Raw genomic sequence first — 46875 nt, forward strand, 5'->3', positions numbered from 1 at the left:
AATATTTTTACCTTCTAATTTCACAGTATTTTTATGAGGCTTTGCAGCAGGATTTGTAACCTTTGTTTTATATCTTAAAATATAACCTTTTGAACTGTCTGGAAACTCAATTGTAAATCCAGTCTTCGTTGCATTTATTTTAATGTTAGATAAATCTGCTGGCTTAATATTTGTTGGTGCATAACCATCTTCAAATACAGCCTCTTCTAATACTACGCTGTCTGTAATTAACTCATGCCCAGGTCCTAATGTATCTGTTAATTTAAGATCTTGCATTTCTGTTCCAGTTGCATTTACGTATACAAGCCAATCAGCAATTGAAGGATCTTCTTGATTATAAGAACCCCATTTCAATAAATTTTCCGTATTGGGCTGTGGCTTCGGTCTCTCTGTCGTATTATTTACACTTACTTCTTTATTGACGATTTGACCATCAACGTTAAATTCTAATGGAATTTCTTTAACACCATCATATGCTTCTAGACCAAAGTAGAATTCTACGAATAAAGAGCCTTTAATGTTATTCTTTCCTTCTACGTAATCACCCATAGTACACGTTAATAGACCCTTTTTCATCTCACATGTACCAACTGTTTTTCCTTCAGCATCTTTTAAAGGAAAACTCATATTCATAAGGTCTTTTCGAAACTCTTTTGGCATATCAATTGTGAATTGATCTCCACTTTTTATTTTTTCTTTAGCTGACCACTTCACTTCTACTTTCATACCATCTGAGGCTTGATACGGTTCAGATGTCGTGCCATCAGTACGGGAAATATTAATTTCGTCCACTGGACTTTTCATCACAGCAGCTTGAATAACTGGAGCCCACACATTCAGCACTGAAAATAATACTAGAAAAACTAATGAAACCATTGAAATATGCCTTTTAGTACTTTTCATTTGCATAGTTCCCTCCTATTTTTTTATATTTATATAACAAAAAAAGACCGTCCGGTTGCATCAAAAATGTGCAACCAGACGATCTTAGTAACCAATATGTATTACCGTAGACTCTAAGCTTTGCGGCCTATCCTTTCGAATAGTGTGCTAAAAATATCTTTTATTCTTTTTTTGTTTCATTTTCCTCTTAAACCAAATATTACTATACCGTCTGGACGGTTATAATTCAATACTCTATAAAATTGTTCTATTTTTCTAATAAAAAAAACAATTCACCACTACATTAAATAAGTAATGGTGAATTGTTTTCGTATTATATAGTTCGTATATTCTATTTATATGAATTATCAATAAGAGCTTGAATCACTTTTTCTCTTAACTCGGGGCTTAGTCTGCCAACCCCTAAATATTCCGAATACCATAATCCATCTGCTGCTAATCTAATAATTGTTGCACAAACTGAATCTATCTCATCGTTTTCTATATTCTTTTGCAGTTGCTGAAATGATTGTTGTAATGGCTCAAGTAATTCAGGTTTTAACATGAATGCTGCCATCATACTACTAGACAACTCTTCTGTTCTTCTCTCATTACTTAATCTTTCCTCTACAAAAGAGCGAACCCATCTCCCTTTCCTCTCTGAGTCTTCCGCTACTTTATTGTAAATAGCGCCCTCATAATCCTCTATCCCTCTGACTATCATACCTTCTATTAAAGCTTCTTTATTTGCAAAGTGATACAATAATCCACCTTTACTTACACCCGCCTCTTTTGCCACTGCTTCTAAGGTTAATTTAGCAACCCCTTTACATTGCACAATTTGAGAAGCGGCCGCCAAAATCTTTTGCCGCGTTATGCTGATACTCATTCCTTTTTAAAACCCCATTTCTACTAAATTTATATAAATACGAATCTTATTTTTAATATTGTTGATTACTACTAAGTATTTTCTTTATACAACAAAAGCTTCATTACCTTTGAATTTTTAGTTACTTATTCTATTAAAAATTTCCATATCATTCAATATGATAACATTAAATACACAAAGTCGACTATACATCTATACTTTTGTATTCATTCCTAATATATCCATCAATAAAATTTACCGATGTAGTCCTTCTTATTACTTTATAAGACGGCAGTAATTCTTTCAGCATTAAATAAAAAATGTTATTACTCCCATCGAATCGAGTAATAACATTTTACTTAACAAATTCGCGGCCAACTAGCATCCTTCACATCTTCACTAGTCGGTTTTCTAACTGATCCAATAAAGTGAAACTTTATATCCGCAACATGGACAGGTGTATTTCATTTTGTCACTCCATTATTAACTTGTTTTCCCATATATTCCGACTCACAAAGAATGTAACAGCACAAATCATAGTTATCCCTATGAAAAATGTATTAGAATCTTCATATGTAGTTGGAATGCCTACCGTTACGAAAACAATACTAAAAGCTAAAAATAGATATAATAATAAAGATATAATATAGCTTAGTTTAAATCGTAAAATGATACCTCTAAACAATAGCTCACCAAGTAGACAGCCACCTAAAATAATAGGTACTCCGAAATACAATGTAAGGACTCCCATTTGCGCAGTAGATTGAATTATCTTTCCAATTATGTTCGGCGAAACCAGCTCACTATCGTTTCCCATCCTATCATATAAATCAAGTGCTGTTGCTGAAATAAAGAAACTTAATATAGAAAATGAATACGGTATTAAAAATTTGCTCACTCTCATTCACCTCGCTTTTTTCTTTACATATATTATTCATTATTTCCTATCATTTTTACATAAAAAAATAACCCTCTATGATAAAACATAGAGGGAAGCATTTCTATATAAAAATCTATACCTTATCCTGAAGTGAATCCCGAAAATAGGACAAATATCAAAACACCTAAACCATCTGCTATCTGCTCCCTACATTCTTTAGGGTAGATAGTTTATATGTTTTATTAGAAAGTAGTGCTCTCTTTTTTATAATATTCTTTTGAAATCTCTTCATAAAATGCTGCCGATGTCGAGTAGAAATAAGGTACTAACCATAAGAAACCGATTCCTATAGTAAGAATACTTAATATGAACCAGCCTAAGAAACTTAAGCATAGTAAAAAGTAATCCATTTTATGTCCATTCATCATATGACGACTCTCAGTAATCGCTTGATTCGCTGTATATTCTGGATGATCATTCAAAATAAAATATGTCATAGAATAAGAAAATGATTTAATAATACCTGGAATAATAAGAAGTAATGTCCATAGAGTCAAGTATACATACATTAGTAAATATGTTAAAAACGACTTCATCAACTTACTTCCATCGCTAAACCATCTAAATATATGACCAATGCGAGCATCAGTCCTACGAATTGCATTTAAAACAAGATAATAGGCACCTATTGTTAATGGACCAATAACAAGCATTACAATAATACTTACTGTGAGTGAATCACTTGCTTCTTCCCAACCCCAAAATATCGAAAAAATACCTGTGGTTAGCATTTCAACAGCTCCAATAAGGATTCCAATTAATAAAGTTGCCCCTACCGCTAATCCCCATCTTCCTTTTAATGCATCAAGTGCTTCTCTTTTCAACTGACTTATCATATATAACCTCCTAATACTATTTATATTTTAGTATACCATTTATATCAAAAATTCCACAGATTCCTCTAAAATAGAAGAATATTACCTTTTTTCATACATATTAATACATGTGTGCTGTAGTTGTACTGCTCTATCACTTAAACCACTCATTTCCTTATAACAAAAAAAGCCTGCCCTTCATAATAGGCAAGCTTTCTCAAATTATTCCTCCCTCATTCTCTTCTTATACCAATCCTGCATTCTCTCCGCGTCTTCTACTCTCGTATGCTCTATTTTATAACTAGATGATGCACTAGAAAACTTATACGTACATAAATCCGCGCGGCGCTGGAAATATGATTGTGTCTTCTCCATTGATTGGACGTGTCTTCTTCTAATAAGTCCTGTGTATTTTCCGACGCTACGATAGACAAGTGTAATTTGTTCTCCGTTAACACTGTAACCATTTGTTTTAAATGTTGCGTATCCAAGTGTAAAGATAAGGATTGCGAGCGGAATTAATGCCCACATGATGAAGTGCTTTTCAGAGTATATACTTATTCCAATAAACGGGATTGCTAGCATTGCGAAGAAAATGAAACTATCAATGAGATAGCGGCGTAATGCTGCTTTTGGTAATGCAATAATGTTTGCATTCAGTTCGTATGGTAATTGTAAATGGGCGAGTAACTGTTGTACTCGATCTTTTCGAATGATTGGGTGCAGTGTAACCTTTTCTTTTTCGTCACTCATTCCTTTACTTTGAATGACTTCTACTTGCACAGCACAATAACCGAATGGTTGGCGTAAAATACTTTCTTTTATCGTAATACCTTGAATACGATGCAATTTTAGTACGAGCTCTTTTTTCTCAAGTAATCCTTGTGAAATGCGAACTTCGTCATTTCTTCGATTCACTGTGAAATCGCCATGTTTTAACGCGTAACCGATTGTAGATATAATCCAAGAAAGAACGAGTAAAATGGCTACCATGAAAATCCAGCCATATATATCATGTTCCATTACATACGACTTTACGCCATTCTCTATCCATTTCGGAATGTACTCATCTACTTGGTGATAAACGAAAAAGATTAAAGAGAATAATAGTCCAAATTGACCAGATGTAACAGATGCTAATAAAATCTCTTTCCAAGTTAATTTATATTCTGTCGTTTGTTTTTCCTCTGTAACAATTGCTTTTTCTACTACATTTTCTGTTGCTTCGTCTAACGTTCCTTCTGCTTTCACTTCTGGAGTTGGCTCATTTAGCAAAGCAATAAGCTCCGCCGCTTCTTCTGCCGTAATACCAGCTAAGCTAACTTCTGCTTCATCGCCCCCACCAGCTGTTTCAATCTGAATTTTTTTCAAACCGAGCATTTGATATAGTACGTTAGAACTTGTATTAATCGTTTGAACACGTTCTTTATTTAAGTAGCTCTCCTTTTTCACGAAGAGACCTTTTTTCACATGTAATACGTTATTTTCAACCCAATATGTTGTGTAATACCATTTTTCAAATGCTGAAAAAACGGTGAGTAAACCAAATGCTGCGGGAATTAAATACCAAAACGGGAATTTTCCGTTTAAGCTAAACATGAAAATAATGAGTGGTATAAAATCTGTTATTTTCAATTCTAATAACATCGTGATTGGATGCTGCCTCTTATACATCCTCATCACTCACTTTCGCTAATTCTGCGATTTTCGTTTTCAACATTTCTGCTTCATACATCGTTAAGCCTGGAATGCTGTGAGAAGTTGCTGCTGTTGAAATGTGTAATTCTGCTAATCCGTATTTTCTCATAATTGGTCCTTGTTCAATCGTAACGTGCTGCACACGAATCATCGGTACTAATACGCGCTTTACGACGAAAAGACCATGCTGAATTTCAAGTTCTTCTTCATTTAGTTGGTAGCTGTAATAACGTTGACGTAGTTTCGGGAATAAGAAGTACGAAAATGGCGCGAACACAACTGTTAGCCCAATCATCACATACAAAATCCACGCCCACCAATCAAACTTTATCATGAGGAAAAGGTAAGCTAAAATGACGAGTATACCGATCCCTTCTTCAATTACAGCACGAATTTTCCACACTTTGACCATGTCAGGGTTAATTTCATTTTTCAATGGATCCATGTAACCACTCCAAATCTAGTAATCTAATATACGAATACTCTTAATCTATATTTTACATAACTTTACAGAAAATTAAAATTTAATCTTCTTTCCTCTCTGGAATAAAATATCCGAACCAAAGTAGCCAAATAAAACCGATTAACTTCATCCAACTTCCATCTGCTTGAAAAGCCTCTATCATGCCTGGAATTTTATAAACTCCAATGAATCCAAGAAAACCGAGCCACCAGTTTTTTTGCATTTTCATTTTTACTCCTCCTTCATGACGCTTTTCACATTTCGAATCCAAATTTCTTTATATTTTAACTGAAATCCCATGAGCATATAATTGCTCATATTATCGATCACAAGCGCTAGCGTATGAGCGTTTTCTTCCGTTGCATGTTGTGACACAACGCCCAGTCTCGCGCCTTGCTTCAATAAATCGTGGAAACCATGTAAGAAATCCTCTTGTATTTCAAATAATCGTTTCTGATACTTTTCATTTCGCGATGCAGTTACGATAAATTCATTGATAACGCGTAGTATTCCTTCTTGCCCTTCATACTCAGAGAGCATATGTAAACCATCTGCGATTAGCTTTTCTGCAAAATTTTCTTTCGTATACTGCTCTTTATCGAAGTAATTTGCAAAATGATAATCAGAAAAAATCTCTTCAAATAAAAAATCGACTAACGCTTCTTTAGAAGAAAAATGATAATAAATAGCCGGTTTTGAAATACCTACCTCTTTCGCAATCATGGAAAGGCTCATCTTCTCAATGCCGTGCTCTGCCATGAGTTTAAATGATGCCTCGACAATGTTTTGCGATGTTTGTAAATTCTTTGTCATACTGTACCTCACTTATTTTTACTTACCGGTCGGTAAATAAATTATAAAATGAAACTGAATAATTTGCAAGTTAATAAGAGTTTACACAGGAAGTTCTTGATAAAGTGAAACTTTAATCAGCCTTCATAAACAGCGGGATAAAGGCGGCGATGAGGCTGGTCACGATAATAAAAGCGGATTTCCATCCATTATTGTGCTCTTTATCATATTGATTGTAGTCGGAGTTGGCTATAGCGAAATTAACTTCTAAAAAAAGCATCCTAAATCACACATTTAGGATGCTTTTTTTTACTTTCTATTTAGCAATCGCATACGATAACAATTCATTGTCACTTCTCCAAGTCTTTGCAGCAATTGATAGTTCGCATATGCGCCTACCGGGGCACCGATTACTGGTACGAGCTGAAGCATTTTCGCTAAATCGATATAGTCTCGGTATTCTGTTTGGAACTTTTCCCAGTCCATATGATTTTCTTTTTCTGTATCCCACGTTTCAATTGCTTTCCATATTTCTTTTCTGTGATTGTCACTTGAAAAGGCGAGTTGGAAAACGTGAAGAATAAAAAGACGCTCTTCTTGTTTACTTGTATCAAATCCATACAACGTTGCTGCATCGAATAAAAATTTAATTTTAATCGTAAGTAAAAGCGGAAAGTCAGCAAGACCGAGTAAAATACCACCAGCCCCCGTCCCTGCTCCTTCTGCCGCAGCTATTTTTTTGTACTCATCCATTTTTTTACGCACTTCATCATCACGTCTTTGCAGTGACCATGTCGTCTCTTTTAGCTTCGGCTTTATAAAGTTTGATCCGGCGCTGATCGTTTGCACCATCATCCGAATCGTTTCTGTTAAGACTTTTTGCACTTTCGCCGGAATAAGCTGTTGTACTTTCGTCTGCACTTTCTTTGAGAACCGTGTCATCATAGAAGAATCTTTCATGAATGTAGCTTTCCACTGCTCCAGTTCTTTTATAACCTTTTCTTCATATGTAATCATAGGTTCATTCCCTTCAATTTAAACGTTCAATGCGCTTCGCACCGTATTGGTAAACGAAACCGATACTAAATAATATGCTTACGACAAGTAAAATTCCTGTCATCATGAAATCTTTCGTTGCTAGTGCAAATATAACTGTAAAGATTACGCTCCCGATGATTAGAATCACATTTAATAAAGTAAGAAAATCTTTCTTCTTTTCATCTACCTTTACTGGATACAAATCAAGCCAAATTTTCATGCGGTGATGTTTCCATAAAGTTAATAGCTGATAGCCAATTAAGTATAGGAAAATAAAACTTACGATAAATCGCCCGTATAAAAATGGAATGAAGTAAAGAATAACTCCTCCAAGAGCGAGCAGACGCACATATAATCCAAAATAGTTACCTGATCTTAAAAACGTTCTCGTATATAAGTATAAATATGTGCGCTTTTCGCCGATTATCGACAGAATGAAATCCAGCCATTTTCGGCGAGATACTCTTTCTTTTAATGCTGGTACATCAACGAACATATTTGCAATTCGGTACAGCAGCATCATTTTCTTACCTTCTTCAGAAATTAAATACTCCCAGTTTAGCGGCTTTCCTTTTACCATTTGATGCATGATAGCAAGATATAACACCATGAGCAGAACGATTCCGCCAATAACAAGAACTGAAGTACGTTCTACAAGGAAATATACAAATAAACCGTTTAAGATAAAACGAATAAACCAATCAACTCTTTGTATATTTTGATCTGTTAAAAATGATTTTTCCCACGCGACGAATAAATTCCACGCTTTTACAATGACAAATGCGAGGACAATCCATATGTAGCCAGCACCGGTTTGCTTCATTTGTTGGAAGTATAACGGAGCAAGCGCAGCTGCTACGATTGCGATTATGTATAACTGAATCATAAATGTAAAAAGAAATGCCTTGGTGAAGTAAGGTTTTAACTTTTCTTCAACTGGCAGTAAGTAAACGAGATCCGCTTCTTTTAATAACGTTTGAATGGATCCAGCTGTTAACACGAGTCCAATTAATACTGCCATTACGAGCGCAGTTGGAAAGGAAGATGTTAACGTTTGTAACCATTGCTGGTAATAATACGCTCCCGCACCGATGATGAACACGAAAATAAATTTCAAATGATCATTAAATACGTATTTACTATATGTACGAACTTCTTTTAGAAAGTGACGAAATCGTTCTTTCCATAACGCTGTGCTATTCATAATCTTCTTCCTTTGTTAGCGCGATGTAAATATCATCTAACGTTGCACCTGGCATATTAAACTGTGATTGCAGTTCAGCTAATGTTCCCTTCGCTCTTACTTCACCTTGATGCAGAATAATGAACGAATCACAATAACGCTCTGCCGTCGCTAAAATATGTGTGCTCATTAAAATACCGGCTCCACTCTTTTTCATTTGATCCATCATTTGAAGAAGAGATTGAATTGCTAACGGATCTAATCCAACGAAAGGTTCGTCTACTATGTAAAGAGATGGCTCAACTAAAAACGCGCTCATAATCATTACTTTTTGTTTCATCCCTTTTGAGAAATGAGATGGAAACCATTTTAAACGATTTTTCATTCGAAATTCATGTAATAGTTGTCCTACACGTTCTTCATATTGTTTTTCATCGACGCCGTACGCCATCGCTGTTAATTTCAAATGCTCTTCTAACGTTAATTCATCATATAATACCGGCGTTTCTGGAATGAATGAAAAGCTAGAACGGTACGCTGTCATATCATCACGAATTGTTTTCCCATTAATTGTGACAGTTCCTTTTTTCGGTTCCATTAAACCGATAATATGTTTAATCGTCGTACTTTTACCAGCTCCATTTAAACCGATTAAGCCGACAAGTTCGCCTTTATTAACAGAGAACGAAACGTCTTTTAATACAGGTCGTTTCGTATATCCTCCTGTAACATTTTCTACACGCAATAACTCGCTCATACGACACCACTTTCTTCATTAGTATTCATTCTATATTCATCTTACCAAAAATTATGCTGTACTACATAGTATCCATGTACTCAAAAAAAAAATTTAAATTTATTAGCATATATTTTCCCGAAAGCGGACATCATAATTATTGAAGAAGGAACACATTGAAAAAGCAACCACCAATTGATGAGTACAACAACATAGTGAAGTCATCATGAAATGGGGTGTCCATGTTGGACAATGAAATTTACACATAACCAGATTATTTGTTTCATTTTCGAAACGGGGTGTCTCCGAAAGAGCATATACTGTTTTAAAAAATAAACAATTTCCTTTTATGAAAGATTGCAATTCATTTCACTTGAAAATGGGGTGTCTACGGCAGAAACTTTAGCCGATTTACCGTGCATTTCTTAAATAAATGAGGTGTCTGCGAAACGTAAATTACGATAATGCTTTTTCAATCCCTCTTCAGAAAACAGGAAGCTGAGTCAGCTTCCTGTTTTTCGTGTTTGTTCTCTTATGTAATTATGGTAAAATACGGCTAAGGATATTTGAAAGGATGAGATCAATGAATCATACAGCAGACAATTGTATTTTTTGTAAAATCATTGACGGGCAAATCCCTTGCTCAAAAGTATACGAAGATGAACATGTGCTTGCATTTTTAGATATTAGTCAAGTAACAAAAGGACATACTCTTGTTATTCCGAAAGTTCACAAACAAGACATTTTTGCGTTAACGCCAGAAATCGCATCACACATTTTTTCTGTCGTTCCAAAAATCGCAAATGCGATTAAAGCAGAGTTTAATCCAGTTGGCTTTAACCTACTTAACAATAACGGTGAAAAAGCTGGACAAACTGTGTTCCACTTCCACCTTCATTTAATTCCACGCTACGGTGAAAAAGATGGTTTCGGTGCTGTTTGGAAATCACACCAAAATGAATACACTATGGAAAATTTACAAAACATCGCAAGTACAATTGCAAATAGTGTGAAATAATGACACTATAAGAAGGCGTAATACATAACAAGCCACTTCCCTGAAGTCATCAAATTCCGCATGGCTTGTTTCTTCACTTAAAATGCTCAGGGATGATTGTTTGTGCATAGCACATATAAGAAAGATATGCATATTGTTTTACATCATGAATACGAACAAAAAATAAGGAGGTCTCCTTTTATGTCAAAAGCTAAATCCTTTATTACAGGTGTTATTTGCGGGGGAGCAGTTGCTGGACTAGCCGTTCTTTTCTCAACTCCTTCTTCTGGTAAAGACATGCGCGGCAAGTTAAAAGAAAAAGGAAATGATATTAAAAAGACTTTAGCTGATATTACAGCTGATACGAAATTATTAAAGCGTCAAATTGTTGAAACTGCTTCAGAAGGTAAAGAAGTGTTTCAAGAACTAAAAGATGACATGCAAGACACGCTTTCTAACTGGAAACAAGATATTTCTCAAAACAAGCGCCATATTGAGAAAGAAATTTTGGACATCCAAAAGTCAATTGAGAAACTACAAGAAGCTGTTCCAGAAAAAGCGTAAACAAATTCCTGCTTAGTTTTTTGCATATAACAAATATTTTTTATATAAATTGACCTTGACACGGCATATCGTATAGATATGCCGTGTTTTTATGCATTTACAATATATGTTATCAATTAACATGTAAGGACAACGCATGTATTCACGACTCATAAAACGCTTCCATAGTTATGCATGATTTGTATAGAATGTCATTTTGTTAAAAAATTTTCACAATTCTCACAAAAAGACTTTATTAATTTTTATTTTACTGGCATAATAGATAGTAATGAAAAAAGAATGTTAAAGTGGGTGAGTACATGAAAAGTGGAGAAAAAGATTACTCGGTAAAAGAAGCGATGATTTTCAGCCAACGCATTGCTCAATTATCGAAAGCGTTATGGAAATGTGTAGAGAAAGATTGGCAGCAGTGGATTAAACCTTACGATTTAAATATTAATGAACATCATATTTTAACAATCGCTTATCATTTAAAAGGGGCTTCTATTTCTGAGATTGCTAAGTTTGGAGTTATGCACGTATCAACGGCGTTTAACTTCTCTAAAAAGCTTGAAGAACGCGGCTATCTTGTATTCTCAAAAAAGGAAGATGATAAACGAAATACGTACATTGAAATTACAGACAAAGGGGAAGAATTACTACTTCGCTTAATGGAGGAGTATGATCCTGAAAATAATTCAGTGTTTAATGGGGCTCTTGCACTTCGTAATTTTTATGGGAAGTTCCCAGAAAATATCGAACTGATTGCAATCCTGCGTAATATTTACGGACAAGACTTCATCGATATTTTTGAGAAATCATTAGAAGATATTGAAGAGAACTTTACAGAATCCGATCAAAAGTTAGTTAAGAAATAATCTATTTATTTTTTCGCAATCATGCTTAAGAATTCATTCATAAGCGGCTTAAATAAACCTTGTTTTGCTAGCGCTTCCGCAGTTTCGTTTACTTCGAGCTGATGTGGAAGCGCTTTTTCAAATTGATCTAACAGCGCATCGAACAAAAGAAGCCCTTCTGCTTTCTCCACTACATATTGCTCGTTCAGTTTTTCACAAAGATTTAGTATACGTTCAATATCTTTTTTACGAGCTTTTTTCTTTATGATCAAAGAATAAAATGGACACTTCTCTTCATCAATCATTTTAAATAGTAGGTCTACGTAGTATTCAGCTTGTTCTAATCTTCTAACAACGTCCATTTTCTCCCTCACTTTCTAACACAAAGTCTTCTATTTCTGAATTTTGTAACACGAACAAAATATCGTGTGATACAATATATGTATATGTATTTTAGCCAAAAGGAGGTCTCGCCTCATGACACTTATAACAGTTGTTTTTGTCGCATTCGCACTTCTTGTTATATTTTACACGAATTTCATGACACATACACTGTGTGAACGAAAACAAATAGCTGCGAGCCGCCAGCCCGGTGTCTTTCGGGTTATTAATGTATGTATAACAATTTTATTAATTTCTAGTTATATAGAAATTATATTTCATGGAAAGTGAGGAAGGAAAGCCCCTTCCTCACTTTTTTCCTCTATAAGCAAATTATACCTACAATAACCAATAAAATAAACAGTACAAGTAATAAAATAAGTTGAGAATTCATCCCCATCCCCTCCTCTATTCTGTATATGCGGCATACGCCCAATATGGCACACTTTCAAAATCTGACACGTACTGGTTAATTTTTCTTTATCAATATGAAAACGCGTCGAAATATGATATATTAAATTTTGTACATATTGCTTATACTATAGAACAAAACATTCATCAAAACTTTATCCTCAGCCACGGTAAGCCCTGTTAAGCGCGCTTTACCAATACAAAAAAGCAAAAGTATCAGTGAGACTTAATCGGGCTCTTATGAATTTAAAATTCATCGGTGTAGGATAAATTAAAAATACATAATAGTAGGAGTGTTTATCGAATGAAGAAAGCTATGCTTGCCTTAGCCGCAACAAGTGTAATCGCATTATCAGCATGTGGAACATCATCATCAGACAAAATCGTTACATCTAAAGCTGGTGACATTACAAAAGAAGAATTCTACGATCAAATGAAGACACAAGCTGGTAAACAAGTACTAAACAACATGGTTATGGAAAAAGTTCTTATTAAAAACTACAAAGTTGAAGACAAAGATGTAGACAAAAAGTTCGATGAAATGAAAAAACAATACGGTGATCAATTCGATACACTAATGAAACAACAAGGTATTAAAGAAGAAACTATCAAAAATAGTGTGCGTGCTCAATTAGCTCAAGAAAAAGCGGTTGAACAATCGATTACTGATAAAGATGTAAAAGCAAAATTCGAGGATTATAAAAAAGAAATTAAAGCAAGTCATATCCTTGTAAAAGATGAAGAAACTGCTAAAAAAGTGAAAGATGAACTTGCTCAAGGTAAATCTTTCGAAGAATTAGCAAAGCAATACTCTGAAGATACAGGTTCAAAAGAAAAAGGTGGCGACTTAGGATTCTTCGGACCAGGGAAAATGGTAAAAGAATTTGAAGAAGCAGCTCAAAAGTTGAAAAAAGATGAAGTAAGCGAACCTGTAAAAACACAATTCGGTTACCATATTATTAAAGTAACTGATAATCACGCAGATGCAACTTTCGATAAATCAAAAGCTGATATTAAAAAATCACTAGCTCAAGAAAAAACGCAAGATGCTCAATTTATGAATGACTTAATGATGAAAGAAATCAAAAAAGCTGACGTAAAAGTTGACGATAAAGATTTAAAAGATCTTTTCAAAGAGCAAAAAGCTGACGATAAAAAAGAAGAAAAGAAATAATGAAGTAAAAAGCTTGGGCTTCGGCCCGAGCTTTTTTTATATCCTCTTCTCCCGATAGTTATATCCAGATTCGGTAAATGAAATTATATCGGCGATTTTTCAAATATATCGACTTACCGACAAAAAACGACAACAAGTGTGATTCCCTCTTAAAAACAAAAAAAAACCTTGATCCACGCTACACGGAACCAAGGTTTATCTTATTATCATTGATTAAATTCAAAAACTATGTTAAATTAGTACAGAAACACGTTTTAAAAAATATAAAGAACGTATTTATCCGTATCTTAATTGTACAACAAAATTTTTCTTCAGTCAACCTCTATTTTTCACTTTTAAAGGAGTGCTTACGTATGAACAAAAAACTTGATCTAGAGCAAAAACGATTGGATACCGTAATCGAAACTATTACGCAGCAAATTGATAAGCTGGAAAACGAAACTGGCAGACGCCGGGCAGAAGTAATCAACATCCGTAAACACTTCTGGGATGACGTTAAAGTGAATACAGATACTTTTGATGATTACCTTGAAACAGTTATCAACTTAAGACAACAAGCTCAATCACTAGCTGTTACACAAATCACCCATAAACACACCTTTAATCGACTTGCCGCGCTGCGACGTATGCAAAAAGCACCTTACTTCGGACGCATCGATTTCACTGAAGAAGGCGAACCTTCCACAGAACAAATCTATATCGGTGTTTCTACCCTTACTGATGCAAGCGGAGAAAACTTTCTTATTTATGACTGGCGCGCCCCAATTTCAAGTGTTTATTACGACTACCCACCAGGACCAGCTGAGTACAACACACCAGGCGGCGTAATTCGCGGTAATGTGGAGAAAAAATTACAATACATTATTCAAAATGGCGAGATTGATTCCATGTTCGATACGAGCCTTACAATTGGCGATGAAATCTTGCAACAAGCACTCGGAAAAGGTACGAACAAACATATGCAAAGTATCGTCGCTACAATTCAGCGTGAGCAAAATGAAATTATCCGTCACGATGAAGGCCGACTCCTTATCGTTCAAGGAGCTGCTGGTAGTGGTAAAACATCTGCTGCCCTTCAGCGAATCGCCTACTTACTATATAAATATCGCGAATGGCTAAAAGCGGATCAAATTATTCTCTTCTCCCCTAACTCTATGTTCAATAGCTACGTATCTAACGTACTACCTGAACTCGGTGAAGAAAATATGCAGCAAGTAACATTCCAAGAATATTTAAACCATAGACTAAGTAAGTCATTTGATGTTGAAGACCCTTATGAGCAATTGGAATATATGTTAACTGGAACGAATAGCCCTACCTATAAAACGAGAAATGCGAGCATCCGATTTAAAGCATCCACTCAATTTTTCGAGATGATTAGAGCGTACAGACAATCTCTTGAATCTTCAGGCATGCTATTTAGAGGAATGAAATTTAGAGGAAAACTGATCGTCTCTGCAAAAGAGATTACAGAGCAATTTTATAATACTGACTCCTCCCTCCGCTTCCATAGTCGAATTGAAAAGTTAACGGATTGGCTAAATAAACAAATAGATGCACTCGAAAAAGCAGAACTGAAAAAGCCTTGGGTAGAAGAAGAAATTGAATTACTTAGTAAAGATGAATACCAAAAGGCTTATAAATATTTACAGAAAAAAGGCGAGTTTGACGACAACTCTTTTAATGACTATGAGAAAGAAACGAAAGTCCTGGGACGTATGATTGTCCGTAAAAAATTGAAGCCACTTCGTAAAGGCGTTCAAACACTGCGCTTCATCAATTTCACAGGAATCTATAAACAACTCTTCACAGACGCATCGTGGGTTACTGGAGAAAAACCGAAAGAATGGGATGACATTTGCTCTTTAACGGTAAACATGCTTGATGAAGGAAAGCTATATTACGAGGATGCGACTCCATTTTTACTTTTAAAAGAATTAATCGAAGGCTTCCAAACGAATAGATCGATTAAACACGTACTCGTAGACGAAGCGCAAGATTATTCGCCGTTCCAGTTCGAGTTTTTAAAACGTCTCTTCCCTGCCGCAAAAATGACGGTACTCGGAGACTTTAATCAAGCGATATTTGCCCATGCAAGTGAAGCAGTGAATTTCAATACACTTACTAGCTTATACGGACCGGATGAAACGAACGGTATTAACTTAACTCGTAGCTATCGCTCAACAAAACCGATTATTGAATTTACACGTGCTCTCGTACCGGAAGGCAAGAACATTCACGCCTTTGAACGTGACGGCGAGAAACCTACAGTGACGAAAGTAGCGAATGAGAGCGAACTGCACGAACATATTACTGCCAAAGTTGCTGAACTACAAAAAGAGCAACACAATACAATCGCAATTATATGTAAATCCGCAGCTGAAAGCGCCGCTGCATACGAAGCACTTAATCATATCGATAATATTAAACTCGTGAAGAGTAACTCAGCCGAGTATGAGCAAGGCATTGTCGTAATCCCTGCTTACTTAGCGAAAGGTATCGAATTTGACGCTGTTATTATTTACAATGCTTCTAAAGATGTGTACAGCGATGAGAGCGTTCGTAGATTGTTCTACACTGCTTGTACGCGAGCAATGCATGAGTTGCAACTTTATAGCGTTGGCGAGGTTAGTCCTTTTGTGCTTGAGGCTGATTCGGAGAGTTTTGAGCTAATAACTAAAACACCTTGATGATTATCAAGGTGTTTTTCTCATTCTAAAAGGAATATCTTTACGTCGATATACACTTAACACAATTCCCATTATAAATGCATGAAACAGAGTTGGTATCAATCCGTAGCTAATAAATGGTAATGATATAGAAACACGTGGTAATATCCCGAGGGTCATGCCAACATTACAAATAAAATGGATTACAAAAAGAGTCACTCCGCCAACGAGAAGCAATTTACCATAACCATCATTTATTTTATAAGCTATGTTCATTATTCTTACTGCAAAAAGAGAAAGAATCACGACAAGAACTAGCGCAAGTACATATCCATAATAGTAAGTCAAACTTGCAAATACAAAATCAGTATGGGCAGCACGGATAGACTTTATATTTTCATATGTACCAAACCAACCTGCTGAAGACATCGCCTCTTTTAAACGTAAATACCATAGATCATGCTCTGGATTTAACATTCCTAAAATTCTGGCCATACGGTATTCTTTTACAGCAGACCAGGAAAGTAGATCCCTAATAATCAATGGTACAATAGGTAAAATCGTAATGAGCCATGCCGTTTTCTTTCCTAACTTACTCCACCAAAGCATAACAAATACCATCGTGATATAGATGAACAGTGGTAAAAGAGTTGATGTAGTTAGAAATAAATATAAAGAAAATAAATACAACATGAGAAGATGTATAAACTTTAATCTACTGTTATTGAAAAAAGAAGCCCAGCCTAGAAAAAAGAATGGTATTGTCATTAAACAATCAATTATGACGGAACCAATTTTTAGTAATGGTTCTCCATTCAAAGAAGCAGTCGGAAAACATTTTATCATTAACAAGATAAGTACACCAATTGTATAAAACAGCCACCCAAGCCTCTCTAACTTCCGATAATCAAATAGCATCATCCCAATCGCTGTTGTAACACCGAGAATTACAAATATCACCTTATTCATTAATAAGTCAGCATGTCCAAGCGCTATAACTGGCAAAAAACCTAGCCCCATCGCAGCCACTAATAAACCAATTAAGAACCAATCAACCTTTGGCTTATGTAGTTTATTAAGTTCCTGGCCAAGCTTAATTGGACTTCCCATTTGTTCAACAGCCTTATCTTCAGCAACTTCCTCACTTAAGCCTTTCTCTATCCACATATTCTTCGTCTGTTTCAAGTGAAAATCTAGTTCCGTTGCTACTAAGTCCTTCGCTTCTTTTGATTTAATATGATTCGTAACTTCTTTTAAAAAACGCTCCCCTTTTTGATTCAATTTTTTCTCACTCCTGTACTAATCCTTTTAATATAAATCGTGCCTTCGTAGCATTCTTCTCTGCCTTTCGCAGCATCTTGTTTCCTTTATCATTTAATTGATAATATTTAGCTCCTGCGTGATCCCAGCTAGATTGGATAAAGCGATTCTGTTCTAGACGATGTAATACAGTGTATAGCGACCCTTCATTGCCTTCAAATTTTCGTATCCCTCTCCCTCTTAGCAACTGCATTAATTCGTAACCTGTTTTTTCATTCATAAGAAGTTGTAACACTGCTAAAAGGATATCTTCTTCCTTTTCGGACGATTGCTTGATTTTTTCGCGCACCTGCTTCTGGTGTTGATCAGAAAAACTCAAATGTTTAAACGTTGTGTTCTCCATTGATTTTCGCAAGCCTTTTAATCGATCTTCCATTTGATTATTCCTCCAATCCTTCCTTCAAAAGTTCCTTCGCTTTTTTCAGTCTCGTTTTTATCGTGTTTTCCTTTACTTCTATTACTGTAGCAATCTCTTTAATTGATAATTCCTCATAATAAAATAGATAAATCACTTCTCGATATTTTATCGGTAAACGCATTACTGCAGAAGCCAGTTCACGATCCTCCGCATTTTGAATGACAGTTTGTTCCACACTTTCTTTTTGACTCTCCATATACGTAAAGTCATCCTCTGTCACGATAACTTTTTTGTTATACCAACTTTTTAAATAGTCCTTACATTGATTGATTGCAATTCTCCATAACCATGTTTTCAAATTCGAATTCCCTTTATATGTATGAAGAGATTTATAGCATTTCACGAATATATCTTGCGTTAAATCCTCCGCAACCTCTTTATTATTCACATACGAATACACAAGCTGCAGGACTTCTTGTCCATACTTGTTCATTATTTCGTCGATAAGGTCCTCCTTATCTTCTATTTCAAACGCTTCTATCGTTAATTCATCCACATCATTTCCTCCTTCCCATATATTAGACGACGCACTGTATGGAAAAGTTTTATAAATACATAAAAAAATACGGATGGTAATGTCCATACCGTTTTTTTATGTATATTTATTTGCTTCTTGTCCCTTGATACTTATGCTCTGCTTAAAGATAGGGATTTTTATCCATATGTCTTGTTCCCTATTTTAAAACATAATACAATGGAAATGTAACTTAATAAGCTATAACTAGTAGGTGTGGTAATCATCTCTTCCATTTTGAAAAAAGGGGGGAGGTGATAAAATGATCGCGATGTTTGTAATTAAATTAGTGTATGGTATCCTAACCGGAGCTGGCGTTGTCATCGGTAGAAGATACGTCGGTCCGTGGCTAATTTCTGTATACAAAAAAGCGAGAACCACCCTGCTTCGTGGAAAAGGTAAGGGCGGTTCTCGGCTAAAACGTTAATGTAATTGTCTTATAACCGCACCTACTACCACCACAATAGCAAGTTAGGTTACAAAGGCAGAAGTTTCTCAGGCTTCTGTCTTTTTTATTTTATGCAAAATTCACACTAAATACTCTATCATCATTGTAACACATTTTATTTATTTTTAGTCAAGAGAAAAAACCACCTAAAGGCTCCCCTTCAGGTGGTTCTCTATTTTATGCTAACGCAGCTGCCTGTTCTTGTTGATCTACAGGAATTACAGCGTCTGTTAATGCTTTTTCTAGTTCAGCTGTATATTTCATTTGTTCTTCTTTGCTCCAGCCTAGTTTCGCAGCCATGTAGTTGATTACTGCTTCTTTCCACTCATATACCCAGTGGATGTTGAAGAATACAGCGCCTCTGCGGCGTACGAAGAAGTCAACTGGTTTTGCTGTCATTTCGTAATCCATTGCGTATACAAGTGGGATTAGAACGTCAAGCGGCATGTTGTATTCTTTCGCTTCGTCTTTATGTTTTTTCGCTAAGCCAAATAGTACATCAACGTTAGAACCATAGAATTTTGCGAATTCTTCTGCTTGTGCTTTCGTTAAACCAGATTTCGTACCTTCGTCTGCTTTTTTCGCAACGAATGCCGGGAATCCGTGTGAACCATCTACATGTCCACCAGAGATCGGCATATGTTTCGTATCACTCTTCGGATATGCACTATGACCTTCTTTTTGTAGTAAGTTCGTTACGTAATCTACTACCATTTCAGCCATTTTGCGGTATCCTGTTAATTTACCACCTGCGATTGTAATTAAACCAGATTCAGAAGTCCAAATTTCATCTTTACGAGAAATTTCAGATGCATTCTTACCTTCTTCATAAATTAACGGACGTACACCAGCCCAGCTTGATTCAATGTCTTTCTCTGTAATTTTCACGCTTGGGAACATGTAGTTAATCGCATTAATGATGTATGTGCGATCTTCTGTTGTCATTTGTGGTACAGCTGCGTCTTTATCATAGAACGTATCTGTTGTACCTACGTATGTTTTTCCTCCGCGAGGAATCGCGAACACCATACGTTTATCTGGTGTATCGAAGTAAATTGCTTGCCCGAGTGGGAAACGTTTTTGATCAATTACTAAGTGAACACCTTTTGATAACTGAAGTACTTTTCCTTTTTTCGAGTTATCTTTTTCACGAAGTGTATCTACCCAAGGACCAGCTGCGTTTACAATTTTCTTACCGTAAACTTCATATACTTCACCGTCTAGTAAATCGATTACACGTACACCGCATACTTTTCCATCTTTATATAAGAAACTGTCTACTTTTGCGTAGTTAACAGCTTTCGCACCATGCTCAATTGCTTCTTTCATTACTTCAATTGTAAGACGCGCATCGTCTGTACGATATTCTACGTAGTAACCGCCGCCTTTTAATCCTTCTTTTTTTACAAGAGGCTCTTTGTTTAGCGTTTCTTCACGGTTAAACATCTTTCTGCGCTCGCTTCGTTTTACACCTGCTAAGAAGTCGTATACACGAAGACCAATTGATGTACTAAATGATCCGAACGTACCGCCTGTATGGAACGGAAGTAACATCCACTCTGGTGTTGTTACATGGGGACCGTTCTCATATACGATCGCACGCTCTTTACCCACCTCTGCTACCATTTTCACTTCAAGTTGTTTTAAATAACGTAGACCACCGTGTACAAGCTTCGTTGAACGACTTGATGTACCTGCTGCAAAGTCCTGCATTTCAAACACAATTGTTGATAACCCGCGTGTTGCTCCATCTAATGCAATACCAGAACCAGTAATACCTCCACCAATTACGATCACATCTAACTCTTGTTTATTTACTCCGTTTAATACGTCTTTACGTTGTTTACTTGAAAATTTCATGGTAATTCCTCCCTTTGATAACGAAAAAAGAGACCACAAACTCCGCTATAGATTTCGCCTCTATAGCGCGTTGTGGTCTCTCCAAATCTCCTACCGAATTATTAACTTGTCACCATTATAACACTGTTTATGATTATTTGAAAGCTTTTGTTGCTTCAATTGCTTTTTTCCATCCAGCATATAGCTCTTCGCTTGTTTCCGCTTCCATCGTTGGTTCAAAGCGTTTGTCCATATGCCACTGTGATTTAATTTCATCTTGGTTTTTCCAATATCCAACCGCAAGACCAGCTAAGTATGCTGCACCTAGAGCCGTTGTTTCGTTAATCACTGGACGCTCTACAGGAACATCTAAAATATCACTTTGGAACTTCATTAAGAAGTTATTTTTAACTGCTCCGCCATCAACGCGTAATGTTTTCAGTTCAATACCTGAATCTGCTTCCATTGCGCATAATACATCTTTCGTTTGGTAAGCTAAAGATTCTAGCGTTGCACGAATGAAGTGCTCTTTCGTCGTACCGCGTGTTACACCAAACATAGCGCCGCGTACTTCACTATCCCAATAAGGTGTTCCTAGTCCAACGAATGCTGGTACAACGTATACACCATCAGTTGATTCAACGCGACTCGCATACACTTCACTCTCACTTGCATCTTTAAACATGCGCATTCCGTCACGTAACCACTGAATTGCAGAACCTGCTACGAAAATACTTCCTTCTAATGCGTAGTTTACTTTACCATCTATTCCCCATGCAATTGTTGTTAATAGACCGTGCTCAGAAGCTACTGCTTTTTCACCTGTGTTCATTAACATGAAGCAACCAGTTCCGTAAGTATTTTTCGCCATACCTTCACCGAAACAAGCTTGTCCAAATAATGCTGCTTGTTGGTCACCAGCTACACCTGCAATCGGTACATTTTGGCCGAAGAAGTGGTAATCAATTGTTTCTCCGTAAATTTCAGATGATGGACGTACTTCTGGAAGCATGCTCTTTGGTACTGTTAACATTTCTAGAAGCTCATCATCCCACTGTAAGTCGTGAATATTAAACATTAACGTACGTGATGCGTTTGAATAATCTGTTACGTGTGCTTTACCACCAGATAGTTTCCATACAAGCCACGAATCAATTGTTCCGAATAATAGATCACCGTTTTCTGCTTTCTCTCTTGCACCTTCAACGTTATCTAAAATCCATTTTACTTTCGTACCAGAGAAGTATGCATCAATTAAAAGACCTGTTTTTTCGCGAACCATTTCGCTATAACCTTTTTCTTTTAACTCATCACAAATTTCAGCTGTTTGGCGAGATTGCCATACAATTGCGTTGTAAATTGGTTTACTAGTTGTTTTATCCCAGACAACCGTTGTTTCACGTTGGTTCGTAATACCGATACCTGCGATTTGTTCTGGTTTTACATCTGCTTCGCTTAAGCAAGTTGCGATAACTGCTAAAATAGATCCCCAAATTTCTTGTGCATTATGCTCTACCCAGCCCGGCTTTGGAAAATGTTGTGTAAACTCTTTTTGAGCTGAATGAACAATTTCACCTTTTTTATTGAAAAGAATTGCGCGTGAGCTTGTTGTTCCTTGGTCTAATGAAAGAATATATTTTTTCATATCGGTTTCCCCCTTATGCTACTTTTCTACTATTTGTATTGCTTCCGCTTTTTTTACTTGTCATATAAGAGATTGCTAGTACAATCACAGTTGCGATAATCACATAAATAAGTGCTGAATTTTGCTTTCCTTCAAATACAACTTGATGGAATAAACCTGCAAGTGATCCACCTAAAATTGGACCTACTACTGGAATCCATGCATACTTCCAGTTTGAACCGCCTTTTCCTGCAATCGGAAGGAAGAAGTGTGCGATACGCGGACCTAAATCACGTGCTGGGTTAATTGCGTATCCTGTTGTCCCACCTAATGATAAACCAATACTTACAATTAAGAAACCTACGATAAATGGATTTAATCCATCTGCAAATTTATTTGCACCAATTGCTAATATACCAAATACTAAAACGAATGTTCCAATCATTTCACTTAAAAGGTTTGCAAATGTGTTCGGAATTGCTGGACCTGTTGCAAATACACCTAACTTTGTTCCTGGATCTTCTGTTTCTTTCCAGTGTGGTAAGTAATGTAAATATACGATAACTGCCCCGATAATTGCCCCAATCATTTGTGCTACGATATAACCTGGTACGTCACTCCATGGGAACGCTCCCTTAAATGCTAGTCCTATCGTTAAAGCTGGATTCAAATGTGCCCCACTAATTGATCCAACCGCATACGCTGCAACCGCTACTGCTAAGCCCCAGCCCATTGTAATAACAATCCAACCTGAATCTTTCGCAAACGATTTCTTTAAACTTACACCAGCACAAACGCCGCCACCAAGTACGATTAACAACGCAGTCCCTATTAACTCTCCTAAAAATGCTGACATAGTATCCCTCCACAATCAATTTAAACGCTTCCAAATGTGATAGAGGTAAAATGAATGGCCATTCGTTTTTGTCAAAAGAAAAAGACCCACAGCTTTGCACGCTTCTATATAAATTTATATAGAAACAATGAAATGTGGATCTCTTCTTTTCTCCGTCACGTTTATTAACTTGTCTATAATGTTAACCTCTTATGAAAGCGGTGTCAACAGAATTTTTTCACATTTTCGTCACTTTTTTTGGTAATGTTTCCATAGTTCGCGTTTTGACGTCGTAATCGCTGTCGCACCAGCGTTTAAAGCTCTTTCCACATCTTCTACAGTACGAATAAAACCACCTGCTAAAATCGGTACACCAGTACGCTCTTTCACTTCAGCGATAATATCCGTCATTGCTCCTGGAAGCACCTCAATATAATCCGGTTTCGTCTTATCTAAAAGATTGCAGCTCTTCTCCATCGCACTCGAATCGATTAAAAAGATGCGTTGTATTGCCACAACACCTTTTTGCTTCGCCTTCATAATAACGCTCGCCTTTGTCGAAAGTAACCCGTACGGTCGAAACTCCTGACATAAATATTCCGTCGCATGCCCATCACTCTGCAAGCCATGAATTAAATCCACATGTAAAAACACCTTTTTACAATATTGCTTCGCAAGTGATATAACACTCTTCAATTGGCCGACATGAATATCTAAAATAACGATATATTCATACGAACTATGTAATAGCTTTTCCAAATCTTTAATTTGCCTCACTGCCGGCAAAATCTTCTGTTCATGAAATTCCATTCTCTATATCCCCTTCTTTATGTCATCCTATCCTTTATAGTACACAATTTAAGTGAAAAGAACAGCTAGTGTAGGGGATTTCTTTCAAATCTTTCCTCTATTTATATATTTTCTTCAACTTATCAGAACCTATACCACCTATAATCATGAATACAAGGGGCAAAAGATTCATTACATATGGCGCATCTGCTACAATTGCAATACTTGCTCCAGCAAATTTATTTAGCATCCATACAACGATTTTTGCAATAAACAAAAATACTCCTATCATAAATAAACTATCAAAAAACACCTTCCATTTTGGATATGCCAATTTCTTACTATCTTCAATTACTTTCTGCGTCAATTCTTCATCACTCCTTAGCAGTTCATCAATCGTAATATCGAACAAATCACTTAAATGAATAATAATTTCAATGCTCGGATAGTTCTTTCCCGTCTCCCATTTCGAAACAGATTGCCTACTTACATGAATTTTTTCAGCCAAATCATTTTGCGACCAATTTCTTTTTTCCCTTTCTTCTTTTAAACGCTCACTAAAAATCATACTGTGTTTATCACCTCTCTATGCCCATTATGTTCAAATAAATGATGAAGAGTAAAGCTAGTTATCGTTGCATCGCCTGTGCAACTTATGCGTTACAGCTTATAATAGTGCTATTTTATATGTATCTTCCCTATACTATGCTCCAATAATAATTTCCCGAACAATAATACAAAGAGCGGATACTAATAAAGTGAAACTTTAATCAGCCCTCACCAATCGGGCTTTTACAGACAGCCCGGCAAATAGCGGGATAAAGACTAGATTAGGCATAAAAAATACGCCATCCCTTCTTATCAGTCTCCAGAAAGAATAACGCAAATTTTCATTTTTACTCATCATTTTTCGGACTATATGAAAACCCCGGATATTTCACAACAGGCCACTTCTCCTTACGCAGGGAATCCATTACTTGCGGGCCAACATGTATATTACTCTCCACTATTTCTTTAGGAGTCAGTGCCATCCATTGATTTAACGATACATCTTCAAAACGATTGCTTCTGAACATCTCTAAAAACCATAATGTTTCGGTACCTGTATTTTGAATATAATGCCCCGTCGCAAACGGTACATATCCGACATCACCAGCTCTATAATCAAATGTACGAGCGGTACCATTTCCAAGAAACACAGTCATTCTCGCTTCTCCTGTCAAATAATATTGCCATTCATCATTATTCGGGTGCCAATGAAGTTCTCTCATTCCACCAGGCTCAACCTCAACGAGCGCTGCTGCGATCGTTTTTGAAATAGGGAAATTTGTAGAATCTACAATTCGAACGCTACCACCAGGAGTCTTAATTGGCTTTTGTTTTAACAGTTCATGTTTAAATGTTAAAGGAACTTCCCCTTTCGGTGATTGAACTTCCTGACTTTCAAGCGAACCTGGCACCTCTCCTTGATAAATATAAACTTGACCTGAAGGGATAGAATGAAAAGCACTCTCAGGTACTCCAAAATTAGCCGACAACACTTCTTTTGGCGTATGCGCAAACCAATCAGAAATAGCTAAAGTAGATAAATCAGAAAAATGTCCATCATCGAAAACAAGTAGAAATTCACAATGTTCCAATCCTTGAATGGAATGCGGAATACCAGGCGGAAAATACCAAAGATCACCTGGTCCAACATCAGCAATAAAATTACGCCCATTTTGATCAACAGCCGTTATGCGCGCCCGTCCTAAAAGCATATACGCCCATTCTGCCTCTTTATGCCAATGTAGTTCTCGTACTCCACCGGCCGTTAAACTCATATTCACTCCCGCAATCGTCGTCGAAACCGGTAGTTCCCGAGCAGTAATCTCCCGAGACCACCCGCCTTGTTTCAAAATCATAGAAGTGTCCGAGAATGAAAACTTCAAGTTAGGAACTAACCCTGCATCCGTTATAGGCGGAACAAGCATATTCGGATTTTGAATATCCCGCATAACATTACGAGGTCCAGAATCAATCGCACCTGCTCCGTCGCTGCGGATTGGTTGTGGCACATTCCCTCCCGCTTCATTAACAGTACGTTTCTTCATGATTACACCCCTTTTTCATCCGGTTATTAGGTGAAAATCCTCCACCATAGTGTATGAATTGGGCTTTAGATGGTTACAGTTACTATGGAGTTACATCAACTGCCTATCATTATCGTTTTGTTCATTTCTCAACTTATACTAGTATGGACAGCGTCTGGAAAGATAATGAAGAAATTAAATTAAAACTAATAAAAAACCCTGTAAAATTTAGTGCAAACAAGTTAATATACTTAATTAGTAAATTTCCCTCGAATAATTTATTAGAATCTAACATCCGTATACTTCTTACATATTTATAATATTTCCACATGTACTGTTTTACAAATAATCACATATTCGATCAAAGGGATTTATATAGTCTTTAAAAGGAAATTTACTAAACGAAAAGAAAATTTTAACAACAATGAAAAGAAGCTAACAATAAATTGTTAACTTCTCGGCTTAAGGAAAAAATAGTATCTTTCCTTATCTTCTAATATCTAGGTTGTGATTGAATATTTGTAAGATGAACATCATACATATCAATGATTTCAAGAAATCTATCAGCTTCACGGAAAACATGGTCTGCTAATAATGGATGAATGATACTCTTTATTTTACATTGCTCAATTAAATCACGTGCTGTTTTCTTAAAATCCCGAAGAGATGTAACCGACACACGATTTTGATCTAAAAATTGATCTAAAAGTGGGACTGTTTGGGATTGTGGTTTCATAGATTCTAAGTCAATTGCTTGATACATCAATTCATCAAAATCATTGCTAAAATTCCGTGCTGTATCTACAAGCTTTCTTTCCGATGGATCAAGAAGATGGCCAATAAATTTAGCATGGTCTGCCATAATCCGTAAAAAGAAAACATTTTCTTTAATAATAGCATCAGGAAGGGCATCTAATTTCCCTTCATTTAATTGTATTAAACGTTTTCTAAAATAGTCAGCTTCCCTACTTGTATGGTCAACTAACAGTGGAAAGTTATTTTGTCCTGGCAATTTACATGTGAGAATTAATCCTAAAATTTTTCTTTTAAATCCCCAAATATTAGTTGCGGCTTGTTGTACTTCTGCATTAAATCTTTTTATTTGCTCAGGATCTGTTTCATTTGTATAGGAATGCGCTATTTGTTCGATATGTTCAAACAATCGATAAAATTGATTAGCCTCTTCAATTAGTTGAGTATCCTCGCATCTAAACCCTAAGCGAAGAAAAAAAGAATGCTCCTTCATGATTCTAGACCAAAAACGAATTTCATTTAATGAACGCTCAACAAACATTACAGATGTAACACCTGTATCAGGATGTAATGATGTTTCATCCCTATGCATTGTTAATCCCCCCCAGTAAAATCCCCCGCTAGTTCCATTCTTATGAGTAAAAAAATATATAAATACCATCAATAAAAGTTCTGATGAATCTCGTATACATGTAATATTAAATTTATATAACCTGATCCCCAAGAAGAAAAAGGCTACCACCTAGTTGTAAAGTTCTACTAGGTGGTAGCCTTTCAAAATTTTTATTAAAGCAATACCGAATCTTTATCACTATCCTGATTACGTTTCTCGCGCTCTTCTTCTAAACGCTTCATATATACTTCGCCTTCTTTTTCGATAAACTCATTATCCATATCTTGCTCTTTTTTCGAAGTATATAAAACCATGTAGCCACTTAGTACAATCCCGACAATTACAAGATACACCCACCATGGTAAAGTTTCCAAATCACTTCATTCCTTTCCTTAGACAAGCCTTATTAGTTTCACTTTATGAGGAAAGAAGTGGATTTATGCTTAAAATTTTTATTGTGGATGCTTCGCGAAAAATGCTTGTACATATTCCATAAACTCAATTGGTTCCTGACGAAACGGTGCGTGGTATCCTTTTTCAATAATATGAAACGTACTATTCGCAAATAGCCCATGATACAGTTCACCATTTTTCCAAGAAACACTCTTATCATGTCGTCCCCATAAAATTAAAGTCGGTACCTTAATTTTATCTGCTTCCATCGCAATGCGGCGCTCTCTCATTTTCGTAAGCTGATCATAATGCTCTTTATCATCACGACTATTTTTCACTTCATTTTTATTATACTTCGCAATCTCAGTTACAGTTTGTAAGTCCGTCGATAGCGGTGGTACTTCATAACTTTCTTTTTGCTGGAAAGACTCTATCCCTGTGGAATCCGCCAAGATGAGATGCGTCACTGCATCCGGATATAAATACGCTAAATTAAGGGACATCTCTCCGCCCATTGAATGGCCGAGCACCGCAAACTGATCGTATCCGAGCTTCTTCATTAACTTATAATATAAATTCACTTGCGCAGGAAACGAATACTGAAAATCAATAGGTTTAGAAGAACGCCCAAACCCTAAAATATCAACCGCAATAATCGTATGGTCTCGCGCTAGTTCCGGATAAATATCACTAAACCCATCAGAAGAACCACCAAACCCGTGAAGCATAAGTAACGGAGGTTTCCCCTCACCAATTTGTTTAAAATAAATCGTCTGCCCATCAATTTGCGCCATACTCTCTTTCGTATTCAACTTCATCATAACAGTATCTTTCACTTCTCCAACCTTCGCAATCGGCTTCTCAACGAAGTTACAAACAATTAACAAAACGAGCACAATACCGCTAATCATATAAAACTTAAACCGTTTCAAAGTTCCCGTCTCCTTTCTCTTGTTTCTATTTAAAGTTTTTACATTTTTTGGTTGTTTTATGTTCTCCTTTTAATTGTAACTGAGATAGTTACAATTATACTAAAAAAATATAACTCATTTCTATTACTAATGGTTATTATGTAACTATTATAGTTACATATTTAAAGTAAGTCAATTCTTTTCTCTACATGGCCTGAAAATAGAAAAAGGGACTTCATGTTGAAGTCCCTTTCTTTGTTATTATAGTTGGCTTACTCCGCCGTCGCCTCTATTATCTGCTGGTGCTCCGCCTGTGTCGCCAATGTTAATGTAGTCTGGTCTTGCTGGTGCTCCTCCTGTGTCACCAATATTAACGTAGTCTGGTCTTGCTGGTGCCCCTCCTGTGTCACCAATATTTACAGCTTGATTTGTAAAAGAACTATTGAACCCAATTGATAATACCCCTACTAATGCAGTCCCAACAATAGCCAAACGAAATTTCTTCATTATTTTAACGCTCCCTTTTCCAATATATTTTTTTGAGCCTTATTATTCATATAAAAATATTTACTTGCCTTAACATGATCATCAAATTCATAAAATTTCAGTGCTAAAATTTCAGTGTATTCTTGAATACAATCCCATAATCTTTCTCTCTCAAAATAAGAAATTCCTTCTAAAATTACATCTTCAATAATTGATACTGAAGATTTTCCATTGAGTTCTTTCAAAATTTTAAACCGATGTTGAAATTCTTTTTCCCCTAAATCAACACAAATATTTAAACCTTTTTCAACAATTGGATTCGCTAAGTTATATTGTCCTAATTTGTAATGTTCATGTGCTTCTACAAACAAGGCTTTAAAGTGTTCTGGGTAATTTTTGGTCACCTCAGATATATGACGAATCGCTAATTCTGAAAGATTTTGACTAGCATAAAGCCAAGCTAAATTATGCCGAACCATTAGCATATATTTTTTTTGATCTGCTTTTTGCAATACTTCCATAGCAGAATTAAAGTTTTCTTCCGCTAATTCATAGTGATCTATGTCTACACAACATAGTCCAAAAGCATTTTCACATAATCCTACTTTTATTTCATAGCCTGGATATTGTAAAAATGCTGTTTTTGCCCTATTCAAGTAATCTATTGCATGAACTTGGTCATATTTTTGATAATAGAAATTCCCCATCCGATAATTAAACTCCGCATGTTCTATCGGATCTGCAATATATTTCAATAACTTCTCAGCTTGCTCATACTGTTCTTTCGCTTCGTTATAATTTGAAATTAATGTGCAATGAAACCCTTTAAAAAAGTGATAATAATAAGCTAAAAAGCCCTCTGTTGGAATTTCGAAAGATTCCACTTTATCAAAACTATCTTCTCTAACTGAAATCCAATCAACTAATGCATCATATCTAAAATTCAACAACGCATGATAAAGTAATACATCCTGATCCACGTCCAACCCACTAATCTTACTTTCAATCTCCTCTTTCATTTCCGTAGCCTTCTCTATATTTTGCTGTAACATTACACGATACCAATCATCTAAAGAATGTCTCATTTGCTCCCGCGTTACTACATCTGCTCCCATAAACTCGCATCCCCTTTTCTCCAAAATTATAAAATTAGGATTTTTATACAATTATCAAAATTGTATATTACCACTCCTTTTCTATGCATTGAAAAATAATTATTAGAAAATTCTATATTTTAATTAATTATACCAAAGTTTTCCTTTTTAATAACTTGAGAAACAATTGTCAGAAAACTTACTAGGATAAATAAAAAAGCAAGCAGTTCCAGCACTCCGCTAAAACTACTTGCTCTCCTACTTACTATCTCTATTTTTACTCTTTAATAAATTCCTTCGTACTTCTCACTGTATCAATTGGACGAACTAATTTTTCAATTTCTTCACGTTTTGGCTCTAGGAATGGAGGTAAAGATAATTTTTCACCAAGTGTTTCGTATGGCTCATCTCCCATAAATCCTGGGCCATCTGTTGCGAATTCAAATAAAATTTGTGGTGCAACTCTTGCATATAATGATTCGAAGAAGTGACGGTTTACATATCCAGATGAAGGAAGTCCTACGCTACTGATTCTCTCAATCCATTCTTCTAATACAGCGCGATCTTCTACGCGGAATGCCGCATGGTGCACTGTACCAAAACCTTGTTGTGCTTCAGGAAGAACTGTATTATGTTCTACAATAACAGATGCACCGTTTCCGCCTTTGTTCACTTCAAATAAATAGAATTCCCCTTCTTGCGCAACCTCTTTAAATAATAGAACTTTTTCTAACACTTCTTTGAAGAAGCTAAAGTTTGCAATACGGATAAATACAGGTCCTAAACCAGTGATTGCATATTCTAATGGTACTGGCCCGTTTTGCCACGGTGTACCTGATTCGATTCCTTTATCAAGTTCATCTGAGATTAATTGATATTGTTGGTCATCAAAGTCAACGAAAGAAAGAGTTTTCTTACCAAATTGCTCTTTAATTCCTGTATGTTCTACTTCAAGACGGTCAAAGCGTTTCACCCAATACTCTAATGCTGCATTAGTCGGAACACGGAATGAAGTTTTTGAAATTTCATTTGTACCGTGTACGCCTTTCGGAACACCTGGGAAATCAAAGAATGTCATATCTGTTCCTGCACTCCCTTTATCATCTGCAAAGAATAAATGATACGTTTGAATATCATCTTGGTTTACTGTTTTCTTAACTAAACGCATTCCTAAAACGTGAGTGAAAAACTCATAGTTCTTTTCTGCACTACTTGTAATCGCTGTAACGTGGTGAATTCCTTTTAATTGGTTCATTTTATATTCCTCCAATGTTTTTTAATTTATATTTTCTCTCCTATTACTTCTCTTCAATAGGTGCTAAATTCGCTTCAATCTCTGCACGCTGATCTTCTAAGAACGGTGGTAAATCAAGTTTTCCTCCTAAATGTTCCACATCTCCATCAACTGTAAATCCTGGTCCATCTGTCGCAATTTCAAAAAGGATTCCGTTTGATTCACGGAAATATAAGCTTTTAAAGTAGAAACGGTCGATGATTCCTGAAGACTGGAAGCCTCTTTGTTTCACCTGTTCTTCCCAATAGGCAAGCTCTGCATCGTTTTTCACGCGAATTGCTAAATGGTGAATGCTCCCTCGGCCCGGCTTTTCAGTAGGTCCATCTAAATATTTCACAACGATTTCTCCAAAAGCCTCTCCTTTAATGGATTGAAAAATTGCTTCCTCTTCGCTACGGCTAACCGCTGTATAACCGAACATCTCTGTAAGTGTACTCGACATTTTATCAAGTCTACGAACTGTCATTTCCACAGAACCCATTCCTTGAATTTGATGCTTTGCAGGAACTTCTGATTTCTCCCAAGTTTCCCAGTGCTCTACTTTTTCTCCGTTTGAAACGAGTAGTACTAAGCGAAGACCTTCAGCATCCTCAAATTGTAAAGCAGGACGATTTGCATATGTTGTCATTTCACTATGTTTCACATCAAAATTCTCAAATCGTTCTTTCCAGTAATGTAAGCTTTCCTCTGAAGGAACGAGTAATCCAATTCGAGTAATCGCATTCGTACCGCGATATGTTCTTCCTACTAATGGAATTTCAAAAAATGATAATTCCGTACCTGGACTTCCTGTTTTATCTCCATAAAATAAGTGGTACATTGACGGATCATCTTGATTTACTGTCATTTTCACACGACGTAAGCCAAGCACGTTTTTATAAAAGTGATTATTTTCATTTGCATTTTTCGTAACCATTGAAATGTGATGATGCCCTTTAATTTTATACATTGGTTATTCCTCCGTTTCGTTTTACTAGTCAAGTGATAACTAAAAAAATAATATTTCCCACAACTAATATGGTTTTTAGCTTTTCAATTTATTCTTAATTATGTTTTTGTAAATTCATCTTAGTTTTTACTGTATAAGTTACTTTGTTTTTTAATCGAAAACAACTGAGTGTATGTTTTTCATATGACTCAATCGCTTTCGTTACTATCACTTTACACCTCAAGTGATTGAAAAGCAAGCGAAAAATCTCGAATTCAAGATTTTTTTGTTAAATAACATTTAGGGTGTAAAATCTGATTATTTACGTAATTGACATTCTATTAAAACGCTCATTTACAGAAGAACATTATTCAAGTGAAGCCCTCTATAATTCAATTACAACTCCTTGAAAGCTTATGATACTATCCTGATCACACTTTTTACATTTAATGTTTTAAGGAAAAAAGCTATACTATAAGCGAAACTAAAAATCAGAAAGGAAATACCAGAACATGGAAAATTATATGCTATTTATCCTTACAGCACTCCTTATTATAATGATGCCTGGTCCCGGTTTTGCTTTAGTTACAAAAAACACTATCTCTCATGGTAGAAATGGTGGAATAAAGACCGTCTTAGGAACAGTATCTGGAATGATGATTCATACAATAATGGCTACACTAGGACTCTCTGCTATCTTAATGAAATTTGCTATGCTATTTACATTAATAAAATATGCTGGGGCATTTTATTTAATTTATTTAGCTGTAAAGTCAATTAAAAGTGCCTTTTCTAAAAAAGAAGATATGTCAAGTTCAGTGGAAATAAACTCTAAGGATATTGGAACGGTTAAAAGTTTTAGACAAGGATTTACCACGGCAATCTTAAACCCAAAAACGGCTGTATTTTTCCTTAGTTTTCTACCCCAATTTATTGTGAGTAATCAAAGTCATTTCTTCCAATTTCTTTTGTTGGGATTCACATTTACGACTTTGACAGCAATATGGTATTTACTTTATATCTCTCTAATACGTCAATTAAGAACTTTTTTAAGAAAAGAAAAGGTGAACCGTACAATAGAGGGTATTACTGGCACAGTATTATTAGTATTTGGAGTTAGGCTATTTTTCCAAAAATAAATATGTAATAGAGAGAGTTTAAAACTTTCGGTTTTTCCAATAAATGAATCAATATAAAAAGTATGGCTTTCAAACAGTAAAAAAGTGAACAAACGGGTGTGTTTGTGGAATAAGCTTCAATAAAATAACCAAACTTTTTATAAAGAAGTGAATCGATTATATTAAAATTGATATAAAGGCGTTATCCTTTCCTATGATTTCTCAGAAAGAATAACGCCTTTCTCTTTTTAGAGGATATTTTGTCTAGTTAGCTTGATAGCGATGTGGTTCTATCCCTTATAAAGTGAAACTTTAATCAGTGGGGGTTTTGTTCATCCCCCACTGATTATTAGTTGAACCAATCGGGCTTTTACGGACAGTTGATCCCCCACCTAACTTCTTTGCTTCCGCTGAATTTTGAGGTGGGGGTCTTACTGCCCGTTAATGCGGGATAAATGTTACAAAAACATTTATAATATCTCTAACTTGCACAATGCTTCCCGTTAATATAATACGCTGATTCTGTGAAAACCGTAAATACAACCTCTACTTCTGGAAGTCCAAAATCCATTACATATGTAGTAATGGCCTTGGCAAATCGATCACGAATTTCCTGTCCACGCTCGAACCATTTCACTTCAATAAGAGGAAACGCTTCTATTTCTTCTCCATTGAATATAAACGTAGAACTTGGTAGTTCCAACGTAAAATTATCCGTACCACACTCACAAATCTCTGCGAGCTCTTCTACTAATGGCTTGCTTATGTGTTTTAATTGTTCAGTAGTAATTCCACGAAACACAATATGCGGCATGTAAATCCCTCCTTTAGATAGTTTTATATTTGCCCACATCATAGCACAATTCTCCCACCTTTTAACAAAAATAGATGCTAAACAAGTTTCAACTCTTATTTTTAGGCCTGTTATACAGGCTGAAGCGATTCTAAGTATCTGCCATATTAAAGTTGATATGCTCCCATTCTAGTGGTGAGATATGTTTTAATCGTTCTTCGTTAATCCCATGCGTACTTCTTAACTATTTCATTTAATTTTTAATAAAGAAAACAGCCTCACTAAGCTTTTAAAACTTAATGAGGCCACTTTATTCACACTTTTAATTATGGAACGTCGGTTTATAGAACGAACGATTATCAAGTGCAAAGACACGCTCTGTGTATTCACCTGGTTTTGTGCGTCCTAATGCGCGGTCCATCATGTTCATTTTTGCATCTAGGTTATCGATGTAGTGCAGAATTTCTGCTTCTTTTACTAATGGTGGTTTTGGGCTACCCCATTCTGCTTTTCCGTGGTGAGAAAGGACGATGTGTTGAAGAATTAATACTTCTTCTGCATCGATGTTCAGCTCATCTGCTGCTTTACCAATTTCGTTCACCATGATAGAAATGTGGCCTAGTAAATTTCCTTCTAACGTATACGTTGTAGAAATTGGACCAGATAGTTCAATTACTTTACCAAGGTCATGTAAAATAACGCCTGCATATAGTAAGTCTTTATCTAATGATGGGTATAGATTTGAAATAGCTTTCGCTAAATCTAGCATTGATACAACGTGATAAGCTAGTCCAGATACGAACTCATGATGATTCTTTGTCGCTGCTGGATATTCTAAAAATTCATTTTGATGCTTATTTAATAAATGTCTTGTTAGACGCTGAATGTTCGGGTTTCTCATTTCAAATATGTATTGCGTAATTTTCTCAACCATATCTTCTTTTTTCACTGGTGCTTTTTCTACGAAATCCGAGATATCTGTTACTTCATTTTCATTCGCAACACGGATTTGTTTCACACGTAATTGAATACGTCCTTTGTAGTTTAAAATATCACCAGCTACTTTAACGATTGTTTCTGCTACATATTGTTTCTCAACTTCTGGTGATACGTCCCATAGCTTCGCTTCAATATCTCCACTTGGATCTTGTAAGATTACTGTTAAAAATGGCTTTCCATTACTTGCTAGACCTTTTGTCGCTGTTTTAATTAACAAGAAAACATCGACTTGTTCACCAACTTCATATTCTGCAATTTTCTTTTTCATTCGAATTCCTCCACCAAATCAGTTACTTTTAGTATAGCATATTACAACTCATTTTCTTTACGCTTATGTGTTAATTTTATAATCTGTTTTTCTGTAAAATACGCGAGTAAATGCGCATGACATGTAAAGAAGATGACTTGTCTATCTTTTGCGATTTCCTTTATTAGTTCAATCGTTCGATCCGTCCTTACCGCATCAAAGTGCACGAAACTATCATCAATAATAAATGGGTAATCATGTTCAAATGTTTTCGCAAGTGCAAATCTCAGCGATAAATATAACTGCTCCGCTGTCGCTTGGCTTAGTTCATGACTGTAAAAACGTATACCGTCGTTACGTTCAACAACGAACGGCTCCGCCTCTGACGGTGAAAAGATTTTACTATAGCGTCCGCCCGTTAAATAGACGAAATACTCTTCTGATTTTTGTAAAATACGAGGCAGATGCACTTCATGATAATATTGCTTCGTTTTCGTTAATACTGTCTTTGCGGCCGCATAAGCAGCCCACTTCTTCACTTGTTCACGTACTTGCGCTTTTTTCATTTCCCACTCATGCATTAAATCGCCGTACGTACTACCTTCTTCTAAATTCGCAATTTCCATACGATGTTTCGCGATGCGCTCTGTCAATTCTTTCTCTTGCGCCAGACAGTTTTGTACGACTGTAATTTCTCTCTTTAATTTCTCTTCATAACCGTCAGCTTCGTAATGTTCAGCTAATGATAAACTCTTTAAACGCTGTTCTAACAGATCAATTTGCGGTAATAAACGCACTACTTGTTTCTCAGCATCTTCACGTTTTTCCGCCAGTTTACCCGCTTCTAAAAACATCTCTTCATCTGTAGTCTCTGCAATATTCCATAATGCATTTCGTTCTACTAACAGTTGTTTCAATTGTTCTTGCATAAACTCATATTCTTCTTGCCATTCCGCCAGTTTTTCTTTTAACTGCTTACAAGTTTGGCGCTTCTCTTTCTCATTTTGCATACGACTTTGTGCCCCGTGTAGCTTACTATACTCCGCACTACCGATAACAGCTTCTAGTTTCTGTTCAAAATGCGAAATCATTTCATATAATGAAGATTTTCGCGTGCCTTGTTTTTCTAACTCCCGATATAATTGCTGCATTTTTTCAATACGCTCAAACGCTGGCAATATGTGTGCATACGTATAAAATTCTGGGAACATATAGCGCGTTTTATATGCATCTACTTGTTCTCCCGCCTGGAACGTTTCTCTCTCCCATTCCTCATACGATGAAACGACTTTATCATAAGCTCGCTCCATTTGCTGCAATTTATAAGACTCACGCTCAAATAGCTTCCGAATCTCTTCATCTTTTTCTAACTCATAGCGCACAGACAGCGCTTCTTCACTTTGTCTCCCGCCAGCACTTTGCTGAAGAGTAAGAAGCTCTTCTTGTAATCCACTTGACGGATCTTTATATAAAACAAGGGCAAGAACAATCCCTACAAAAACAATAACACTAATAAATAAGAGCGGGCGGTTATCAATAAATAAACTCGTGAATAAAACAAGCGTGTTAATAAGAAGTAACAGAAGACAAACTCTTTGCCACTGCTTTTTCTTTTGCATAGCTGCTCCTGCTTTTTCCTCATACTTGCGCTTCATTCTCTCTGCGCCCATACCGATAAACGCCGCATCTTGGAACGATTTCTCTTTCTCAACTAACGTATTTCGCTCTTCATCAACTAACATTTGTTTCTGAATCTGTCTTATATTTTCTTCTTGTTCTTCTAATTGCTCTTGCGCTACTTTAAAACGATCATCAAGCTGTGCTTTTTGCGTTTCTAATTCACGTGCCTTTTGCACGGTTTGCGTAATTAATTCTTTCGTTGCCAAACTCATGTCAAACGCAAGAACCGCTTCCTTTTCAAAAGTAGCACCAATTTGCTGTTCTAGTTCTGCAATTTCTTTTTTTATATTCGCAATACTTCCTGTCATATCACGCATTTCTTGGCGTGCATTTTCGTAAGACATATGTTGCATACGAAGTTCTTCTACATAACTTTCTTTTTGTAAAAACTCTTCATCTATTTGAATCGAGGCAATTTCCGATTGCACTGTCTCGATTTTCTTATGGAGCGAATCAACTTGTAACTGAAGCGGCTCCATCTTCGCCTTAATCGCTTCATAGCGCGCCATTCCGTTTACAGGAAACTGCCCGCTCTCATTTTCTAACACTTTCTCATGCGCACGCTTTTCAATAACGAGGGGCTCAAGCGCTGCTAATATTTCATAATCTTGCTTTCGCTTTTCTGCATTCTCTTTTTCCACGCGAACAGAAGCAAGCTTCTCTTCACTTTCTTTTAACTGCTTCACTTGTTTTTCATACGTGCCAATTTTCCCTTGCCACTCTTTCATCTTCTCTTCAAGTTTCTTCATCTCTTGCAGTGACACGTTAATTTCCGGTTTACGCCCACTCGGTTTAAAACGCTGATCCATTTCTTTTTCTAGCTTTTTATCTAACTGTAATAGCGCATCGCTTCCGACTGCACTTGCTGAAAATAAATAATTGCCAATATCTGCTTCGCCGAGCTGATGAATATTTTGAAGACCATGCATATCAAATGAAAAGACCGATTCAAATAAACTTTCATTCATCCCGCTTAATATATCGTTTAAAATTTCCTCGCCGCCCGTTTTCCCGTCTTCAAAATAAACGGTCACCTCGCCAGCTGCCGTCTTTGGCAATCGTTCAATTTTCAAACGGCCGTACTGCTCTGTTTGTACAGTCATCACACCGCCATACTTCCCGCCTTCTTTCGGCTCATAACGGCGCTGTCCTCTCGTCGGAAAACCGAACAGAATACTTTTCATAAACGAGCGAATTGTCGATTTCCCCGCTTCATTTTCACCGTATAGCACCGTCAGCAAGGAAAGATCCATTTCCACATTTTCTAATTTTCCGTACCCATAAATATGGAGTTTTTCAATTCTCATTTTTTATCCCTCTCTTGCTGGAATAATTGCTCTAAAATAATATTTTCTGCTTCCTTTTGAATCTCTTTCTTCTCTTCTTCTGTAAAAGATTCAATACTATTACGCGCTACAGGAGATGTCCAAATGGTGCGCAACACGCCGTCCATATTTGTGAAAGCTTCTAGCTCCTTTAGCACACTACCGACGAAATGATTTTCCGCTTTCAAACGTTCGATTTCCGCAAAAGAAACCGTCTCATTTTTCCACTTCATTGCATATACGAAATCTTTTCGCTCTTCGCCAGATGCTAAAATGTGAAAAATCTCTTCCACACGCTTTTCGTCACGCAAATAAGGAGAAAGTGGGCCCTGCCCTATGAATACGACAGTTAAAAGCGTCCCTTCCTCTTCTCTTCGGCAATCATTCATCGCAGTTGACATGCTCGTCATAAGTTCATCAACAGTTTCAAGTCCATCAATACAAACCTCGATCTCATCCCATACAACATCTGCCGTATGGAAAAATGAACAGTGCGTTCCTTGTTTCGTAAGTTCAATAAGGTACGCACCCTTCTTGCCTGTTTCCTTACGATGACGACCTTGTATGTTCCCTGGATAAATAATATACGGCTCTTCTAATAAAATTTCACGTTTATGTATATGGCCAAGAGCCCAATAATCAAACTGTTTTTCTTTCAATTCACGAATTTGAAACGGTGCATAGCGATTATGCTCTGCATCTCCTTCCACACTTCCGTGAAGCATGCCAATATGAAAAGGCGCATCACTCATTTTCGTATACTGCGCTGTCATATTATCCGTTACCGCTTGCTGCAAATAACTAAACCCATAAATAGAAGCTAATAGCTCACCATTTTTATAAAATGATTTCTCTTCTACGTAAGGCTCCGTAAACACATGAACATTTTCCGGAAACTCAATCGCTGCCCAGCTTCCTCCTAAATGATCATGGTTACCGTGAATAATAAAAACAGGGATATCGTACTGCGAAAGTCTCTTCATTTGCTCACGCACAAACACTTGCGCCCTCAAACTTCTCGTCTCCGCATCATACAAATCCCCAGCTAGTAATACGAAATCAACGCGCTCTTGAATCGCTTTATCAACAATACGCTCAAATGATTCAAACGTACTTTGCTTCATTCTCTCCCAAACAGACTGCGCAACATTCATCTCCATTCCTTTAAACGGACTATCCAAATGCAAATCAGCCGCATGTATAAACTTTACTTGTTTCACAAATAACGATCCTTTCTATCTTTCAAAAGTTTCATTTTATTAAAATTAACATCGCTGAAAACTAATCATCATCGAGAATGAAAATATTCTCGATGATTAAAGTTTCATTCTATTTTACCACGCAATGTCATATATTTCTTTGCATATTGTAGCGTTTTATGTCAAAATAATTATAAGATTCTGATTTTAATTATTGGAGGGAATTTTCATGGGAGTATACGTTCTAACAGTCTTTGAAAAAGATGGTTCAAAAGCATTAGACGAATCATTCGAGGCGGCAACTGAAAAAGAAGCAAAAGCAAAAGGTGAATCTATTTTACAAGAAAAAGGATTGTATGAAAAAACACATCGCTGTACATCTACTGCAGGTAAGCTCGTTTTATTCCAGCGCTAAAAAAAAGAAGCGTCATCCGCTTCTTTTTCACTCTACTATATCTTCGTCACACCACGTAAACACCACATCTAGAATGCGATTACCAATACGTACGCGTTTATTCCATTTACCTGTTTGGATCTGATGTTGCAATTCAGCTTTCATCTTTTCCGTCCAGTCGTGAATCGTTTCACTACCGTCGTACGGATATACGCCTGGAAACTCTTCCTGCAGTAGATGCAAGCTCTCTGCATCAAAATGAAAATGGAAGAAGTAGTTTGCTGTAAGCGATGGTTCTTGCAATCGTAAAAAATGATCATCAATTTGCTTTCTATTTCTATAGAAAGTAAAGATATTCACTTTACCGCTAGTAATTTGGTCAATTTGAATTTCGTGCTTCTCTATAATCACGTCTTGTCCACCTCGTTGTATACTATCTTTAGTATATATGTCTTTTGCAACAAAGTTAACCATTTTCGCGCGAAATTCATTTCCTTCATTATATTACCTGTACCTCCATATGCAATCAGAACAAATAAAAACAAAGTTGAAGGGGAGCGATCACATGTATTTCGGAAGCAAAGGTTGGTATGTAAAAGAACTTAAAAAATTAGGTATCCGTACTTATGAAGGTAAAAAACTAGAATCGTATCGTACGCATGTGTTATCTAGTTTACTTGAGAGAATGAAGAAGGCTTCGGCTTAATAGAAAAACACCTCCCGAATTCGCATACTAAGTATGCAAATTCAATGGAGGTGTTTTTATCAGTTTTCATAAAAGATTTTTTGCTTCCGCTGGAACGGATACGTTTTAATCTCAACTGTATCTAAATTTTCATTGAATAAATGAATGGCTATAATTTGTCTACAATCGTAAGTATGGTAATAATATGTTCCAGACTCCATACACATTGCACTTGTATAGATAGTATTATCTAATATACCGTCTTCTGTTATTACTGCCCCCTTAGGAACCTCACAATTTGATAAGATATGAAAAATAGCCGATATCCCGTCTTCTTCGTTCTCTATACCTTGAATGTTTTGTTTGCCATATGCTGCCCGCACGAATCTTGATGGCGGGGTGAAATCTCCAGGAAGTCCCATCGATCCGGAACCTTGGCCAAAAGCACTTAATGGTACGTCTCCCCACTCAGTTGGCGCAAATGGCTGCGATTTAAGTCCAATATATTGTCTTAAATTTTGTAAATGCCAATTAAACTCCGGGCTATTAGTCATCACTCCTATTGGATTGTCATACATTTTTATTCCATCAGTTGTCGGCTCAAGTACAATACACTCTCCCCATTTATCTGCTAAAATCCAATGTAGTGGCGGAGTAATCCCTAAAACTGGTAATGGTACATCTATAAGGGAAATGTTATCAACAGATTTTTTTAACTCTTCAACAGAATTAAACTGCGTCAAGCTCCAAGCCACAAAATCAAATGGTGCTAAATTCGTTTTATGGTCATCTATGCTGTTACTATAAGTAGCGAATCCCGGGAAATAGAGAGTGGCACATGTCATACCAGCTTCATTTACTCCGTCCGCCATAATGACCCTTCCTTCATGATTAATTCCCATTCCGACAACAGCATTTTTCGCTCGGATCGTTTCACCAGTTATATTGTTCCACTGATAACGCCGAGGAATGATTATTACTTCCTGATTCATATCTAATGTGAAATCCATTGTTCTCGCAAAAAGATGCTGGAAATTTTTTGTTTGTAACGTCAAACTAGTACACATGAAGAAATCCCCCCATTTTATATTTATATACACATTTTATAAAATTCTGATAAATACGTAAATTAAAAAACCTATTTATCACTAACAAAATAACCACCCAAACCAAAAATGCTATAATAAACCCAATCAAACTAAGGGGGCAAATTACTTTGCTTGGAACATGCATTCAATTTCATAAGTTTGGCAATCCAAAAGACGTATTACAAGTTGAATATAAAAATATAGAACCACTGAAAGATAATGAAGTTTTCGTTCGTATGCTAGTTAGACCGATTAATCCATCTGACTTAATTCCAATAACGGGGGCGTACGCTCATAGAATTCCTTTACCTAACATACCTGGCTATGAAGGTGTTGGTATTGTAGAAGATGTTGGCGCAGGCGTTACGAGAGACCTTATCGGTAAACGTGTTTTACCGTTACGCGGAGAAGGTACTTGGCAAGAGTATGTGAAGACGTCAGCTGATTTTGTAGTCCCTATCCCTGATTCCATCGATGATTTTACAGCGGCGCAAATGTATATTAACCCTCTTACGGCGTGGGTTACTTGTACAGAAACGTTAAACTTACAACGTAATGACGTTTTATTAGTGAATGCTTGTGGATCTGCTATTGGACATCTATTTGCGCAGTTATCACAAATTTTAAACTTCCAATTCATTGCTGTTACAAGAAATAATAAGCATACAGAAGAATTACTACGCCTTGGTGCTGCATATGTAATTGATACTTCCACTGCTTCGCTTTATGAAACAGTTATGACATTAACAAACGGCAGAGGTGCAGATGCTGCGATTGATTCTATCGGGGGGCCGGCTGGAAATGAATTAGCTTTCTCCTTACGTCCAAACGGGCACTTTTTAACGATCGGTCTTCTATCAGGAATACAAGTGAACTGGGCAGAAATTGTCACGAAAGCCAAAGTACACGCGAACATATTTCATTTACGACATTGGAATAAAGAGGTGTCACCATATAAATGGCAAGAAACGTTTCATCACTTAATTCGTTTAGTAGAAAATAAGCAATTACGTTTTATGACGGTACATTCTACGTATGACTTAGCGGATGTGAAAACAGCAGTTGATGTTGTGCAGTCTGCTGAGAAAACGAAAGGGAAAGTGTTTTTGACGAGTTATTGAATGCAATTGAAGACTCTATTTTGATTGATTTTTTTATGCCTTATAAACCTAATTTTGATATCCCGGCTTCAACTACCTAAAAATAACATTGTCAACAGCACTTATATTGGTTATCATAAAAGCGAACATAACAGGAGATGAGCAGATGAATATGAACGAAAAGAAATCTTTTTCAAAAGTTTCTCGGCGGAAATTAGTCGATGAAGTATTGGAACGTCTACAAGAGAAAATCTTTTCTGGGAAGTATGAAGTTGGTGATCGCCTCCCTACAGAGCCGCAATTAATGGAAGAGTTAGGGGTAGGACGCTCAACGCTACGAGAAAGCATAAAAATATTAGTACATGCTGGCATATTAGAAGTTCGACAAGGACAAGGTACTCGTATTGTCTCACTTAATATAACGCAAGATTCATTTGAAAAACGACTACAAGCAGCTAATATAAATCATGTGTATGAAGCACGAAATATGTTAGATAAAGAAGTAGCGATGTTAGCGGCACAGCGCCGAAGCGACGAGGATCTTTTATACTTAAAAGGACATTTGAATAAAAGAAAAAATGCCCTTCAAGAAGGAAATTATGTAGCATACATAGATGCAGACATTCAGTTTCATCTAGCCATTGCAAAGGCGAGCAAAAACGAAGTTCTACTTGATTTGTATCAATCTTTCGTACCTGCCCTTCGTCACATTTTAAGCCAATTCATATTAAATACAGCGAACTATGAAGATAACTCTGACATTCATGAAAAGTTATTCCAAGCGATTTTAAAACAAAATACTGAAGAAGCACGAAAATACGCTGTTCAAAATTTGGAGCTGAAATAAGCTCCTTATCTATTACACAAAAACATCAGATGATATACTCAATAACATCTGATGTTTAAGAGAGGAGAAAATGAAATTGAAACATCAAGAACGAACTTATTTGTATATACTAGCGCTATTTTTTGTTTCTATTAATTTACGTATCGGAATTACATCTGTTTCACCTGTATTAGAAACAATCCGACAAGACTTAAATATAAGCAATTTTTCCGTTAGTTTTTTAACAGCTATTCCTGTTTTTTGTATGGGGACATTCGCCTTACTGACTGGGAAGGTAATTAAGAAATACGGGGCAGAAAAATCAATTATGGCTTGTCTTATTTTAATTGGCTTGGCAACATGTATGAGAGCTTTTACCTTTTCTATTTCCACATTATTCGCGAGCTCTTTATTTATCGGTATTGGAATTGCACTTGCAGGTCCGTTATTATCAGGTTTTATTAAAGAAAAATTCCCTACGAAAATCGGCTTAATGATTGGAATATATTCAGTAGGTATGGGTACTGGTGCTTCTTTAAGTTCAGGATTAACGATTCCTTTACAACATGTATTAAAAGGATCTTGGAATATGGCACTCGCTTTTTGGGGTGCACTAACTATTATCGCCATTATATTTTGGTATCCCATTATGAAACGAAAAAAGAAGACGAGCACACAAAATAAAAAGAATAATAAATTGCCTTTAAGAAATAAAAAAGCATGGTTATTTACAATCTTTTTCGGACTACAATCAGGAATCTTTTATTCCATTACGACTTGGCTTGCGCCAGCAAATCAAAGTATGGGTGTGAGTAGCGAGCAAGCGGGTACTCTTATAACTGTTTTTACAGTGATTCAAATGATATGTAGCTTTTTAATTCCAACATTAGCGGATATTTATAAAAACAGAGCACTTTGGTTATTAGGAAGTATATGCTTTGTACTCGTAGGTTTATCGCTTATGATTTACCCACTAACTACACCATGGACCCCTTCTATTTTACTAGGGATCGGGCTCGGCGGCGTATTTCCACTCGCTCTTATGCTGCCACTATATGAAACAAAAACTTCAGAAGATGCAAGTGCATGGACTGCTATGATGCAATCAGGAGGATATATTATGGGCGGATTCATTCCTGTCCTAGCTGGAATCGCTCGTGACTATTTTGATAGTTATACGCAAGTTTTTATTATAATGGCACTTTTAAGCTTAATTTTACTCCTATTAACTTTAGTCATGAACAAAAAGGAAGGAGAAGCAAAAAATCTTATCTCCGCTTAAACTAAAAAATGTTATTATATGGTATAATTTGGTTAAAATACGAAAGGAGCTTCTAATATGTGGTTCATTTCGGCAATCGCGCCCGTTTTAATAGTTGGTGGAATTGTAGTATTTGTAATAAAAAGAATGGAACGGAAATATAAAGAAGGAAAATTAGGTAAGAAAAAACCTCAAAAAGCTCAACTGTTATTAGATAGTTTAATACCTATAGGAATGCTTTTTGGCTGTATAATCGGTTTGATTTTCGGCATGTTTTTCCCAGATTTCTCACTGCTTTCCATTAGTTTAGGATCCGGAATAGGCTATTTATTTGGTTTTTTTGCCTATGAAATTTATAGCAAGACAGGAAACAATTTTTGTTAATCCAAAAGGAATAAGCGGGACAGTACATAGTAATCATATAAAATATGTAACTGTCCTTTATTTTTGCATCAATGTTATCAATTTTTCTTCCACATCCTATACGCCTTTTTTATTGATTTTTCTCCCCTCTTTCTTTCGCATATTCGCTTTTTTGTTTTTCTCGGCTCTATACCCAAAGTAAAGTATCGCACATGTAGTAATAGAACCTACAATGTATCCTAAAAAGCCTCCTAACCAAAACATAATATAAATTGCCCCCAATCCATTATAAATTTTATGTAACAGACATCTGTAAAACGTTCTCGGTACCTCCGTTTTTTATTACAGATTGGAAAATCCCCTTAACCATTCCATCTATGAACACTCTGTCTTCTCTATTTTGATTATTATCTATAAAGTTATTTATACCACTAATTCTTCCATTATCTCAAATAACAATTTTATTATAAAATTCGCACTTACGTTACATATATGTAGCATTACTGTTTCTTTTTCATTTAGCCCTTAAAACTGTTCTATAATTTGAACGAGTTCGCTCTTTTGTACGAAATACCATTTATGCTACTGGCACTTCTATTTTTCTAAGAAATACAATCCCATTCTTTTTACTTTTACAACTTAAAAACAAAAAACCCCCTCAAAGCATGAACTTCAAGGGGTGAGCCTGTTTTTTATTTACTTATATACGTACAGCTGTACCACTGACAGCTACCATTAACATTCCATCACGAACAACCTCGTAATCTACGTCAATACCAACGATAGCGTTCGCACCTTTTTGTTTTGCAAGTTCTTTCATTTCGCCCATTGCGATATCACGAGCTTCTTTAAGCTTACTTTCATAAGAACCAGCACGACCACCGACAACATCACGAACAGAAGCGAATAAATCGCGGACAATGTTTGCACCCATAATAGCTTCACCATTTACAATATCAATATACTCAATAATCTCTTTACCTTGAATTCCAGAAGTTGTTGTTACAATCATGACTGAC

General features: G+C 36.2%; 51 protein-coding genes and 1 riboswitch (1 of these 52 cut by a window edge). Of the genes, 15 read left to right on the forward strand and 36 right to left on the reverse strand.

Annotation, left to right across the window (positions count from 1 at the left end):
- From ACLBXA_RS12380 to ACLBXA_RS12415, 8 genes are all read right to left on the reverse strand, one after another.
- Nucleotides 1-909, reverse strand: partial view of a SpaA isopeptide-forming pilin-related protein gene (locus tag ACLBXA_RS12380; RefSeq protein ID WP_447617233.1) — the start only. The gene continues 5583 nt to the left of window position 1, outside the view; only the first 909 of its 6492 coding nucleotides appear in the window; its start codon is at nucleotides 907-909; its stop codon lies beyond the left edge, outside the window.
- Nucleotides 910-969: 60 nt separating this feature from the next.
- Nucleotides 970-1062: riboswitch (cyclic di-GMP riboswitch) on the reverse strand.
- 172 nt (nucleotides 1063-1234) lie between these two features.
- A complete protein-coding gene (locus tag ACLBXA_RS12385) occupies nucleotides 1235-1771 on the reverse strand; it encodes a TetR/AcrR family transcriptional regulator (protein ID WP_000028014.1) in 537 nt (178 codons plus the stop codon).
- A 451-nt stretch (nucleotides 1772-2222) separates the two neighbouring features.
- On the reverse strand, nucleotides 2223-2648 hold the full coding sequence (locus tag ACLBXA_RS12390; RefSeq protein WP_002083032.1) for a hypothetical protein: 426 nt from the start codon (nucleotides 2646-2648) through the stop codon (nucleotides 2223-2225).
- 224 nt (nucleotides 2649-2872) lie between these two features.
- The gene (locus ACLBXA_RS12395) at nucleotides 2873-3526 is read right to left on the reverse strand and encodes a DUF975 family protein (RefSeq protein WP_000625404.1); all 654 of its coding nucleotides are present in this window, start codon (nucleotides 3524-3526) and stop codon (nucleotides 2873-2875) included.
- 201 nt (nucleotides 3527-3727) lie between these two features.
- On the reverse strand, nucleotides 3728-5179 hold the full coding sequence (locus ACLBXA_RS12400; RefSeq protein ID WP_044783523.1) for a PH domain-containing protein: 1452 nt from the start codon (nucleotides 5177-5179) through the stop codon (nucleotides 3728-3730).
- Complete coding sequence (locus ACLBXA_RS12405; RefSeq protein WP_000371368.1) at nucleotides 5172-5648, reverse strand: PH domain-containing protein; 477 nt, start codon at nucleotides 5646-5648, stop codon at nucleotides 5172-5174. The genes ACLBXA_RS12400 and ACLBXA_RS12405 overlap by 8 nt, the downstream gene beginning before the upstream one ends.
- 79 nt (nucleotides 5649-5727) lie before the next feature.
- A complete protein-coding gene (locus tag ACLBXA_RS12410) occupies nucleotides 5728-5895 on the reverse strand; it encodes a hypothetical protein (protein ID WP_000783816.1) in 168 nt (55 codons plus the stop codon).
- A 2-nt stretch (nucleotides 5896-5897) separates the two neighbouring features.
- Nucleotides 5898-6479: a TetR/AcrR family transcriptional regulator gene (locus ACLBXA_RS12415; RefSeq protein WP_000164836.1), complete on the reverse strand. Its 582-nt coding sequence runs from the start codon at nucleotides 6477-6479 to the stop codon at nucleotides 5898-5900.
- Between the two features lie 115 nt (nucleotides 6480-6594).
- Between ACLBXA_RS12415 and ACLBXA_RS12420 the strand changes: the two genes are divergently transcribed.
- Nucleotides 6595-6729, forward strand: a complete 135-nt coding sequence (locus tag ACLBXA_RS12420) for a YjcZ family sporulation protein (protein WP_102981857.1) — start codon at nucleotides 6595-6597, stop codon at nucleotides 6727-6729.
- A gap of 38 nt (nucleotides 6730-6767) precedes the next feature.
- On the opposite strand, the gene ecsC is transcribed toward ACLBXA_RS12420, so the two are convergent.
- The 3 genes from ecsC to ecsA are packed head-to-tail and all read right to left on the reverse strand — an operon-like array spanning nucleotide 6768 to nucleotide 9436.
- Complete coding sequence (ecsC, locus tag ACLBXA_RS12425) at nucleotides 6768-7475, reverse strand: ecs operon protein EcsC (RefSeq protein ID WP_000634144.1); 708 nt, start codon at nucleotides 7473-7475, stop codon at nucleotides 6768-6770.
- Between the two features lie 13 nt (nucleotides 7476-7488).
- Nucleotides 7489-8700, reverse strand: coding sequence for an ABC transporter permease EcsB (gene ecsB, locus ACLBXA_RS12430; RefSeq protein ID WP_001089123.1), 1212 nt, complete (start codon nucleotides 8698-8700; stop codon nucleotides 7489-7491).
- On the reverse strand, nucleotides 8693-9436 hold the full coding sequence (ecsA, locus tag ACLBXA_RS12435) for an ABC transporter ATP-binding protein EcsA (protein ID WP_001292597.1): 744 nt from the start codon (nucleotides 9434-9436) through the stop codon (nucleotides 8693-8695). Before ecsA ends, ecsB begins: the two co-directional genes overlap by 8 nt.
- 562 nt (nucleotides 9437-9998) lie before the next feature.
- On the opposite strand from ecsA, the gene ACLBXA_RS12440 reads away from it, so the two are divergent.
- The 3 genes from ACLBXA_RS12440 to ACLBXA_RS12450 all read left to right on the forward strand — a co-directional run bounded on the left by ACLBXA_RS12440 (nucleotide 9999) and on the right by ACLBXA_RS12450 (nucleotide 11833).
- Nucleotides 9999-10433, forward strand: a complete 435-nt coding sequence (locus tag ACLBXA_RS12440) for an HIT family protein (protein ID WP_001016835.1) — start codon at nucleotides 9999-10001, stop codon at nucleotides 10431-10433.
- Between the two features lie 180 nt (nucleotides 10434-10613).
- A complete protein-coding gene (locus tag ACLBXA_RS12445; RefSeq protein WP_000030302.1) occupies nucleotides 10614-10976 on the forward strand; it encodes a YtxH domain-containing protein in 363 nt (120 codons plus the stop codon).
- A 299-nt stretch (nucleotides 10977-11275) separates the two neighbouring features.
- Nucleotides 11276-11833 (forward strand): HTH-type transcriptional regulator Hpr, encoded by a 558-nt coding sequence (locus ACLBXA_RS12450; protein WP_000834924.1) that lies wholly within the window; start codon nucleotides 11276-11278, stop codon nucleotides 11831-11833.
- A gap of 5 nt (nucleotides 11834-11838) precedes the next feature.
- Here the strand turns inward: ACLBXA_RS12450 and ACLBXA_RS12455 are convergent, their stop codons facing one another.
- Nucleotides 11839-12174: a DUF1878 family protein gene (locus ACLBXA_RS12455; RefSeq protein WP_000383656.1), complete on the reverse strand. Its 336-nt coding sequence runs from the start codon at nucleotides 12172-12174 to the stop codon at nucleotides 11839-11841.
- 115 nt (nucleotides 12175-12289) lie between these two features.
- Between ACLBXA_RS12455 and ACLBXA_RS12460 the strand changes: the two genes are divergently transcribed.
- The 3 genes from ACLBXA_RS12460 (at nucleotide 12290) to helD (ending at nucleotide 16468) form a co-directional block, all read left to right on the forward strand.
- On the forward strand, nucleotides 12290-12484 hold the full coding sequence (locus ACLBXA_RS12460; protein WP_000172690.1) for a hypothetical protein: 195 nt from the start codon (nucleotides 12290-12292) through the stop codon (nucleotides 12482-12484).
- 424 nt (nucleotides 12485-12908) lie between these two features.
- Nucleotides 12909-13778, forward strand: a complete 870-nt coding sequence (gene prsA / locus ACLBXA_RS12465; protein ID WP_000710062.1) for a peptidylprolyl isomerase PrsA — start codon at nucleotides 12909-12911, stop codon at nucleotides 13776-13778.
- 353 nt (nucleotides 13779-14131) lie between these two features.
- Complete coding sequence (helD, locus tag ACLBXA_RS12470) at nucleotides 14132-16468, forward strand: RNA polymerase recycling motor HelD (protein ID WP_447617234.1); 2337 nt, start codon at nucleotides 14132-14134, stop codon at nucleotides 16466-16468.
- Between the two features lie 6 nt (nucleotides 16469-16474).
- On the opposite strand, the gene ACLBXA_RS12475 is transcribed toward helD, so the two are convergent.
- Genes ACLBXA_RS12475 through ACLBXA_RS12485 form a run of 3 tightly spaced genes read right to left on the reverse strand, consistent with a single transcriptional unit; the run spans nucleotide 16475 to nucleotide 18681 of the window.
- Nucleotides 16475-17728 (reverse strand): FtsW/RodA/SpoVE family cell cycle protein, encoded by a 1254-nt coding sequence (locus ACLBXA_RS12475; protein WP_001072130.1) that lies wholly within the window; start codon nucleotides 17726-17728, stop codon nucleotides 16475-16477.
- A gap of 7 nt (nucleotides 17729-17735) precedes the next feature.
- A complete protein-coding gene (locus ACLBXA_RS12480; RefSeq protein WP_000390152.1) occupies nucleotides 17736-18143 on the reverse strand; it encodes a PadR family transcriptional regulator in 408 nt (135 codons plus the stop codon).
- Between the two features lie 4 nt (nucleotides 18144-18147).
- Nucleotides 18148-18681: a sigma-70 family RNA polymerase sigma factor gene (locus ACLBXA_RS12485; RefSeq protein ID WP_447617235.1), complete on the reverse strand. Its 534-nt coding sequence runs from the start codon at nucleotides 18679-18681 to the stop codon at nucleotides 18148-18150.
- A 280-nt stretch (nucleotides 18682-18961) separates the two neighbouring features.
- Here ACLBXA_RS12485 and ACLBXA_RS12490 point away from each other — a divergent pair, with 280 nt between their 5' ends.
- Entirely contained in the window at nucleotides 18962-19126 is a 165-nt protein-coding gene (locus tag ACLBXA_RS12490; protein ID WP_000561154.1) for a hypothetical protein, read from the forward strand.
- Nucleotides 19127-19324: 198 nt separating this feature from the next.
- Here the strand turns inward: ACLBXA_RS12490 and glpD are convergent, their stop codons facing one another.
- The 13 genes from glpD to ACLBXA_RS12555 form a co-directional block, all read right to left on the reverse strand.
- Nucleotides 19325-21007, reverse strand: coding sequence for an aerobic glycerol-3-phosphate dehydrogenase (glpD, locus tag ACLBXA_RS12495; RefSeq protein ID WP_000672828.1), 1683 nt, complete (start codon nucleotides 21005-21007; stop codon nucleotides 19325-19327).
- A 133-nt stretch (nucleotides 21008-21140) separates the two neighbouring features.
- Nucleotides 21141-22631 (reverse strand): glycerol kinase GlpK, encoded by a 1491-nt coding sequence (gene glpK, locus ACLBXA_RS12500; RefSeq protein ID WP_000760013.1) that lies wholly within the window; start codon nucleotides 22629-22631, stop codon nucleotides 21141-21143.
- Nucleotides 22632-22644: 13 nt separating this feature from the next.
- Nucleotides 22645-23466 carry a glycerol uptake facilitator protein GlpF gene (gene glpF, locus ACLBXA_RS12505; RefSeq protein WP_001272200.1) on the reverse strand — a complete coding sequence of 274 codons (822 nt, stop codon included), beginning with the start codon at nucleotides 23464-23466 and terminating at the stop codon, nucleotides 22645-22647.
- 228 nt (nucleotides 23467-23694) lie between these two features.
- Entirely contained in the window at nucleotides 23695-24255 is a 561-nt protein-coding gene (gene glpP / locus ACLBXA_RS12510) for a glycerol uptake operon antiterminator GlpP (protein WP_000394286.1), read from the reverse strand.
- Nucleotides 24256-24352: 97 nt separating this feature from the next.
- Entirely contained in the window at nucleotides 24353-24802 is a 450-nt protein-coding gene (locus ACLBXA_RS12515; RefSeq protein WP_447617236.1) for a helix-turn-helix domain-containing protein, read from the reverse strand.
- Nucleotides 24803-25130: 328 nt separating this feature from the next.
- Nucleotides 25131-26327 carry an oxalate decarboxylase family bicupin gene (locus ACLBXA_RS12520; RefSeq protein ID WP_000747511.1) on the reverse strand — a complete coding sequence of 399 codons (1197 nt, stop codon included), beginning with the start codon at nucleotides 26325-26327 and terminating at the stop codon, nucleotides 25131-25133.
- Nucleotides 26328-26799: 472 nt separating this feature from the next.
- Entirely contained in the window at nucleotides 26800-27651 is an 852-nt protein-coding gene (locus ACLBXA_RS12525) for a DUF2935 domain-containing protein (protein WP_000554483.1), read from the reverse strand.
- A gap of 194 nt (nucleotides 27652-27845) precedes the next feature.
- Nucleotides 27846-28046: a sporulation YhaL family protein gene (locus ACLBXA_RS12530; RefSeq protein ID WP_000449223.1), complete on the reverse strand. Its 201-nt coding sequence runs from the start codon at nucleotides 28044-28046 to the stop codon at nucleotides 27846-27848.
- 78 nt (nucleotides 28047-28124) lie between these two features.
- Nucleotides 28125-28997 carry an alpha/beta fold hydrolase gene (locus ACLBXA_RS12535; protein ID WP_150191842.1) on the reverse strand — a complete coding sequence of 291 codons (873 nt, stop codon included), beginning with the start codon at nucleotides 28995-28997 and terminating at the stop codon, nucleotides 28125-28127.
- 240 nt (nucleotides 28998-29237) lie between these two features.
- A complete protein-coding gene (locus ACLBXA_RS12540; protein WP_098852333.1) occupies nucleotides 29238-29483 on the reverse strand; it encodes a Phr family secreted Rap phosphatase inhibitor in 246 nt (81 codons plus the stop codon).
- A complete protein-coding gene (locus ACLBXA_RS12545; protein ID WP_136804074.1) occupies nucleotides 29483-30577 on the reverse strand; it encodes a response regulator aspartate phosphatase in 1095 nt (364 codons plus the stop codon). The genes ACLBXA_RS12540 and ACLBXA_RS12545 overlap by 1 nt, the downstream gene beginning before the upstream one ends.
- A gap of 256 nt (nucleotides 30578-30833) precedes the next feature.
- On the reverse strand, nucleotides 30834-31811 hold the full coding sequence (locus ACLBXA_RS12550) for a ring-cleaving dioxygenase (RefSeq protein ID WP_242297696.1): 978 nt from the start codon (nucleotides 31809-31811) through the stop codon (nucleotides 30834-30836).
- Between the two features lie 43 nt (nucleotides 31812-31854).
- On the reverse strand, nucleotides 31855-32799 hold the full coding sequence (locus tag ACLBXA_RS12555) for a ring-cleaving dioxygenase (RefSeq protein ID WP_063675068.1): 945 nt from the start codon (nucleotides 32797-32799) through the stop codon (nucleotides 31855-31857).
- A gap of 491 nt (nucleotides 32800-33290) precedes the next feature.
- Between ACLBXA_RS12555 and ACLBXA_RS12560 the strand changes: the two genes are divergently transcribed.
- Complete coding sequence (locus tag ACLBXA_RS12560) at nucleotides 33291-33917, forward strand: LysE family translocator (protein ID WP_000433010.1); 627 nt, start codon at nucleotides 33291-33293, stop codon at nucleotides 33915-33917.
- Between the two features lie 460 nt (nucleotides 33918-34377).
- On the opposite strand, the gene ACLBXA_RS12565 is transcribed toward ACLBXA_RS12560, so the two are convergent.
- The 4 genes from ACLBXA_RS12565 to ACLBXA_RS12580 all read right to left on the reverse strand — a co-directional run bounded on the left by ACLBXA_RS12565 (nucleotide 34378) and on the right by ACLBXA_RS12580 (nucleotide 40160).
- Nucleotides 34378-34710, reverse strand: a complete 333-nt coding sequence (locus tag ACLBXA_RS12565; RefSeq protein WP_023521344.1) for a DUF1904 family protein — start codon at nucleotides 34708-34710, stop codon at nucleotides 34378-34380.
- Nucleotides 34711-35011: 301 nt separating this feature from the next.
- A complete protein-coding gene (gene yhaM, locus ACLBXA_RS12570; protein ID WP_000726650.1) occupies nucleotides 35012-35956 on the reverse strand; it encodes a 3'-5' exoribonuclease YhaM in 945 nt (314 codons plus the stop codon).
- A gap of 41 nt (nucleotides 35957-35997) precedes the next feature.
- The gene (locus tag ACLBXA_RS12575; RefSeq protein WP_242297693.1) at nucleotides 35998-38922 is read right to left on the reverse strand and encodes an ATP-binding protein; all 2925 of its coding nucleotides are present in this window, start codon (nucleotides 38920-38922) and stop codon (nucleotides 35998-36000) included.
- On the reverse strand, nucleotides 38919-40160 hold the full coding sequence (locus ACLBXA_RS12580) for a metallophosphoesterase family protein (RefSeq protein ID WP_447617237.1): 1242 nt from the start codon (nucleotides 40158-40160) through the stop codon (nucleotides 38919-38921). Before ACLBXA_RS12580 ends, ACLBXA_RS12575 begins: the two co-directional genes overlap by 4 nt.
- Nucleotides 40161-40368: 208 nt before the next feature.
- On the opposite strand from ACLBXA_RS12580, the gene ACLBXA_RS12585 reads away from it, so the two are divergent.
- The gene (locus tag ACLBXA_RS12585; protein ID WP_000539552.1) at nucleotides 40369-40554 is read left to right on the forward strand and encodes a YhzD family protein; all 186 of its coding nucleotides are present in this window, start codon (nucleotides 40369-40371) and stop codon (nucleotides 40552-40554) included.
- Nucleotides 40555-40581: 27 nt separating this feature from the next.
- Here ACLBXA_RS12585 and ACLBXA_RS12590 read toward each other — a convergent pair whose 3' ends face one another.
- Nucleotides 40582-40944 carry a hypothetical protein gene (locus tag ACLBXA_RS12590; RefSeq protein ID WP_000582776.1) on the reverse strand — a complete coding sequence of 121 codons (363 nt, stop codon included), beginning with the start codon at nucleotides 40942-40944 and terminating at the stop codon, nucleotides 40582-40584.
- Between the two features lie 154 nt (nucleotides 40945-41098).
- On the opposite strand from ACLBXA_RS12590, the gene ACLBXA_RS12595 reads away from it, so the two are divergent.
- Nucleotides 41099-41239 (forward strand): YflJ family protein, encoded by a 141-nt coding sequence (locus tag ACLBXA_RS12595; RefSeq protein WP_000273536.1) that lies wholly within the window; start codon nucleotides 41099-41101, stop codon nucleotides 41237-41239.
- Between the two features lie 59 nt (nucleotides 41240-41298).
- On the opposite strand, the gene ACLBXA_RS12600 is transcribed toward ACLBXA_RS12595, so the two are convergent.
- On the reverse strand, nucleotides 41299-42285 hold the full coding sequence (locus tag ACLBXA_RS12600) for a choloylglycine hydrolase family protein (RefSeq protein ID WP_151919594.1): 987 nt from the start codon (nucleotides 42283-42285) through the stop codon (nucleotides 41299-41301).
- A gap of 149 nt (nucleotides 42286-42434) precedes the next feature.
- Here ACLBXA_RS12600 and ACLBXA_RS12605 point away from each other — a divergent pair, with 149 nt between their 5' ends.
- The 4 genes from ACLBXA_RS12605 to ACLBXA_RS12620 all read left to right on the forward strand — a co-directional run bounded on the left by ACLBXA_RS12605 (nucleotide 42435) and on the right by ACLBXA_RS12620 (nucleotide 45877).
- Entirely contained in the window at nucleotides 42435-43427 is a 993-nt protein-coding gene (locus ACLBXA_RS12605; RefSeq protein WP_447617238.1) for a zinc-dependent alcohol dehydrogenase family protein, read from the forward strand.
- 145 nt (nucleotides 43428-43572) lie between these two features.
- Nucleotides 43573-44253: a FadR/GntR family transcriptional regulator gene (locus ACLBXA_RS12610; protein WP_001056900.1), complete on the forward strand. Its 681-nt coding sequence runs from the start codon at nucleotides 43573-43575 to the stop codon at nucleotides 44251-44253.
- 70 nt (nucleotides 44254-44323) lie between these two features.
- Nucleotides 44324-45514: an MFS transporter gene (locus tag ACLBXA_RS12615; protein ID WP_041488111.1), complete on the forward strand. Its 1191-nt coding sequence runs from the start codon at nucleotides 44324-44326 to the stop codon at nucleotides 45512-45514.
- Between the two features lie 57 nt (nucleotides 45515-45571).
- Nucleotides 45572-45877, forward strand: a complete 306-nt coding sequence (locus ACLBXA_RS12620) for a hypothetical protein (protein WP_000264237.1) — start codon at nucleotides 45572-45574, stop codon at nucleotides 45875-45877.
- 96 nt (nucleotides 45878-45973) lie between these two features.
- Here ACLBXA_RS12620 and ACLBXA_RS12625 read toward each other — a convergent pair whose 3' ends face one another.
- Nucleotides 45974-46120 carry a hypothetical protein gene (locus tag ACLBXA_RS12625; protein WP_000498641.1) on the reverse strand — a complete coding sequence of 49 codons (147 nt, stop codon included), beginning with the start codon at nucleotides 46118-46120 and terminating at the stop codon, nucleotides 45974-45976.
- A 436-nt stretch (nucleotides 46121-46556) separates the two neighbouring features.
- The gene (locus tag ACLBXA_RS12630) at nucleotides 46557-46868 is read right to left on the reverse strand and encodes a YbjQ family protein (RefSeq protein ID WP_000637513.1); all 312 of its coding nucleotides are present in this window, start codon (nucleotides 46866-46868) and stop codon (nucleotides 46557-46559) included.
- Between the last annotated feature and the right edge of the window lie 7 nt (nucleotides 46869-46875).

The sequence above is a fragment of the Bacillus sp. D48C genome (assembly GCF_053345735.1).

Coding starts and splice junctions, on each gene's coding strand:
- ACLBXA_RS12385 (WP_000028014.1), bottom strand. CDS start 1,771: ATGAGTATCAGCATAACGCGGCAAAAGATTTTGGCGGCCGCTTCTCAA.
- ACLBXA_RS12395 (WP_000625404.1), bottom strand. CDS start 3,526: ATGATAAGTCAGTTGAAAAGAGAAGCACTTGATGCATTAAAAGGAAGA.
- ACLBXA_RS12400 (WP_044783523.1), bottom strand. CDS start 5,179: ATGTATAAGAGGCAGCATCCAATCACGATGTTATTAGAATTGAAAATA.
- ACLBXA_RS12405 (WP_000371368.1), bottom strand. CDS start 5,648: ATGGATCCATTGAAAAATGAAATTAACCCTGACATGGTCAAAGTGTGG.
- ACLBXA_RS12410 (WP_000783816.1), bottom strand. CDS start 5,895: ATGAAAATGCAAAAAAACTGGTGGCTCGGTTTTCTTGGATTCATTGGA.
- ACLBXA_RS12415 (WP_000164836.1), bottom strand. CDS start 6,479: ATGACAAAGAATTTACAAACATCGCAAAACATTGTCGAGGCATCATTT.
- ecsC (WP_000634144.1), bottom strand. CDS start 7,475: ATGATTACATATGAAGAAAAGGTTATAAAAGAACTGGAGCAGTGGAAA.
- ecsB (WP_001089123.1), bottom strand. CDS start 8,700: ATGAATAGCACAGCGTTATGGAAAGAACGATTTCGTCACTTTCTAAAA.
- ecsA (WP_001292597.1), bottom strand. CDS start 9,436: ATGAGCGAGTTATTGCGTGTAGAAAATGTTACAGGAGGATATACGAAA.
- ACLBXA_RS12440 (WP_001016835.1), top strand. CDS start 9,999: ATGAATCATACAGCAGACAATTGTATTTTTTGTAAAATCATTGACGGG.
- ACLBXA_RS12445 (WP_000030302.1), top strand. CDS start 10,614: ATGTCAAAAGCTAAATCCTTTATTACAGGTGTTATTTGCGGGGGAGCA.
- ACLBXA_RS12450 (WP_000834924.1), top strand. CDS start 11,276: ATGAAAAGTGGAGAAAAAGATTACTCGGTAAAAGAAGCGATGATTTTC.
- ACLBXA_RS12455 (WP_000383656.1), bottom strand. CDS start 12,174: ATGGACGTTGTTAGAAGATTAGAACAAGCTGAATACTACGTAGACCTA.
- ACLBXA_RS12460 (WP_000172690.1), top strand. CDS start 12,290: ATGACACTTATAACAGTTGTTTTTGTCGCATTCGCACTTCTTGTTATA.
- prsA (WP_000710062.1), top strand. CDS start 12,909: ATGAAGAAAGCTATGCTTGCCTTAGCCGCAACAAGTGTAATCGCATTA.
- helD (WP_447617234.1), top strand. CDS start 14,132: ATGAACAAAAAACTTGATCTAGAGCAAAAACGATTGGATACCGTAATC.
- ACLBXA_RS12480 (WP_000390152.1), bottom strand. CDS start 18,143: ATGGAAGATCGATTAAAAGGCTTGCGAAAATCAATGGAGAACACAACG.
- ACLBXA_RS12490 (WP_000561154.1), top strand. CDS start 18,962: ATGATCGCGATGTTTGTAATTAAATTAGTGTATGGTATCCTAACCGGA.
- glpD (WP_000672828.1), bottom strand. CDS start 21,007: ATGAAATTTTCAAGTAAACAACGTAAAGACGTATTAAACGGAGTAAAT.
- glpK (WP_000760013.1), bottom strand. CDS start 22,631: ATGAAAAAATATATTCTTTCATTAGACCAAGGAACAACAAGCTCACGC.
- glpF (WP_001272200.1), bottom strand. CDS start 23,466: ATGTCAGCATTTTTAGGAGAGTTAATAGGGACTGCGTTGTTAATCGTA.
- glpP (WP_000394286.1), bottom strand. CDS start 24,255: ATGGAATTTCATGAACAGAAGATTTTGCCGGCAGTGAGGCAAATTAAA.
- ACLBXA_RS12515 (WP_447617236.1), bottom strand. CDS start 24,802: ATGATTTTTAGTGAGCGTTTAAAAGAAGAAAGGGAAAAAAGAAATTGG.
- ACLBXA_RS12520 (WP_000747511.1), bottom strand. CDS start 26,327: ATGAAGAAACGTACTGTTAATGAAGCGGGAGGGAATGTGCCACAACCA.
- ACLBXA_RS12525 (WP_000554483.1), bottom strand. CDS start 27,651: ATGCATAGGGATGAAACATCATTACATCCTGATACAGGTGTTACATCT.
- ACLBXA_RS12540 (WP_098852333.1), bottom strand. CDS start 29,483: ATGAAGAAATTTCGTTTGGCTATTGTTGGGACTGCATTAGTAGGGGTA.
- ACLBXA_RS12545 (WP_136804074.1), bottom strand. CDS start 30,577: ATGGGAGCAGATGTAGTAACGCGGGAGCAAATGAGACATTCTTTAGAT.
- ACLBXA_RS12550 (WP_242297696.1), bottom strand. CDS start 31,811: ATGAACCAATTAAAAGGAATTCACCACGTTACAGCGATTACAAGTAGT.
- ACLBXA_RS12555 (WP_063675068.1), bottom strand. CDS start 32,799: ATGTATAAAATTAAAGGGCATCATCACATTTCAATGGTTACGAAAAAT.
- ACLBXA_RS12560 (WP_000433010.1), top strand. CDS start 33,291: ATGGAAAATTATATGCTATTTATCCTTACAGCACTCCTTATTATAATG.
- ACLBXA_RS12565 (WP_023521344.1), bottom strand. CDS start 34,710: ATGCCGCATATTGTGTTTCGTGGAATTACTACTGAACAATTAAAACAC.
- yhaM (WP_000726650.1), bottom strand. CDS start 35,956: ATGAAAAAGAAAATTGCAGAATATGAAGTTGGTGAACAAGTCGATGTT.
- ACLBXA_RS12575 (WP_242297693.1), bottom strand. CDS start 38,922: ATGAGAATTGAAAAACTCCATATTTATGGGTACGGAAAATTAGAAAAT.
- ACLBXA_RS12585 (WP_000539552.1), top strand. CDS start 40,369: ATGGGAGTATACGTTCTAACAGTCTTTGAAAAAGATGGTTCAAAAGCA.
- ACLBXA_RS12595 (WP_000273536.1), top strand. CDS start 41,099: ATGTATTTCGGAAGCAAAGGTTGGTATGTAAAAGAACTTAAAAAATTA.
- ACLBXA_RS12600 (WP_151919594.1), bottom strand. CDS start 42,285: ATGTGTACTAGTTTGACGTTACAAACAAAAAATTTCCAGCATCTTTTT.
- ACLBXA_RS12610 (WP_001056900.1), top strand. CDS start 43,573: ATGAATATGAACGAAAAGAAATCTTTTTCAAAAGTTTCTCGGCGGAAA.
- ACLBXA_RS12615 (WP_041488111.1), top strand. CDS start 44,324: ATGAAATTGAAACATCAAGAACGAACTTATTTGTATATACTAGCGCTA.
- ACLBXA_RS12620 (WP_000264237.1), top strand. CDS start 45,572: ATGTGGTTCATTTCGGCAATCGCGCCCGTTTTAATAGTTGGTGGAATT.
- ACLBXA_RS12625 (WP_000498641.1), bottom strand. CDS start 46,120: ATGTTTTGGTTAGGAGGCTTTTTAGGATACATTGTAGGTTCTATTACT.
- ACLBXA_RS12630 (WP_000637513.1), bottom strand. CDS start 46,868: ATGATTGTAACAACAACTTCTGGAATTCAAGGTAAAGAGATTATTGAG.